The organism is Psychrobacter sp. AOP30-A2-5 (assembly GCF_052378115.1).
Lineage (GTDB): Bacteria > Pseudomonadota > Gammaproteobacteria > Pseudomonadales > Moraxellaceae > Psychrobacter.
Window position 1 is genome coordinate 1 of the sequence record NZ_JBQSXK010000022.1, and the last position, 43,907, is coordinate 43,907.

Consider the following 43,907-nt stretch of genomic DNA (forward strand, 5'->3'; position numbering starts at 1 on the left):
CTAAAGCAAGTATTCTTGCCATATTTAGGTCTTAGTATCTTGTCCATTCTGCTTTTTGGGGCTTTACGCTGGTTGCTTGATATTTATCTAGATGTTCTACCTTTAAAGGAAGGCTACTGGGATTTTGGTATTCCGCTCCTTTTATCTGTTTCAGTCGTTAGTATTTGTATGTGGCCGAGGTACGAGCTTTTGACCTTAAAGTGGGTTAAGCGTAGTAGTTCAGGCTACTTTTTTATAACGATGGTTTTAGCATTAGTGATACCGCTCGTTCTCAGCCAAAACTATTTGTCCAAAGCAGCTTACGAGGTCATTGAAGTAGATAGCCTGAGTGATATTCGTTACTATCCAAAACAAAAGTACTTCAGAGTGGATAATTTTGAGCCACTCAAATTAGAGAGCGTTTCTTATATAGAAACACAAGTAGTCAGTGGACGATATTTTGACTCAAAACTGCATATTGATTATTACATTGCCACGCCATTTACCGCCGCTGATAATATTTGGCTAGGTACTAGCTACCACACGAAATACGATAATCGTGCAGACCAAAGTATTAAAGACCATCAATACTCAGCGTTTATTAACGACTCGCGCCATCAGTACGAAGCCAAAGACCTCTCTACTATCAGCTACTTTGAGAAACTTAAATCATCAAATCAGAGAAGTGGTTACTTACACACGGTTTCTACGGCTAATAGGCAATCTAATTTGCCACCCTTAATATTGAAGCCAGAAACGGGATTACTTGCTGATAGCTTAGATCGTGATTTTGTTTGGGGGTTTGGTTCATTTTTTATTGGTATGGTGCTGTGCTTGTTGCTCGTTCTCGCAGCAGAGTTTGATAATCAAGAAAAGAAAGGTACACAAAAACATATACAAAAACAAAAGCCTGTAAAAAAACGTGCACCAGTAAGTGATGTATCAAAAAGCCTAGTAGTTTGGTTTAGAAGTAATAAAGAGCGACCTGTGACCTTGGTGTTAATACTGACCTGTATAGGTACATTTATACTGACCGTATTCATGGGTATGGATATCATTGACCCTTTATCTAGACAGGTAAATAGTGTAGGTGGGTTGACGATGAACGCGCTGCAAGCTGGTAAGTATTGGCGGGTAGTGACATCGCTTTTCGTACATGTAGGAATTATGCATTTAGTAATGAGTCTGGGGATGCTTTTTGCGACAGGTTATATTTTGGAAAAAGTATTGGGTTCTTTACGTTTTTCGATGGCCTTTTTTATATGTGGTATTTTCGCTAATGTTTTAGGGGTACTATATTTTGATATGGACATGGCAGGTGTCTGGGGTGCTACATTTGGCTTGTTTGGTATCGCGATACCGTTGGTGGCCTTTAAGATTTTTAATAAAAAATATCGAGAGCTATTCGGCGGTACTATCGCTGCGATATTAATCATTACTTTAACCAGCATGTTCTTTGCATTTATAAACACGCTCAGTTATATGGTGTATTATCTTTTAACCTTGTGTTTTGGTATTGTTTTCGGTGTGGTCATAGTCATGACTCAAAAACAGTCGTTATTAAGGAATGCTAGACGCCATAATATATAGTTATTGGCTACTCTTCATTAAGAAACTATATCAAGCAGTATGAATCAAACGTGATGAATTGTTATTAATCATTATTAGAGACTATCTCCATTGACGCCCTCAGCAAACTATGACTAAATAAGAGTAAGGCTAATAAAGACAATATCAATGATAAAATTAACATAGCCTTTAACAATAAAGTCAGCCGTACAAGGAGTGTGCCATGTCTACTATGATTACCGATCGTACCTATCGAATCGCTCGCGAAAATACCCAAGCGATGATAATCGATGTTCAAGAACGCTTAACACCGCATATTTATGACCATGAAAACATCGTCAAAAAAACAGTGATACTTATTAAAGGTCTACAAGCACTGAATATCCCTATTATGCTCAATGAACAGTATAAAAAAGGGCTCGGCGATACGCTACCTGAAATACGCGAGGTGTTAGAAGGCGATAACGCCAAAAGCTTTGAAAAGGTCACTTTTAGCGCTTGTGATAATGATGATTCGTGGCATTATTTAGCGCAGCAAAATCGAAGTATTGTTTTGCTATTTGGCGTAGAGACACATGTCTGTGTACTACAAACAGCGCTTGATTTGCTAGATAATGGTATGCAGCCCGTCATCATTGGTGATGCGGTGGGATCTCGTTTTCCATATGATAAAAAGCAAGCAATTCGCCGTATTCGCCGTGCTGGTGGCGTGATTACCACGGTTGAAACCATTCTGTTTGAGCTTTGCCGTAGTAGTCAAGACCCTGCTTTTAAAACCATTAGTAACTTGATTAAATAGTTCTTTTGTTCAAAATAGAGCCGATAGCGCTTACTCACATAAGCGCTATTTTTTATAGTGGTGTTAATTAGCTATAGGTTGGCATGCTCTTTTATAGCGCTCATAAAATGTATAATAATTGCTTATGCGTAAAGGTAAAATGAAGCGCTATATCTTCGTAGAAAAATTAAGAGAAAATTTATGCGATCAACCAAACCCCTTTTATTAACCAACCCAACGCTTGCCTCAAACATTGATATAGATCATGTCACTCATTTCTTATTAGAGCTTGATGCGCTTAAACGTATCAATCGTCGTAGTTATGTGACGCATACCACACGCAAAGAAAACTCTGCCGAACACTCATGGCATTTAGCGATGGCGTGCTGGTCTATCGCTGAACAGTTTGAGCTAGATGTCAATCATGAAAAACTACTCAAGATGGCGTTGGTACATGACTTGGGTGAGATTGACGCTGGCGATACGTTTTTATTCGCAAACAGTCGTAGCGAGGCGCACATTGAAGAACGCGCTGGTATTGCTCGATTGCAAGCTGAGCGTGGCAATGGCATCATGGATTTAAATGAGATTTGGGAAGAGCAGGAGACGGGTAGTAGTAAAGAAACCCAGCTGCTCAGAGTGGTTGACCGCTTATTGCCTTTTTTACTTAATTTAAATACCAATGGAAAAACGTGGATTGATGCTAACGTCACGCGTTCGCAAGTGACTGCGGCACTTGCTTTTATCAAAGACAGCTTTCCTCCCATTCATGATTGGCTATCAAAAAATATCGACTATGCGACCCAGCAAGGATGGTTGGTTGATGCTTAAGTAAAGCCATCATTTTGCCGTTTACATGTTTGCAAATATTCATCTTTTTCAACTATTAAAGCATTTAGAATTAGCTAAATGAGCGATTAAGTACATTATATAGAGAGATTGTTAAATGAGAGTCACTGGCACTTATAAGGTTTTTGCTAAATCGCTCGTCTTTGTTAGCCTATTAACTTTGGCGCAACTAACGCAGGCCGCCGCACCTATTAGTAATGGTGATAAACTGGCGCACGATGCAAAAAAACAGATAGGTATTACCACCAGCTATGATCCTGCTTACCGCAAGTTGGATTTTCCGCGTGGTGATGTACCGATAGAAACTGGCGTCTGTACCGATGTTATCGTCCGTGCTTATCGCTTGCAAAATATAGATCTACAGCAATTAGTCAACCATGATATGAAGTCAAATTGGTCGGCTTATCCAAAGACTTGGGGGCTGAAATCAACCGATAAGAATATCGATCATCGCCGAGTGCCCAATCTTGAAGTGTTTTTTGCGCGTCACGCAAAGACATTATCGACGACTGATAAAGACAGTTTTCAAGCAGGGGATGTGGTGACGTGGCGATTACCGAATGGTAATTTGCCGCATACAGGTATCGTCTCCGATAAAGTCGCTGCGGATGGTATACCGCTGATTATTCACAATATCGGACGCGGTACGCAAGAAGAAAACATCTTATTTGCTTATCCTATTCTCAAACACTTTCGTTATTAACTACTTTCATTATTAACTAGGGTGTGTCATCAATTAGATTGTGAGGCTTAAAATGAGAAAAATTGTAGATAAACAAGGAAGAAATTGCCGTTAATATGAACATATTGACAAAATTTCTGACGATATTTAGCAAAATTTAGCTATTTTAAGACCACTAAATGTATTCATGTGCTAATTGATGACACGCCCTAATATGTTGCGATAAGATAATTACCCATAATAAAAAGCTCAGTTCAACATAGATTAGGATGCTGAACTGAGCTTTTTTGAGTCGTTAAATCACTTGCCTATGGAGTGTTAGCGACACCCAGTAGCTGTCCCATTTTTACCACACTATCGGCTTTCATACTGTCTTGCCAATCTGCTTTTGCTCCTTTTGGTAGAATGACAATTGCGGTTGAGCCTAAATAAAAACGACCCAGCTCATCGCCTTTTTCAAAGCTCATATTGTGCTCAGCTTCTTGAATATCATCAGTGCGGGCAATTTTGCCAGTCGCCACTGTTTCGATACCAGCGACAATCATCGCCCCAACCATCACCACCGCTGCTTTGCCATATGCTGTATCAAACAGACAAACCAAGCGTTCATTACGCGCAAATAAGTCTGGCACGTTCGCCGCCGTAGTATTGTTGACCGAAAACAGCGTACCCGGTACATAACGGGTTTTGGTCAGAGTGCCAGCGAAGGGCATATGTACACGGTGATAGTTACTAGGGGCAAGATAAACCGTCGCAAAACTCCCATCCGCAAAATAGCGGCCATCTTCACTGTCAGCAAGCAGTTGACCAACGTCATAATAGTGACCTTTTGCTTGGAGCAATTTATGGTCGTCAATTTGACCCAACTGCGAGATAATACCATCGGCAGGACTGACGATACCATGAGGCGTCATGTCGATAGGGCGCGCGTCTTCTTTTAGCTCACGAGTAAAAAAGTCATTAAAGCTCTCATAGGCGTTGAGACTTTGGCGCTCATACTCGTCCAAGCTGACGTTGTAGGCTTTGGCAAAGCTACGGATAAACGTGCGTTTGACATAAGGATGGCGGCTAGCGGCTAGGCGCCCAGCAACTTTACTCAGTTGCTGCTGCGGGACAAGCTGTTGTAAAGTAGTGAATACATTCATAATGAGGCTACCAAAATAGGGTGTAATGTAATAATTAATAAGCAAGAGAATGGCCGTATTTTATCATGGACGGCGTATTATTGTATGGGCATAATTGGTAAGGAATCTATAAATGAAAGCACTTATACAGCGCGTACGCCATGCTAGTGTCACCGTCGATGCGCAGTGTGTTGGTACGATTGAGCAAGGCATATTGGCTTATATTGGTTTAGGGCCTGATGACGACATAACAAGCGCACAGCGAATGGTGGATAAAATCCTCACCTATCGTATTTTTGACAATGATGATGATCCTGCCAAGTACGGCAAACTGGATAAAAATGTCCAGCAAGTTGGTGGCGGACTGTTATTGGTATCACAGTTTACGCTAATGGCAAAAACAGACAAGGGTCGTCGCCCTGACTTTGGTGGTGCGATGGCACCTGATGCGGCGCAAGCGTTGTTTGCGCAATTGGTCGCTTATGCCAACACGCAATATCCAAACGTGGCAACTGGTCAATTTGGTGCCAATATGCAAGTGTCGAGCGTCAATGATGGGCCATTGAATTTCTTGTTAGAAGTAAATTGAGTAAACCAAGCATTAGCCGTCACGAGACTTATGAACCGCTTAAAAGTCGAATGTCATTAAACTGTCATAATTACCCCGTTTAATAGGGAGCAGCAGGCGAGCATTTATCGCCTTTTTTGTCAGCTAAATGTTGTCCTCTAACACTGAGAATGCCGTATGTATAATGAGCAAATTTTGATTGTTGAAGATGAACCTGCGATTCGTGAAATGATCGTCATGACGCTAGAGATGGCGGGATTTGATAGTCTGCAGGCAGCGGATGTATCTGAGGCGCACCAACAAGTGGTCGATCACCGCCCTGCGCTGATTTTGCTAGATTGGATGCTGCCCGGTGATAAAAGTGGCATTGATTTTTGCCGATTGCTCAAAAACGATGAGCTACTCGCTGAGATACCAGTCATTATGTTGACAGCTAAAAGTGAAGAGGACAGCAAGGTGCATGGCCTTGATGCTGGTGCTGATGATTATATGACCAAGCCTTTTTCGACACGTGAGTTGATATCCAGAATCAAAGCAGTATTGCGGCGTAGTAACGCGCTCAATAGTGATAAACCTATCGAAATCGGCAATTTGAGCCTTGATCCCAAAAGTCAGCGAGTGACAGCGGCTGGTAAAGTGGTTGATGTCGGGCCTACGGAATATCGATTATTGGCATTTTTTATGAGTCATCCAGAGCGTGCCTATACGCGGACGCAGCTGCTAGACCAAGTATGGGGCGGTAATGTATATATCGAAGATAGAACCATTGATGTGCATATCAAACGTTTGCGGACATTATTACGACCGCATCAATGTGATACGTTGATACAGACAGTGCGTGGGACAGGCTATCGATTTTCTAGCTTTATTGAACCAATTTAACTGACGGTTTTTATTCGCTATAAAAGCAGTATGTTAATCGCAGCACAGTGAAAAACGGCGAATAGTGATAAGGATGATGGATGAACACCCTAATATCGGCTCAAGGCGACCAACAAAATAAGTCACTGCTAGCAACTCAGCAGAATACAACGGATCAACTCAAAAAAATTAGAAGCGCACTACGTGCATTGCGTGATGCGGTGGTTTTGCTCAATGACGATGATGGGCTTGAATGGTGGAATCAGGCCGCCGAAGATTTAATGTTGTTACAGTTGTCAGATAAAGGTAAGTGCATTTTTGACTTTATTAGTGCGCCTGAATTTCGTCAGTATTATCAGGCGACGACCAACCCTAACGATGGTGCTCAGGATGGTGTGCACATTGTCTCGTGGCGCGCGCCCAAGCGTTATCTGAAATGTGAGCTCACGCCTTTTGGTGATGAGAAGCTGCTTATCATTTATGATGTGACGCGCTTGCATCATTTGGAGGAGATGCGCCGCGACTTTGTGGCGAATGTCTCGCATGAGTTACGCACACCATTGACCGTCATGATGGGCTATCTAGAAAATTTTTCGGATCAGCCAGATATGCCGCCGCATTGGAAGCGCGGGTTTGAGCTGATGAGCCAACAGACTGCGCGTATGAATAGAATTGTGAATGACTTATTGCTGTTATCTCGCATCGAAATCGAAGAAACCCATGAGCTCAGTTATATTGATATGACCAAGCTGCTGACCCATGTTTATGATGATGCGCAAGCGTACAATCAAGAGTATGGGCATACCATTCACTTGCAGATAGATACTTATGACGGACTGTATGGCTCAGAGATGTATCTAAATAGCGCGCTTTCTAATCTGGTGATTAATGCCATCAAATACACGCCCAAGGGCGGTAATATCGCCATTAGTTGGACAAAAACGTCAGAAGGTTGCCGATTTGCCGTCGAAGACAACGGTATTGGTATTGCACCTGAGCATATCGCACGGTTGACGGAGCGTTTTTATCGTATTGATAAAGGTCGTAGTCGGGCGACTGGCGGCACAGGGCTAGGTTTGGCAATCGTTAAACACGTTTTATATCAGCATGAGGCTAACTTACAAATTGAATCAGTAGAAGGGGTAGGCTCGACGTTCAGTATGGTATTTCCAGCTGCCCACATTAGATCAGCTGCGGTACCCTAATCTTTTTGTAAAAGTGGATAGGGGTTCACTGCACTGCCGCTGATATAAATACCGTAATGTACATGTGGCGGCGTACCTTTTGCATTGCCACTGTCGCCGACGTAGCCGATGATATCGCCGGCATTAACCCAGTCGTTTGGACTAATATCTGCATAATCTTCTAAATGCGCATAATAATGCCCTGCGCTGCCTGGTCCAACCACCACCACCACACGACCGCCTAACGTATTTTCACCAACTTTGCTGACGATGCCTTGTGTCGTGGCTCGTATTGGTGTGCCTCGTGCGGCAAAGATATCGATACCTTCATGACTGCGACCTTGACTGCGTGCAGCGCCCCATGTATCTGTTAGATGTTGCTCTGGAAGTGGACTGGGTAAGCTGTTTTCCGTCGGTAGTTCCTGCTGTAATAAACTGAGCTGTTGCCATTTTGCCATCACAAATGACTGAGTTTGTTGGCTGATACTGGGTAAGAGCCTATCAAATACAAATAATAGCATCAACAATACAGCCGCTTTAATAAGCACACTGAGTACACGATTTAAAAAGGTTGGCTTTTTCTTTGGCTTTAATTGTGGATTACTGTCATCTGCTGGCATCTATCTCTCTTCAGTTTTTTAAATGGACTTCAATTGATATTATATAAGTGAAGTTATCTATTCTTTGTATGCCATTGTTATCTCTAGTTTTTATCCCCATAAACATAACGTTTCTTTTAAAGTTTACGTATTTTTAAAACGTTACATAAAATACCAATGTTGTTATCTATTATTGTTATCCATGGCTGAACTTTTATGACTGATACTGCGCTGATTATCGATACCGAAACCGACCAAGGTCGTGATCCGCGTCCGATTCAAGTGGCGACTATTAATGCGATGACGGGCTTTGAGTGGATGAAGTACTTTAATAGTGGTCGTTCGATATCACCAGTTGTCATTAGAATTCATGGTATTACTGATGAGGATGTCGCTGGTCTTGAGCGCTTTGATTTAGAGGCGTTTGAGTTGCCGCAGTATTTGATTGGTCATAACGTCCGCTTTGATTGGCGGGTTATTGGCAGTCCGTCTACTAAGTTGATATGTACGGTTCGGCTGGCGCGTGTGGCTTTTCCAGAGTGGAGTGCTTATGGTCAGTCCAAATGTATCGAGCAATTATTAGGCAAAAAGCAAGCAAGTAGGATGACGATTGCCGCTCATGATGCGCTGGGCGATGCGCGTATGTGTTATTTGCTTTATCAGGCGTGTTGTGAGCGCCTAGCCATTGCACCGATGGATTTTGCTGCTGTCCATGCTATCGCCAATAAAGCCAATCCAGTGAGCAAAATGCCCTTTGGCAAACATAAAGGTACGCTGATTAAAGACGTGCCCATCAGCTACGTAAAATGGATGCTAGGTAATATCCATAATATGCAGCCGTCGCTTTATTCTGCCTTAACCAAGCGTGTCAAAGCAGAACAGGCAGCAAAAAATACGCAAGACTAAATAGAATTGCATTTGAATAGGTTAACTAAACCGAACTTATTACTTCTTAGCTAGCCAATCAACCGCTATTTGCCACAGCTGTGGGGCTTTAGCGTTGGTTCTGCTACTAAAATAGCGCATATGACCGATGCTGTTTAGACCAAAGTCTTTAGGATCTAAAAACTGTTTTTCGACTGGCATTTTAGTAAAAACACGAATCATATCATCCATATTTTTGCTATTGGCAATGTCATCATCACTAAACCCCAGCCATAATGATGGCATAGTAATGTCATCATAAAAGTGCGTTTGTATACTTTTGCCAAAGGCTGTTTTGATATAGCCTGCGCCATTACACCATTCGCGCCACTGCCGAGACACGCCCCGTGGTAGCGGTTCGCCCATACCAATTTTATCTGACGGCGTGTACCCTAACGTCAAGTTGGCGAGTGGAATAAAGGCATCCATAAAACCCATCGCCTTGAGTTTATAGGGCATGCTCATATTTTTAATACGACCTGATGAGCAGGCGACATTGAACACTGAAGCGAGCGCACTATAATTTGGCATCAAACCAATCAGCTGACCGCCTGCACTATGCCCAATTAAATGATAGGTGGCGTCGGAAAATTCATCTTGCAATGCATCAAGGACGGCTGGCATATCATGGCGACCCCAGCTAATCAGCGATGCATCGCATTTAGCCAATGCAGACGACAGCGATTCACCGATGCCTTCATTGTCAAAGGTTAGTACACCAAAGCCATTTTCTGCTAAGTGAGTGGCAAAATTGTGATAAAACTGGCGCTTGATACCCGTTGCTGGCGCGATCATAACCGTTTTTTTTACCTCATTTTTAGGGCGATAGACAGTCGCTGCCAGTGCCTGATTGCGCTCAGTCATGATACTCAGTGAGTAAATATCCGTCTGGTACTGTTTATTTTTCATGCTTTAACCTTCATATTGTTAGGGTTCTATGCGGTGTGGAGTGGCTATTTATTTGCAATTATTTATCAATAATTTGCTCTTAAAATGTAGTCATTACGTAGTGATAAACCGCTTAAATTAGCTGATAACCACCTGATAGCATCGCTTATGTTAAGATAAATGCTGGCAAGCAAGGCGTTCAATTGTGACTTTCAAGTTCTATGCTATTTATCTTGGGTGGTATTATCCATTAGGGTTTTAACGAGTATTTAACAAAAACAATCGATATAAAAATTAAGGAAGCTATATGCAAATGAAAATTAACAATGACACTTATGAAGTCATTACCAGTCAAGACATTACCAATATTGAAAAAGCAGTGGATAAATCAACGTTAACGATGCCGTTGGTAGCGGTTTATTGTGGTTCGCGTTTGGGCAATAATGAAGTCTACGAGCAGGCAGCCCGCGAGTTGGGTAGTGCGCTTGCTGACAATGGCATGGGTTTGGTCTACGGCGGCGCGAGCATCGGGCTGATGGGTGCCGTTGCAGATGAGGTGATTCAAGGCGGTGCGCAAGCGGTCGGTGTGATTCCAACGTTTATGCTCAAGCACGAAATTGCTCATGAGCAGCTGACTCGTCTGCATTTAACCGATACCATGCACACCCGTAAAACCGTGATGGCAGAGTACGCGGATGCTTTTATTACCTTGCCGGGCGGGCTTGGTACCTTAGAAGAAATTATGGAAATCGCTACGTGGCGTCAGCTATATCAACATGAAAAACCGATGATTATTCTGAATATCAATGGTTTCTATGATCGTATGATCGAGCACTTAAAATATACGGCTGACCAAGGTTTTATGAAACAAGAAGATCTGGAGCGTTTGGTAGTATGTAACACGATTAATGAAGCCATTGAGCTATTAAAAACAGTCGTAAAAATAGACGATGCAGTCGATACCGAAAAAATGGCTGGTAATTAAGAGTACATATTTCTATAGATGAATACTTTTATATATAAATATTTCATCTATAAAAAAGGAGAGAAGGGCTGATCATTAGCCCTTCTCTCCTTTTTTTTGTTCAATTTTTAATAGAACGCTTTTTATATCTCAGTAGCACCTGCATCATTAACCGTGTTGAAACCCTTTAAAGTTGTCTCGCCAATACCGTGATTCACATCAGCCATTGCCAATGGAAAGCCTCGTTGCTCAGCCAGTGTACGCGCGACTTCATCAATCGCCATGCTATCGTGTTTTGTTAAATACGCCCAATTATGAGCATAACGATTGCGGTTGGCTGGCGTGTCATGATCGATTAAGCCAAGTTCAGTCAATTCATCAACGATTTGATCGGCAGCAATCAAAGTTGATGATGCTTTGACGTTTTCCGCACGAGCATAGCGAATATTAGAGTACAAGCTTACATCAGCCACTCGCAGCGTATCGTCCTCACCGGGAATTTGCTGCCCACCATATAGCGCGTTACCGACCGTACGTGCGCTATGGAAGGTCGGTACAAACTCCGCTACATAATCAATCGCTTGCTGACTACGCGCTTGTAACGGTGCTTTATCCCAGCCATCTTCGATGTAGTGCACATACTGTGGCGGCAGCTTAGGTTGGGCGCTGTCTTTGCTAGAGGCGACCAAGCCATCATCGAATAGTGTGATAAATTTGCTCATGCCATGTATTTGAAAATAACCACCGGGGTAAGGCGTGAGTTGTGCCATGCCTTCAGGTGTGCCGCGACTGCCATAAACGATAATCTCTGGTATCTGTCCGCCAGTATCATCCCAGTGGGTAATATAAGACGATTTAAACTCGACCATACGCGTGACTTTGACCCCGACCATATCGTCGATGACGCCCGTACGAAAACCGCAAGCGTTGATTAAATAATCCACTTCGATAGATTCAGTTGTATTTTCAGTTGTATTTTCAGTTGCAAATTTGGTTGTAAGCTTAGTTTCAGAGCTGGCAGCTTGCTGATAATCAATACGCCATTTAGTAACATGATGGTCAGCGTTTGAGCAGTTTTCACAATCAACAGGCATAACTTGCTTAACCTGCGTATCAGTAAAGACGTGTGCATGCTCATAATCTGCTAATGCCAATTGCGCAGAGGCCGCCAAGCGAAAAATATTCCAGCCGTACTCTTGCACGACAATCAGTGGAAACTTGACTTTATTTAAGTCCAAATACTTAGCGACTGGTATCATCCATTCATCAACTGACCGCGGCACAGTGACTTGTTCACGTTCTGACAGCGCAATGAGTTGCTCATGACTATAAAGCTGATAGTAGTTTTCAGGTTCGCCCAACACTTTGTTATTAGCATCTTCGGCGATAAGCTTACGATACGCATCAGTCAAGATATCAAGACGTGGTAGCAAGTCTTCTGGCAAGCCTTCATCGCGAGTTGGTACGGCAAATACTGTTGGGCGAACATCGATGGTATAAGGATAAAGGCGCAATATATCGATACATTGTTTGAGGAGAGCCACACAATCTTCATCAGGAATTTCGCGGTATAGATTGCCGCCAGCATGCAAGTGACACATCGGTGGACCATCAATCAGCGATTTGTTTTTTTCAAATACATAAGTTTCAAGCCCCAATGCCGCAAGGCGAATAGCAATGGTTGCTCCTGCCGTACCACCACCAAGAATACCGACGCGTTTGGCAGAGTGCGCTTGGTTTTTCACTGGGTTTTTAATGAAAGAGTGAGTCATTGTCGTTGTTATATCCTTAATAGCAGTTACAGCAGGTCATGCTCGGTGTATTTGTTAAATAGTTTATTCTAAAATCTTATTTTAAAAAATTTGTCCTAATGGATGTTGTTCTAAGCCGTTTATAACTATTGATATGCGTGCAAAGGACGTCAAGTTCAATATGCATATGAAGCCGCAAGGGTCATATTTGTCATTGTGTAGTAATTCTTAATTTATATAGGGTATTCTACGAAAAATGACAGCCAATATGACGGCAAATACGTAAGTAGATACGTGAGTTTTGTCAATGAATGGCTATGCCAGTTTAACCAATTTGCAAATATATAAGCTTTTGTAAATTTATATAGGGATAGAAACGACTGCGCTGTTGCATATGCTATATTAAAACTGCTCAAAGTCAGCGGTAGGGTTTTTTTGCCATTGAAATCATCTGACGATGAGAAAAATCCAAATAAAAACTTATGATGATAATCACAATCAAAATGACAAGGAAGTTATTATGAAACGTATGCTTATATTATCGGCTCTCACCGGTGTTTTAACGCTTACTGGTTGTACTACGTTAAACAATGTATTCGGCAATGATGATTCTGGCATGCATGATGTACAAGCCACCAATAAAAATACCGCGCCAGTCGCGAGTAAAAACGGCATGTTAGTCGATGCAAGCAATCACATGACCTTATATACCTTTGACAAAGATGGGATGAACAAATCAGAGTGTGGTAGTGCCTGTCTAATTGCTTGGCCAGCATTTATGGCACCGAGTAATGCCAAAGCGTCAGGGCAGTTTGCAGCGTTTCAACGCGAAGATGGCAAGTATCAATGGGCGGTAAATGGTAAGCCGTTATATTTCTACGCCAATGATACAAAGGTGGGCGATAAAGATGGCGACAATAAACTGGGCGTTTGGCATATTGTCAAAACCAAGTAAAGTAAGCCCATTGTCTACCGAAATGAAAGACAATTAGCATCAAAAAAGCAGCCATTGTAATGGCTGCTTTTTTATTGGCTTGACTGATTAGAATCGTAAAATAACGCGATCAAATATCTGCCAAAGCTTCAGCTTGTTCAGTCTCCAAGATAGTTTCTTTAGTAGGCTCTTTTCTATATAAAGGGAAAAAATCGGAGCGTAAATCATTTTCGATGAACCAGCTATCAGCGACTAATGCTGCGTATTTTGCTGGATTAACGACGAGTCTATAAGTTTTGAATAATGACTCTTGTGAGCTAAACCCTTTTTTATACTCGTATAAAGAATCTAGATTAGAGCCTACGCCGCCGCCAAGATGCAGTAATTTATAATGATTGGTTCGGCCCCAATCACGAGCCACATGGGTAATAAGTTTGGAAGGTTGTAGATGGGTATAAGCGTTGAGCGTGCCTCCGAGATGAAATTGCATAATGCCCGATTCTTTACAGATTGTGTAGATAGAGGAACCAATGGCTTTATTATCCTGATAGGCAGTTATCAGTAGTATTCTGTCTTGCAGATTTTCGAGCAAATTAAAAAAGTAATCATCATCAAAGAAGTAGTACTGATCTGCCTTCACCTGCGCCATCGTTTCTTTGTATATATTGGAAAACATCACTACATTCTCTCTGGTTAAACGCTCAATTTTTGTCACGACATCCATTTTTAAGGCTTTTTTAATACCTCTACGATGACGATTTTGAGTCTCGCTCCAGTGCTCCTCTTCAGATTTACTCAAGTCAGACATCAATGTCAATCCATGAGTGAGTGCTTTGCCGACCGTTGGTAGCCACTCTTTATTGATGATTGGATGCAGTCGCATGAATAAAGACACACAGCCTTTTTCTAAGAGAAAGCCCCTTACTTCTGCCAATATTATGTCTAATTCGGCATCAGTGAGAGACTTATCCATGACAGGACCGCCGTAACCATAAGTAGAGGTGGCATCCCAATGCTCTGAGTCGAGTTCTCTTATAATGAGAGGTAAAAAGATTTTTTTATTGTTATAAGTGGCAATCACTCCTTGAGGAGTGCCTTTATCTACAATAGCTGACGCAGCAATCCAACCAGATAAGTGATAAATATCAAAGTGATAATCAGCGATGTTTTTATCCCAGTCTTTATTTATCTCGGCAAAGTCTACCTGTACTGTATCCATCTTTCTGCTCCCTCAGCGTTATGTTTTATATTCGTAAATCCATATATATGAATATAACAATAAAAACTGAGGTTAACAAGCAGATGGGAAGTATTTATGCGATTTATTGAATATATATAAATGTCGAGTGAGTTGATTCATTATTGTCAAAAAAGCAGCCACTATGATGGCTGCTTTTTTTTTAGAGTATGTAGAGAGAGTATGTAGAGGAAGTAGCGATTTGTGCTTGGCTAAAAATTAGACTTATTTAGATTTTTTGTTGGTTTGCGCTTTTTTCTCTATTAACTCACCATCGATTTGGATCGGGACATTGGTGGTAATGCCATCTGCGAAAGCTGTCATACCATAGGCTGCGCGATCAATATTACCCGTTGCACGGAAGCCAATAACTGGCTCTTTGGTAAGAGGGCTGTTGGCGATTTTATTCAAAGTCACATCCAAAGTTAATGGTTTGGTTTGACCTAGCATAGTAAAGTCACCTGTGACCTTGGCTTGTTGCGGATTTATAAATTTTACGCTGGTTGATTTAAAGGTCATGGTTGGATATTTGGCGACGTTAAAAAATTCAGCCTTTTTTAAATGCTCATCACGTGCATCCCAATTGCTGTCAATGCTATCGGTTGCAATGGTGAAGCTCATATTGGTTTTACTGGGTGCTTTGACGTCGTAATTAATGACCCCTTTGACGTCGTTAAAATGACCCATGGTGGTCGAAAATCCTAAGTGATTGACAGAAAATCCCACACGGGTGTGCGAGTCGTCTAATTGCCATTGACTAGGTAATGCCGCACTTGCAACAGTGGTGAGTGCCAGTGCTGAGCTGATAAGCAAGGCTTTTGCGCTATTCTTCATAACAGTATTTATCATTATATTGTCCTTATTGAGTGTTTATAAATAGTGGGTGCTTGATTAACGAGGCGACATCAGACAGTATCCATCATCATTAACAAATGATTAATATCGAAAATAATTATTAACTAAATCTAAACTTAAGATATTTATTGATTATTTAAACTAATTTAATATTATACTAACATACCGTATACCTCTCAACAAAATAGAGATTTTGGTGACAACTTATCACATATATCACTCACAACTGCTGCTTGCGTCTAGCGGTAAAAACCGTTAAAATCGCGGTTTGATTTTCCCGCTGGGGAAAGGCTAAGTGAGCAGAGGAATGGTGTTGGGTGCTGGAATAAGCCAGTGACGCAGCTGCCATACTTATCAATGTCCCTTAGTGCCTCAGTTACGTATGTCATGACTTGTTTGACACATCGTCTAAGATGGTGTTCAAGAGTGCTATACATACATCGGACATAGAGAGTTTATTATGCGTAAAGATATCCATCCTAATTACCAAGAAGTTTTATTCCATGACACTAACGCTGACGTGTTTTTCTTGACTCGTTCAACCGTTAAAACCAAAACCACTCGTGAATACGAAGGGTCAGAATATCCATACTACCCACTTGATATCTCAAGTGCGTCGCATCCATTCTATACTGGCGAACAACGCAAAACTTCTACTGAAGGCCGTGTTGCTAGCTTCAACAAACGCTTTGGTGCATTTGGTGGCCGTAAGAAAGCTGCTGATACTGACGCTGCAGAATAATTCACACGTATTGCGTGATATTATTTTGAGCATGTGTTTTCTCAAACATGCACAGCTATAGTATTAAGAACATAAAGAAACCGCTGACTATTCAGCGGTTTTTTTTGTTTAAATTTTTAGAAGTAACGCCTCAATGGTTTTTAATCAGTCAACTCAGCATCGGAAGGGTTCAGTAACTCTATAATCAACTCTGACAATTGCTGCGCCCAATAGCCATACATGAGGCTGCTAGGATGAAAACCGTCACTGGCAAACATCACTTTGATATCGATTGGAGTACCGTTCGAATGCTCTGCTATCATTCGTGGAAAGTCAGTGGCCATGTAGGTGACACTATCATGAGCGGCGCAAACTTGCTGCAATATCTTATCAAGGATAGAGGCTTTAGCACCCACAAAGTTACTTAGCGGGGCAGGTATCGCAGGCATTTGTGCCATCGGCGGCAGGCTTAAAAAAATCAACTCTCGCACGCCAAATTTACGCTGAGCGATAGCAATGATATTTTCAATTTGCTGTTGCCATTTATCCACCGAGACTTTAGAGGTGGTGTCGTTAACGCCGACACTCAGCACCATCACATCAACAGGCTGGCTAGGCGCGGGTAGAACATAAAGCCTACGCAAGATATCAAAGCTGGTATGCCCCGTCGTCGCTTGCAATGACCAGTTCAGTATATCAAACTGATTTTGGATAGCAGACTGCTGCGTCAAAACAGGAATTAAGTTACCGACAAGCGCTTCTTGCTGCGTCTCACTACCGACGCCAGCCGCCGCCGAATCGCCAACAACCATTAGGTTTAATGTTCGCTTGTGCGCATCTTTTGGCGACTCAATCGCGTCATTTAATTGAACTTGCCCGTGCCTTTCACCACTTGGCTCAGGTAGACGTACCGTATCATGCTTAATTTTGCGCCCTTGATAAAGATAAATAGGAGCAAGCAGTACATCTCTTGCCACCGAGGCGATTTTATTGCTATTTATCATATTGCTACCATCCTGCACGCTCCCGAATAGTGGTGAGATTGTCTTCAATTAATAATTTACCATCGACATAAATATCACGCAGTAGGTTATCTGCGTCTGCAGATAGGTCTTCAGCCTTGATGGTTTTTAGCTGTCCATTGCTGTTTTTGACCAGCGCCAAACGTCCCTTCTTTGAGCGTTTTGAGCGACTGGTGACAGGGTCTTTATAGATATCTTTCCATACGCCATCGATAGAGATGGCACTGGCTTTCATCGCCCAACTCATGGTATCGCGATTGACTTGCTGCAATAAGCCGCCGCCCATCCCAAAGGTGATATTGTCGGCACTAAAACCTGCGTTTAAGACCACATCGATGATTTTGCCTAAGCTTTGCGGGCTGATACCATCGCCTTGGATAATGCGTACATAGTCGGGCAGCACTTTATAGCCTTTGCTATTTATGGTGGTGCCAAACTTTACCGCCAAGCGCTCTAAGGCTTCGCGCACCACTTTTGCCGGATCGCCGCTATCTGGACGGATAACCAAAGTTCCGCCCATATTTTTGACGTCGTCTTTTAGGCTACCGCCCCAAATATTATCAATGGCATTCCATAAATCATAGCTGTCAGATACCACAGAAAAACTTTTACCAGCGCCGCCAAATTGTTCAATCATATTGGCAAAGGCGACAGTTTCTCCGTCGTGACCCCACGCCGTCATGGTGCTATGCTCAGCAGCAGGGATAGAAAAAGCAGCTATTTCTTTGTCCATGTGATACCAGCGGCTGGCGGCAACCAAGGCCGTCATTGAATCGGTACCAGCAAAATTCACCAAATGCGCAAGGCTACCGAGTGCCACCGATTCTTGGCTCGAAGCACCGCGCGAACCAAAATCATGCAAGCGGAAAATCAGCGACTCAGTATTGTCGGCAGATTTTTCTAGGGCCTGACGTATGATGCCTTTGCAATAGTGCGAGACGCTAGCGACGGTTGAGGGATACCAAATCGCTCGCAGTAATGCCGTTTCGATATAGCTTGGTAGCCAATAGAACTCAGGGTCAGTATTGATAATTTGACAGACCACATTGGATGCCGGAACGACGCTACCTTCAGGAATGGCTTCGATGCGCAGTGGCAGATAGCCGCCATACTTATCGACTAACAGCTCCCAACCGGCACGGTTAAAGGTTAAGCCATGGGCTTGAATGACCGTTTCGGCTTCATCGATATCTTGATGGGTAATCGGCGTGCTAAGGTATTCTTTGATAAAGGCTTGCAAGCCAAAAAATACCACATCGTAGTCACCTTTACGCGCTTCGATATAGCTTGATAGATACTCGCTACCTTTTGGATATTGCACCCAATGGGAGGTTTTATAGCTGTCGCTATTTAAGATTAAATTGTTTAAATTGCTGGTGTACATCACAGAACTCCTCTGCTTTGAGATGCCGCAGCTGTTTTTTAATAACCGCTGCGGCGGTGAGCCATTGCCGTCTATCGGCGCTGGCGTGAAAAAAGGTTAATAAAAATTGCACAGTCGCCTGATAAAAGCCTACAAACCAACCATTTTAGCGATAATCGCATAATGGTCTTCAAACATCATGGTGGCATCAAGCTCAGCGAGTGGCAGCCAAAACGCTTTGGCTGCATCGTCGCCACCTTTGACTTTTGGCAACCCTTTTGGGTCGTTTTTTAGCTGAAAATAAAAAGCTTGGGTAATCGTACGCCCACGCGCTGAGCGATACGGGTCGTCAAAGGTATGCTGACTATGACAAGAGCCGCGTAGCACCGGTTCAGGCACTTTTAAGCGCGTCTCTTCGCGTAGCTCGCGGATACAGGCATCAAAGAGTGTTTCTTTTGGATTCAAAAAACCACCCGGTAATGCCCATAGCCCGCGTCCTGGCATACTGCGGCGTTCAACCAATAAAATATGCCCTGATTGTACGACGAGCGCATCAGCGGTCATAAAGGTCGGTGGATAAGGCGCAGATTCCCATTGTCTTTTATATTTATCGACAAAATCGGCTTCTTCATGCAGGTTTTGATAAATATCGGTCTTTTTAAAGTCATTGAGGACGTTGCGGGTCGACTCAGGGGTGCGCTCAGGCGTTGGCGTGGCACCCATCAGGTAGCTGTCACGAATAGGGGTCGCGGATAAATTGTGATAATTGGGTACAGAAACCGACGCCCAATTTGGGAATAAGGATAAATAATAAGATGAGCTGTCTTTTGAATGACCAATCAGCCCAATATCAGCCTGTAAGTCGCCGGTGACGGATTTGACGCCCGTCTGCACATATTGCAGCCAACGCGTGTCATTGTAGAGTGCATCGTCGAGGCCGACACAGTGAATTCGCGCCGCTTCTGCTGGCAAGTAGGTGTTCTTAATCATCGCCGCCCGTTCATCGACACTAAATGGATTACGCAGACTGCGCGGCAGGTTGGCAGAACCGATCAGCATAATGACGTTATCGGCACGTTTTAATGCTTCGTCGATGACCGCTTTATGTCCACGATGGAAGGGCTGGAAACGCCCGATAAAAATCAAATAACGATAGTGTTTATTGTCTTTAGCTGAACTTTGCTCTGATGATTCGCTCATATACGCCACTTTCCTACTACGGATATTTCATTGGTTAAAATTTATTGAGTAAAAAGTAATGACGCCAATACTGACACAGCCTATCACTCGCTGACAAGTATAAAGATGTTTAGAGGTGTGCGGTTTTTGGTTATAGTCCGTACCATGTTGTAGTTAGGCTACAACCGCACCGCTATTTTAACGGGCATGCTGCTCAACCCACGCGGTAACTGTTGGCCAAATTTCGTGAGCGGCGTTACGACTGATCATAATGCGGCTGTGTGTATAATCGTCCAAATCTCCATGGCTGAGCGAGTATTCTCGAAAAATATTGGCAGGGTTTTTAAAGGGTTCAAAAAATAGCTGACAACCACGAGTAGGGGAGATGAAATTGTCGCCTTTTGCGCTGATAGCATAGATAGGTATCGTGATTTTTGGCATCTGTTGCCGGTAGTCTAAAGGTGCATCATCAGCGGCGAATGTATCCATGCTGGCTGTCTTAAATGTACGTTGCTTAAGAAAACTGCTGTTAAAGTTTTTTTGTAGATTCCAGTCGTACCACTGGCTCATCATATGATAGCTTTCATTAAAAGGCCCTAGCTTGATTTTTTTAGCAGGGATATAGCCAACCAGCCGCGTGAATAATTTTGCTATAAGAATTTTAGTATGATTTATCGGATTTATTGCAGCGCCATAAGCTTGGCAGGCAAACATGCTAGCGCTATTAATCTTATCGATATAGCAGGGATGCTGGATCAAAAACATCGTTAAGCCAACCCCGCCGCCGCTATGGGTGACGCAATGTAGATTGTCGAGTTTTAAATCCTCAAAAAGGTAGCGAAAAGTCGCTTCATAGTCATAGGTTGCAACCGTTTCGAAATTGAATTTTTCTTTGGGTATTGAGCTTGCGCCATGACCGCGCCATTCCATGATGTAGCAATGATGACCGAGGCGGGCTAGATACTCAGCGATTTTCAAACAGGTTTGTTTGTCGGAAAACGTGCCGTGCGTCAAAAATATGTTTTGTGCTTTTATGGCAAGTGTATTGGTGGTAGGGGTATCGCTCTTTGTTTCGCCTTTTGTATTATCCACAATCTTCCAAACGGCTACTTGTTCGTCGTCTTTGGTCGTTACTAGATTCAGTGTTTGTGTCATCATAAGATTGATTCAACTAAAATATGAAATTTCTGCTAGCTTAAATGTAATGTTTAACAATGAAAATTATAGTAATAAATATAAAGATGCTAAAAAATTGCGTTATAAAATAACGCTTGAACATCCTCTTTTCTTCGATATCTAAGCGATCTCTATAGTCAATATAAAAGAATATCAACTGGAGTAATGGATTACGAAAAAATACCAACGCTACATGAATTTTGATATGGCGAGACATAATTTCTTTTACAGCTTTGGTATAGTCAACACCCTCCGGTACTAAAAGCGCGACGACTATAATAAGGGCAACAAGAATGCCTAATATAATAATCAATAAGTAAACCTATAAAAAGGTATTTAGGACAACACACTTTACCTTGTAAATAGATCTAAAACTAGCGCTAGAAAATAGCAAGCATGATAAGTGCTTTGGTTGTATGGTCTCACACAGTGTTAGACATGCCGTAGCATTCGGAAGAAAGTAGGTGGTTAGTTAGTGTTCTAGGTGCTTGATAATCACGGTTGCTGTCTTTATATAGTAGGGGATATATCAATCATTAGATAAGTGCTATTTGTCGTGTCTATTTCGTCATTGTTAATAAAGCATTGATAAAACCGATAGCAGTCATTTGTGAGCATTTTGGTTTAATTCACAGTAGCGCAGTCGGAATTGTCGGCTGAGTACGTTATAATAGCTGCTATAAATTGAGCAAAATGTTATAACAACGGCAGTCAATATTTTAAGACAACAGACCGTAATGATTGATAACCCGCATAACTTATACCCGCTACCTAATTTTAAATTCACGACACAGTAGCCATAACAGATATAGCGTTTGTGTCATAACGCATAGGACATATTATGAGTGAGCACAACCAAGCTGAGAGCCAACTAGACCAGTCAGCAGACTATGAATCAGCGCTAGATACTGAGCAAACTGTAGCAAAAAGCAATATTACTATTACTGAGTCAGCCCAAAGCTACTTAGCAGATTTGTTATCCAAGCAGGATACCGATGGTATCGGCGTGCGTATTTTCGTTGAGCATCCAGGTACGCCGCGTGCAGAGTGCTGTATGGCTTATAACCAACCGGGCGAAGAGGATAGTGCGGACCTGCGTTTTACGTATGACAGTTTTTCTGCCTTTATCGAAGCGGCGTCTGTTCCTTATTTAGAAGATGCGGTGATTGATTATAATAAAGACCGTTTTGGTGGTCAGCTGACCTTCCGTGCACCAAATTCTAAAGTGCCTAAAGTGGGTGCGGATGCCAGTGTCGAAGAGCGTATCAACTACGTATTGCAGTCAGAGATTAATCCCGGCTTAGCGGCGCATGGTGGCGACGTACAACTGCTTGAACTGATTGATGAAGAAGGCGTTGGTCTGACTGCGGTATTGAAGTTTGGTGGTGGTTGCCAAGGCTGTTCAGCCGTTGACATGACCTTACGTCAAGGCGTTGAAGTGCAACTTAAGCAGCAAATACCAGAGTTGACGCAAGTGATTGATGAGACCGATCATACCCGTACCGAAAACGCTTACTATAAATAGAAATCTCAGTAAAAGCCAAAGCGTTAAGTAATATCTGAAGAGTTATTTTAATTAAAAAGCCAAGTTTTGATGAACTTGGCTTTTTTTATTGCTATGATTTGGGAGATTGTTTTTTAGCTGAATTTTCAGTGACATATTGTTGATTAATAATTTGTTGATTAGTCATTTATTGATTAATAACTTTTATCGAAATAAAGGAATATATGATGAGTGACGAACAAGCAGCCCAGCAAACAGCCCAAAAATCAGAGACGCCTCAACGTCTTGAGACCTTGGCGATTCACGCCGGTTATAGCGTTGAGCCAACGACCAAAGCGGTCGCAGTGCCGATTTATCACACCAGCTCGTACGCCTTTGATAACACTCAGCATGGTGCTGATTTGTTTGATCTAAAAGTTGCAGGCAATATTTATACCCGTATTATGAACCCGACCAATGCCGTGTTGGAGGAACGCGTCGCGGCACTCGAAGGCGGTATCGGTGCCCTTGCAGTAGCATCTGGCATGGCAGCCATTACTTATGCGATTCAAACCATCTGTGAAGCGGGCGATAATATCGTTGCTGTGTCGACCTTGTACGGCGGTACTTATAATTTGTTTGCCCATGCATTGCCGCGTCAAGGTATCGAAGTCCGCTTCTTTGATCACAAAAATCCTGAGGCGATTCGTGATTTGATCGATGATAAGACTAAGATGGTCTTTGCAGAAAGTATCGGTAATCCATTAGGTAACATCGTTGATATTCAAGCGCTGAGTGATATCGCACATGAATATGGTGTGCCAGTGGTGATTGATAGTACGGTTGCCACGCCTGCGTTATGTCGTCCTTTTGAGTTTGGTGCGGATATCGTGATTCATTCATTGACCAAATATATGAGTGGTACAGGTACCTCAATTGGTGGGGCGATTGTCGATAGTGGTAAATTCGCATGGGGCGACTATCCTGAGCGTTTTCCCTTATTGAACACGCCAGATCATAGTTATCACGGTGTGAACTTTGTCAAAGATGTCGGTGCAGCAGCCTTTATCGCTCGTGCTCGTGTGGCACCGCTGCGTAATACTGGCGCGGCACTTAGCCCGCTCAATGCTTTTGGTATTTTGCAGGGTATGGAGACATTGAGTCTACGTATGGAGCGCCATGTACAGAACGCGCAAGCCGTTGCGGAATATCTGCGTGACCATGACAAGGTTGCTTGGGTAAAGTATGCGGGTTTGCCAGATCATCCTGAGCATGAGCTTGCCAAAAAATACATGAAAGGCACGCCTTCTGCTATTTTGACCTTTGGAGTAAAAGGTGGCTTGGAAGCTGGTGCTCGCTTTATCGATGCGCTGCAGCTGATTACTCGTTTGGTCAATATCGGTGATGCCAAATCACTAGCCTGTCATCCAGCGACGACCACCCATCGCCAGCTCAATGAGCAAGAGCTCGAAAATGCAGGTGTAAGCACTGATATGGTACGTCTATCAATTGGTATCGAGCACATCGAAGATATCAAAGCGGATCTTGCGCAAGCATTAGCCTCGGCTTAGTATTAAACGCTTTTTATTGAACTGAGCAATGTGAGCTGAGCAATGTGAGCTGAATAACTTGTCTCATGATTAATAATAAAAAAGCCCATATCAATTGAGATGGGCTTTTTTATTATTGGCAATGACAGATTTTTATAAGTTAAGCAGATAGTACACGCTTCGCAATATCTCTATAATCTTGTGAGGCTAATCGTGGTCCAAACTGTTGAATCACCTGCGCCGCCACTTCGCTGGCAAGACGACCACATTCAGGCAAGCTATAGTGCTGCGACAACGCGTATAAAAATGCTCCTGCGTAATTATCACCGGCACCGTTGGTATCAATGACATTAGTAACGATTGGTGTAGCAACTTCATAAATCTCAATCTCTGATTTATCATCAGCTTTATGAGCGATTGTTGCACCATTGGCACCATCAGTGACCACTGCTGTCTGGCAATACTCAAGCAGTGCGCGTGCGGCTGCCTTGACTTGTTTTTTGTCCGTAAAGAGTTTGGCTTCCTCACTATTACAGAATATCACTGCCACTTTATTGCCCAGCATATTGAGTAAACCGTCTTTGGCAAACTTCACCACGGCAGGATCAGCAAAACTTACGGCAATTTTTGCAGAATGAATCCCTGCTTGATGACGCAACTGAGTCATGGCAGGCTGAATACTCTCAGTCATGGCCAAGTAGCCTTCTATATATAACCAGTCAGCTTGTGTCAGCGCATCAAAATCGACATTTTCTGCGGTGATTTCGCTTGAAGTGCCGAGATAAGTTTGCATGGTGCGCTCGCCATCTTCAGTCACTGCGACCACACATGAACCCGTTACTCCGCCTGCATGGATAGATTTCTCTGAAGTTGCAACGCCTGCTTCATGTAAGTCTTTGAGGTAAAACTCGCCTTGTTGATCGTCACCAACGCGGCAGGCATAAAATGGCTTGCCGCCTAAACTGGCAAAGGTATACATCGTATTAGCCGCTGAGCCACCACCAGCCTGCTTTGATGGTGCAATTTCTGCCAGTTTAAAATACGCCAACAATTGCTGTTGCTCGTCGATACCTGCCAGCGTCATATTGCCTTTGGTCAAGTCAGTCTCTTCTAGCGCCGCATCTGACAGCACATATTCATGGTCAACCAATGCGTTGCCTATCGCCATTACATTGTACATCGCTCACTTCTCCTCAATGGTTTTATAACTGTCTTTAATATTAATATCCAAAAATTATTCAGCTTGTAGCTCAAGTAAGCGCTGATATAGCGCATTCTTTTTGACGCCAGTGATATCAGCGCCCAATGCAGCGGCTTTTTTAACCGATAAGTCCTCAAGCAAGCGCTGCAATAATTTATCATGAATACTGATGTCATCCGCATCCTGCACCACATTCACGCCAGCGACGACCACGACTATCTCACCGCGCTGTTGATTGTCATCAGCTTTGACAAATTCCACCAAATCCCCAAGAGTGCTTTTATGGACAGTCTCAAAGGTCTTAGTCAATTCACGGCAAAAAGTGACTTCACGATCTGCGCCAAATATAGTCGCCATGTCTTCTAAACTGGCGATAATACGGTGCGGTGCTTCATAAAATATCAGCGTTTCGGTACGTGAGTTTAATGCTGCTAATTGCTTTTGGCGACCGTGGGTTTTGGCGGGTAAAAACCCAATAAAGCTAAAGCGGTCTGAGGGCAGTCCTGCGACTGACAGTGCAGCAATGGCAGCAGAGGCACCAATGATAGGAGAGACTCTAACGCCTGCGGCATGAGCGGCCTGTACCAGTTGATAACCTGGATCACTGATGAGTGGCGTACCAGCATCACTTATCAAAGCAACCGAATGTCCTTGCTCGATCATCTCGATAATTTTGGGTGTTTGAATGGCACTATTGTGCTCATGGTATGCCCAAAGCTTGTTATGACCTTTTTGCTTGGTCGCGGTATCAGCGTCTGTCACGTTATTATCGGTATTATTTTTAGTGTTAGGAGCTTCTGACTCTTTTTCGTCGTCGGCTTTACTGCCTTTGGTATCAATGCCAAAATGCGACAATAGCTTACCTGAGGTACGGGTGTCTTCACAGGCAATGATGGCGACTTGTTTTAAAACATCGATGGCATGCGGCGTCATATCGCTCATATTGCCAATCGGCGTGGCAACGATATATAGACAAGCTGGCATCGCGGTAGGGCTAGACATGAAAACCTCGGAGTATTAAAAGCGGGAATTAAAATATAATGTGGCGCGCTGACTGACAAAACTGGTTAAAAATAGAACTTAAGCAAAGCATAAAACACCATACCAGCATCTGCACGCGAAAGTGGCTAGTTTAGCATGATGTGCTATGATAATTCTGAAATGTTAACGAGACCCATCGACCTTATGTGCAGTCATAAACCTTTGAACCTCACTTCACCAAGGCAGCGTCAAGGCAGTCTGTTTGAGCAGCAGGCGTGTGAGTTTTTACAATCGCAAGGATTGATTTTGATTGCCCAAAATTGGCAGCAGCCCAAAGTGGGTGAGCTGGATTTGATTATGCTGGAGACAGGTTCAGCATGGTCAACATTGGTATTTATCGAAGTGCGTCAACGGCAGCGTTCAGGTTTTGGTGGTGCTGCACTGAGCGTGACGGCAAGCAAACAACGTAAAGTGATTAGAACGGCGCAATATTTTTTGCAACAGCATCCTGAGTATGAGGATTATGACTGCCGGTTCGATGTCATCGCTTATGATACGGTAGGTACTCATATTAAGACTAGTGGTCAAAACATAGCAAATCAACCACAATGGCTCAAAGGTGCTTTTATAGCAGATACGTGATATTAGGATGCAAAAGCTACCCAACTAGAAGGTAGTAAGTACTTATCATCGAGTGAGCGTTACCAAAAACCTAACCGCTGATAGTAAAAATTAAGTAAAGTAGCTAAGTTGTTATTAACTGAATTAACAGTTGTCAAAACAAATGTTATTAGATTAAAACTGGCTCAATCAATTGACTTTATACGATCGTCACACTCATGTTCTAAGAGGTAAATCATGACACGGATGCATTTGCGCACTGCTATTTTTGGCTCATCACGCCGCACCGCGATAGGCGTTATGCTAATGACCAGCATCGTTACTACGGGCTGTACCACCAATTATTTGACCAATAGTACAGAAGGTACGTATGGTGTGCCGATGACAGAGCGTACCATTCCGCAGCGACTACTGGATCGCAGTATCGAACATACCGTTAAAATCAATGTTTATGGGTTAAAAGAAGACCTGCAACAAACCAGCCGTATGGGTATTGATAGCTTTAATAGTGAAGTGTTATTGACAGGTGAAGTACCCACTGAAGCCATCAAACTAGAAGTCGAAAAAGTCGTCAGCTCTATGCCAGATGTGCGTCATGTCTATAATGAGCTAAACGTCAGCGCGTCTAAAGGCTATAGCTCGACGGTTCATGATGGCTATATCACCTCAAAACTGCTGGCAAAAGTCGCCGCGAGTGATGGCGTCAAAGCCTCACAGATCAAAGCAGTGACCAATGATGGTGTGGTTTATATCATGGGACGTATGACACCGACTCAGCAGAGTCACCTAATCGATATCGCCAATAGCACCGTTGGTGTGACTGAGCTGGTGCTGCTGACGACCGTCGTTGATGACAGGGGCGTAAAGATAAGTAAAGACGACATTATGTCTGAAAATAACTTGGTAAATCCTGCTTCAGTACCAGTCGTTGTGGACGGGGTAGCTGCTGCTAGCGTTAATAATTCTGAAGCGCCAGCGTCCGTTGCTACATCGACTCCTATCGTCGTGACCGAAGATGGCACAACCGTTGAGCAACCATCATCAAGCCCATATATAGACCTGTATCAAGATCCGTAAAAAGTGTTCTAAAACACAGCTGTTATTTATTAATAAAACAAAAAAACAGTGGCTAAATAGCTTGTAGCGTAAGCTATTTGCCCCGTCAGTTTAAACCGTGTTTAATGACAAGAAACCTAAACACTGTTAACAGGAAAAACACGAGAACTTCTGAGCCAGCCAGTAAGATATAAAAAGCGAAGAATAGACAAGACAGTACTAGGGCGTGTCTTCATTTCAAAAATGGCGATAAAAATGAGATAAATTGCCGTCAAACAAGAAAAATAGCGTAGATAATATCGGGATATTAACCAGCTATTTGACGATGTTTGGCAATATTTATCCATTTTTAGCCCATTTAGATGACTATTGAGTGAATTGAAGACACGCCCTAGTGCTTATTTTATAAAAGGACTATCGCAGTGCTGTTACTTTTGACTCATGTATAAATATAATAGGGATACTGGCAATGAAGGATGCAAACAAGCACTTAGAATATAATAAAAGCCGTCAAAAAATAAATAATGAAAGCATGACTAATAATACTGCTAGCAAAGTAGGCATTCTAAAATTCACAGGTGTCGCCGCCTTAGCACTGGGTAGCGTTGCGCTAGCCACCCAGAATGCGCAAGCCCTATCGCCACTCGCTATCGTCAATGGCATTACTGCTAGTGGCGGCGTTGGCGTCAGCAAAAACATTCTCTATGGTGATGAGCCCGATCAAGATTTGGATATTTATTATCCCAAGCCATTAGCACAAGCGATGAAAGCCCAAAGCGCCATCAATGATGGTGCGATTAATGATAGCTATCCGATGGTGGTGTTTGTCCACGGTGGCTCATGGGAGAGTGGTAGTAAAGAACAGTATGCCTTTGTCGGTCAGAGTTTGGCGCAAGCAGGTTATGTCACCGCCGTAATTAATTATCGTAAAGCGCCTGAGCATGTGTACCCTGATTATGTCAAAGATACGGCGCAAGCGATTGCTTGGAGTATCAATAATGCTCCGAGCCTACATGCTGATCCTAAACGCTTGGCGGTAATTGGACATTCTGCTGGTGCATTTAACGCGGTTGCAGCGGTCGCCAATGAAGATTTTTTAGCGCCTTATGGTATTAAGCCAAAGGATATTACCGCGGTCGTGGGTATTGCTGGTCCTTATAGTTATGACTTCCGTAAATTTGATAGCGCCACCGCCTTTGCTGCTGATGCTACGCCAGACGAGGTCATGCCAGACCGTCAAATCAAAGGCGAGCAGCCCCCGTATTTGTTGTTGACTGCCGAAAAAGACAAAGTAGTGTACGCGACCAATACGATTAAAATGACTAAAGCGTTGCAAGAGGCGGGCGTCACCGTAGAAAACGGTGAAATAAAAGGTGCCAGTCATGCGACCAGTATTGGTGCGATGGCACCGCCGCTACGTTGGGTCAATGATGTACGCGCGCAGATACTGACGTACTTGGATAAAATGCTCAAATAATGGACGGCAATCAGAAGTTAGGTGCAGTTGCGTAAGACAGTACTGTAAGATGCTTAAACTCTTGTTATAATGTCGTCACTTTAAATCTATACCCTATCTGACACTTTAAGGCAGAATATTCTATGAGCATGAACGCTGATGATTTGATTGCATTTTTACAGACTCACTTCCCAGACGCTTTTATTCAAGCTGCCAATCAAGGTAATAAGTTTGATGTACGCGTGGTTGATGCCAGTTTTGAAGGTAAGCGTGCCGTGCAACGTCAGCAGGCGATTTATGCATTAGTCAATGATAAGATCGCCAGTGGCGATATTCATGCGCTCAATATTCAAGCGCTGACGCCTGCTGAATGGGAAGTTCAATCCAAAGGCTAGACCGTTATACATATGATTGGGCTTATTAGACTGGCTATTATGTTGGCTGGGTGTGATTGGTCTGATTTTCACTATTTTTAATACTCATCGTTAGGTTGTCACTTCTATGGATCAATTTTTAATCACTGGTAGTAGTCGTATCGCAGGGGAAGTTACTATCTCAGGCGCCAAAAATGCTGCTTTGCCGTTACTTGCCGCTATGATATTGGCCGAGACGCCAACGACATTGCACAATGTGCCATCGTTACAAGATGTGCGGACCTTGATTGAATTGATCGGTGGCATGGGTATCAAAATCCAAAAGCAGGACGATACTGTCACCTGCGATACCAAGAATATCGATAATTTCTATGCACCGTATGATTTAGTAAAGACCATGCGCGCCTCGATTTTAGTGCTTGGACCATTGCTGGCACGTTTTGGTGAGGCAGAAGTGTCATTGCCCGGCGGCTGTGCCATTGGTTCACGTCCTGTTGACCAACACCTAAAAGCCTTTGAGGCGATGGGTGCTGAAATTAGTGTCGAAAATGGCTACGTAAAAGCACAAGCGCCAAAAGGCGGTAAGCTGATTGGTTGTAACTACTCTTTTGATATGATTACCGTGGGCGGTACCGAAAACGTCATTATGGCAGCCGCACTTGCCAAAGGTACGACCGTTTTAGGTAATTGTGCCCTTGAGCCAGAAGTCGTTGATTTGGCCAATATGTTGGTTGCAATGGGCGCTAAAATCAGCGGTATCGGTACTTCGATCATGACCATCGAAGGCGTTGAGCGCTTACACGGTTGTGAGTATTCGGTGGTACCAGATCGTATCGAAACAGGCTCATACCTTGCTGGCGCACTCATGACGCGTGGCGATGTGTTGACTAAAAACACCTCTGCGCTATTACTAACACCTGTGTTAGAAAAATTCGAAGACATGGGTGCCATTATTACCACTGGTGATGGTTGGATTCGTGCGCAGATGAAAGGTCGCCCTAAAGCGGTTGATATCCGTACTCAGCCGCATCCAGGTTTCCCAACCGATATGCAAGCGCAGGTCATGGCTATTGCGTGTCTGGCGGATGGTACGAGTACCTTTATCGAAAACATTTTTGAAAACCGCTACATGCATGTCCCTGAGCTTAATCGTCTAGGCGCTTCTATCCAAGTAGATGGTCATACGGCCGTAGTAAAAGGCGTCGAAAACTTCACCGCGGCCCCTGTGATGGCGACTGATTTACGTGCGTCTATGTCATTGGTGATGGCAGCGGCAACTGCTGAAGGTGAAAGTTTAATCGACCGCATTTATCATATCGATCGTGGTTATGAGCATGTCGAAGAAAAGCTGCGTGCGCTTGGGGTCAATATCGAACGTATCAATACTAATGACTAGTATCGATTTACTTATCAAATCCATGACCTCAATGATTGATACGATTGGCGTTGATATGAATAGCTTAGTAATCTAGCACTATTAGTAACCTACCACTAAAAGCCCCCTTCAGCGGGGGTGTTAACTGCACATGGACATGATGTCATTATGACTGAAGCAAGCAATAGCCTACCAAATGATGGTTTATTAAATGAAGTAAATGATGAGTTTTCAGGCTTAACACTGGCCTTATCAAAAGGTCGTATTCTAGAAGAGACCATGCCACTGCTACGCGCAGCTGGTGTTGAGTTATTAGAAGATCCTGAAGCCTCACGCAAACTTATTTTTCCAACCTCAAACCCCAATGTGCGTGTATTAATTTTGCGTGCCAGTGATGTGCCAACCTACGTTGAGCATGGCGCGGCTGACTTTGGGGTGGCGGGTAAAGATGTGTTGCTTGAGCATGGTGCCAACCATGTCTATGAGTTACTTGATTTGCAAATTGCTCAGTGTAAGTTGATGACAGCTGGCGTGAAAGATGCGCCGCTACCCAATCGTCGCCTACGTATTGCGACCAAATACGTCAATGTTGCCCGCGCTTACTTTGCCAGCCAAGGTCAGCAAGTGGATGTGATTAAACTGTATGGCTCTATGGAGCTTGCGCCGTTGGTCGGATTGGGTGATTTGATCGTCGATGTGGTTGATACAGGTAATACGTTGCGCGCCAACGGTCTTGAAGCACGCGACCATATTTGCGATGTGTCCTCACGCCTTATCGTCAATCAAGTGAGCTACAAGCGTAAATTTGCGTTACTTGAGCCGATTTTAGATAGCTTTAAAAACAGTATTGCCAGCGCTTCATAAATTAATTCCCAATGAATCAATGTCTTATCAAATGGTACTAATCATTGGTAATCTCAAGCATTGTCATACAAATTTTTAAACCAGTTTAGCGCTATAAGATAGATATAGCGTGCTAAACTGGTTTTGTTGTATTTGCTTGCCAGAAAGTATGAGATTAGTATAATCTGAACAAACTAAATATATAGAAACTGGTATATCAGCCATCACAATTATTATTAATACTCAATACCCCTCATTTTTACATCGCTAATTTTCAGCAGTCTTTTATGCTCAGATATAGGATTAAGTCATGCGCCAACTAAGTACCCAAGATGCCGATTTTGACAGTCAATTGACAGAGTTACTTGCATTTGAAACCGTCAATGATGTCGATTTGTTAAAGACCGTTGATGATATCATCGCGCAAGTTCGGCATGATGGCGATCGCGTCGTACTGGCGTTAACCCAGCAATTCGATCAGCATCCAGCGACAACGATGCAAGAGTTAGAGCTGTCTAAAGAGGCGCTTGCTGAAGCGTTTGCGAATCTTGATGATACAGTAAAATTGGCATTGACCACCGCAGCAACGCGTGTGCAGACCTTTCATGAACGCCAAGTACAAGAGACTTGGCAGTATGAAGATGAGCTTGGTAATCGCTTGGGTCAAAAAGTGACGCCGCTTGATCGCGTTGGTATTTATGTGCCTGGTGGTTTGGCCTCTTATCCATCTTCTGTATTGATGAATGCCATTCCTGCCAAAGTGGCGGGTGTTAAAGAGGTCATCATGGTGGTGCCAGCGCCAAAAGGCGTGCTCAATCCATTGGTATTGGCAGCTGCGCATTTAGCACAAGTCGACCGTGTCTTTACTATCGGCGGTGCGCAAGCGGTTGCTGCCTTGGCATATGGTACCGAAACGATTCCAGCGGTGGATAAGATCACTGGCCCTGGTAATAAATATGTTGCTGCCGCCAAGCGGGCAGTATTTGGTCAAGTTGGGATTGATATGATCGCGGGTCCCTCTGAAGTATTGGTATATGCAGAGGGCGAGGCGCAAGACCGTGCTGATTGGTTGGCGATGGATTTATTGTCACAAGCCGAACATGACCGTATCGCTCAAGCTATCTTTGTCACGACCAGTGAACAGCAGCTTGCAGACGTAGCGGCTGAGATTGAAAAAGCCTTGGCAGAGTTGCCAAAAGCCGATATCGCCCGCGATTCGCTAAAAAATCGTGGCGCACTTATTTTAGTCAAAGACCGCGTGGAAGGTATGGTGGTGATTAATAGGGTTGCCCCAGAACATTTAGAGTTGTCAGTTGATCATCCTGATGCGCTACTCAACGATATTCGTCATGCAGGTGCTATTTTCATGGGACGTCACACGCCTGAGGCGATTGGTGACTACTGTGCAGGACCCAATCACGTGTTGCCAACCTCTGGCACTGCGCGTTTCTCTTCACCGCTAGGTGTTTATGATTTCCAGAAGAAATCATCGATTATTTATTGTACTGAAGCCGGTAGTAAGCCATTGGCTGAGACCGCAGATATTTTAGCGCAACGTGAGGACTTAGAAGCCCATGCGCGCTCAGCCCGTTATCGTTATCAGTAACGTGGCTTAATGATTACGTTTGAATTGTACTTTTGAGATTTATATTTAATAATTTATGTGGCTAATAGTAGGATAACTTATGAGTGAGTTAAAGATAGACACCAGACTTTGGTCATCTAAAGCGCGTAATTTGTCACCTTACGTTCCTGGTGAGCAGCCTCAGCATGAAAATTTATGCAAATTAAATACCAATGAAAACCCATTCCCGCCGTCACCGAAAGTAGGCGAGGCAATCGCAAAAGTCCTAGAGCAGCAAGCGGATGATCTGCGTTTATATCCAGCGCCTGAGTCTGATGATTTGCGTGCCGCATTGGCACAACTCTATGATATTGATATCAACCAAGTATTTGTTGGCAATGGCTCTGATGAAGTATTGGCACTAGTATTTGCCAGCTTTTTCCTAAAAGAGCGACCTGTTTTAGCACCCGATATCAGCTATAGTTTCTATCCAGTCTATGCGCAGACCTTTGGTATCGAGCTGGTACAAATTGCCTTGGAAGAAGATTTTAGTATTGATCCTGATGCTTATCGCCAGCCTTGTAGCGGCATCATCATTGCCAATCCAAATGCCCCAACTGGACTGCTATTATCGCTTGCCGATATTCGCAAGCTGGCTAGTGAGCACTCAAATTCAGTGATTGTAATTGATGAAGCTTATATTGATTTTGCGCGGGCAGTTGACGGTAGCTCAGATGCAGAAATTTCAGCAGTGAGCCTAATTAATGAGTTTGACAACATTCTTGTGACCCAAACCTTTTCAAAGTCACGTTCGCTTGCTGGATTGCGCGTCGGTATGGCTTTTGGTAATGCCTCATTGATTGAAGCCTTAACCCGTATGAAAAATAGCTTTAATAGCTATCCACTGGATAAGCTGGCGCAAGTAGGGGCGACTGCCAGTGTATTGGATGTTGAGTATTTTACCCAGACCTGCCAGCAAGTCATCGACTTACGCCAATCTCTCACAGCAGAGCTGACAGTGTTAGGTTTTGATGTGTTGCCATCGCATGCCAACTTTGTCTTTGCCCGCCCTAAAGAGGGTAATGCTAATACGGTAGCGAAGGCGTTACGTGAGCAAGGCATCATCGCCCGTCATTTTGACAAGCCACGCATCAATGAGTATTTGCGTATCACTACCGGTACAGCAGAGCAAAACAACCGTTTGATAGATGCTCTACAGATGTTGCAGAAAGAGGCTGAAATCATTGCTGATTAATATCTGGTTCGCGATTTAAATCTTGATAATTGCATCACGATGCTTGTATTGATAAAAAAGCCTGCCAACATTATGTTGAGCAGGCTTTTTTATGGATTTCTCTGGTCGTACTTTTATAATAACCTTAAGGATGTTTGTGGATATTTTCTTGAGTTAAAACGCTTAATAGATTACCGACTTTATCCAAACATTCTTGGTATTCAGCATCGCAATCAGAGGCGACAGTGATACCACCGCCTGCCCATAAGCTGATATATCTTTTTTTATCCAACTCATTATGTGATGAAGTGTTAGCTTGCAGCGTACGAATGAGTACATTCCATTGACCACTACCATCAAAGTTCATATAGCCCAATGTGCCGCAATAAGCACCGCGCGGCGCAGTTTCTAGTTCAGATATAATCTCCACCGCCCGCTTTTTTGGTGTGCCAGTAATCGAGCCAGCAGGCAAACTACCAAACAAAACGGCGAGTGGGTGAGTGTCCGTCTGTAATTCTGCGGTAATAGTGCTGACCATATGGTGCACATTACTAAAACTCTCAATCGCGAATAACTGCGGCACTTTTACGCTGCCTATCTTGGCATATTTACCCAAGTCATTACGCAATAAATCGACAATCATCACATTTTCGGCACGATCCTTTTCACTATCAGTCAGTTGCTGTTTATAAGCATGGTCTTGTTGAATATTGGTGCTGCGCGGCATAGTCCCTTTGATGGGCTTAGTGATGATATGGTGCTTGCCAGTATTGATATCCTTGGTAAATGTAAAAAACAACTCAGGTGAGCAGCTCAATAATTCAAACGGATGCTGGGACGTATTATTTTTGATTTCACGGTTAAAGGGATTAACCGCTAAATATCCGGCAAAAGGTGCTTGAGTATTACGATATAAAGCAGGTAAATAATCAATCAGCATCGGCAAAGCGCTATTATCGCTAGGGTTATGATCAAAAAAACCTTGCCATTCTTGGGTTAGGTTGATTTGATAACAGTCGCCTTGCTGTAGATATTTTTGGGTTTGATTGAATGCTTGTTGATAGTCTTGTTTGCGCCATCGTGACTTTAATACTAAAGGAGCAGGCAGTGGTGATGCTGTCAGTTGCGTTTTATTGAGACAGTTATCAGCCAGATTTTTATCTACTATATCTAAATAAGAGACAAGTGCCGTGATCATTTTATTTTTTTGCTGATTATCAGAGTCGTTTTCAGAGTCGTTAGCAGTTGCCTTTATCGTTAATTCCCAACCCGTGTTGCCATGATCTCCATCAGGTGCTAGGTAAATATCATAATGTCCTAATACGGCACAAGGCTGTGCTGCTCGCTCAATTTTGGCGGCTGGGCTTAGCTCATGAGCCGCAATATCATAACCAATAAAACCTATCAGACCATGATGATAACTTGGTTTTTCATTTAAATCGCTTACAGATTCTGAGGTTTCATTATCAGTCTCATAAGTTTGACTATAACTGATTAATTCATCTTGCCAGTCGCTATAACTCATATGAGTGATATCATTGTGAACGGCGTCACGATAGGTTTTTGTGACTGGATAAAGAACTGCTTGTTCGTTCGAATCAGGCGTGTTTTCAGCACAATCTTGAACAGACCAGCTTACTTTTGGCAATAAGCCAATCACCGGTCGGCCATCATTGTTGAGCCAAACCAATTGCCAGTTTGCCTTAGTATCTTGTGCGATTAAATACTGCTGTAGCAGCGGCATAAGTTCTGCAGCCGATAGGTCACCAAAACGCCAGCTAGGTTTATTAGCTGGCGATGGATCAGACATTATTTGCTCAGTTTTGAGAGGATGTGCTGCGAGCATAGTTAGGCGTCAAACTTTTTAATGATTAATGTGGCATTAGTACCGCCAAAGCCAAAGCTGTTGCTCATTAGTGTCTCAAGCTTGGCTTCACGCATTTCGGTGACAATATCAAAGCCTTCAGCCGCAGGGTCTAAATTATCAACATTGATACTGGGCGCAATGAAGCCTTCTTCTAGCATCAACAAGCAATAAATCAGCTCTTGCGCACCAACGGCACCAAGGCTGTGACCTGTCATAGATTTGGTAGAGCTGATCGCAGGTACTTGACTGATATCATCGCCAAATGCTTTAGCAATGGCTTTAAGCTCAGTGATGTCACCAAGTGGCGTACTAGTACCGTGGCTATTGATATAGTCGACAGTTTGCAAACCAGCTTCGGCTAGTGCTTGCTGCATACAGCGCACGGCACCTTCACCACTTGGCGCAACCATTTCAGCACCATCAGAGCTGGCACCATAACCGACGATTTCAGCCAGTATGTTGGCACCACGTGCTTGGGCATGCTCTAGACTTTCAACCACGACCATCGCACCACCAGCAGCAATTACAAAGCCATCACGATCTTTATCATAAGCTCTTGAGGCGCGCTGCGGTGTCTCATTATACTGCGTACTGACTGCACCCATCGCATCAAACATACAAGACTGTGTCCAATGTTCCGCTTCACTACCACCCGCGAGTATCACATCTGCTTTGCCTAACTGAATAAGTTCAGCCGCATGACCGATACAATGGGTTGAGGTGGCACAAGCAGAGGTGAGCGAGTATGATACGCCTTGGATTTTTAGACCTGTAGCAAGCGCCGCTGATACTGAGCTGCCCATTGTTTTTGGCACAGCCATCGCGCCGACACCGCGCAGACCTTTATCCCGCATGGCATCTATGGCATTGACAATATTCTCTGTCGACGCGCCGCCAGAGCTTGCGACCACGCCCACGCGTGGATTATTATTGATGGTTTCAAGCGACAAACCAGACTGCTCAATGGCGTTTAAAGCACTAACATAAGCGTATAGACTGGCATCACTAAAGAAGCGTTTTAACTTACGATCGATACCACTGGTATCAAGCGTCGACTGGTCGATACTACCGCTAACGTGTGATTTAAACCCATGCTCAGCATAAGCCTCATTAAATGTAATGCCAGACTGCCCTTGCTTTAGAGCGGCAGTAACCGTGGCTAAATCATGTCCGATACAAGAGACGATCCCTGCTCCAGTGATAACAACGTGGCGCATATTCTATTCCTTATGAGTAACGATTTTTCACAATCACTTTTAATAATCGTTTTTAAGTATGTATTTCTATTATTTAATATTAGGATGTATTGAGCGTCAAAGCCTCATTTTACAATCATTGTGATGATCATAGTAAAACTATATGCTTGGTCACTGATTATCTATAAGTAACGGATTACTTATAAATACAAGTACAAGTGTACTGTGAGTTATGGCACATGATAACGTATCGAGCGTCCAAAATCTTTGTACAAGTGCAAAATAACGACAAAATCGCGCTTGCTATCTAAAACCATCTAAAAAGACTATTTGGTTGAAGACAGCTTATCTGATGGTATCAATCATACATCAAGTGATACTTTTGGATACAAAATTTGTGATTGCGATAACATTGTTCGCACTGACATCGATTATAGTGATTGACTAGAATGTCACATCTATTATTATAAATCGCTTACAATAAAACAAAATTACTCATCACATTAAGGACATCACGATGGCGAAGCGTAGCACTCTCTCTAAAGGTATCACTACCGTTGGCTCTTTTACTCGCAATAATCTAGAGCGCATGGGCGCTATGATTGATAGCATGAATGCTAAGACGGGAAAACCGCGTCAATACAAAGCAGTCAACTTAGGCGATGAAGACTATCAGCAGGATTTGTTCCGTGAGCAAACGTTAAAAGCCACTCAGCAATTATTGGGGCCACGTTTTGCCACTTACGGTAAATATGCCAAAAAAGTAGTGCCAAACAGTTTTTTTCAGTCGACGGTCGATGGGGCTTTTGCACAAGTGGCAAACCTTGCGTCTAATTGGAGTCAGATTGATTTACCTAATGAGCATCGTTTCGCCAATATCGCAAGCTTGGATGATGAAGAGCGTTATGCATTAGCCACTGATATCGCCAATCAAAACCGTGCATTGGCAACGATAGGGGGCTTAACAGGTTTGGCTGGGCTTCCTGGTTTACTGGCTGATACACTTTGGCTTTTATTGGTATCATTACGTACCGTCTATCAGTTGGGTGCTGTCTACAATAAACCCCTCACAGGTAAGCAAGGCGTTAAAATGGCTTATGAGCTGCTAGCGAATGCTGATCTGAGCAAGATGCAAGAAAAACAAGCATTGCTAGCAGGTATTGGTATCGGCAAAGGCTTATTGGATAATGCCCAAAGCAGTGGTCTACACAATGAGCTAAAAAACCTAGGTCTAAAGGATAAAAACGTCAACTTTTATGCAGAACAAGTTGACAGCATTGCCAGTCAGGTCGGTATTGACTTGGATAAAATCAATTTAACATGGATACGCAAATTCTTACCAGTTACCGCTGTTATCGTTGGTATGCGCTACAACAGCCAGCTCATTGATGAAGTGATTGGCGTGGCTCAAGCGACTTTTGCCCCAGAAGCCAAACTTGCCAATCGTGCAATCACTGATGATAGCGGTAATGAAGCTAAGGTAAACAAAACAGCTGACAATGACAAGCAGCAAGATGCTGAGAAAGAGTCAAGCAAGGATACCGATAGCAAGAAAGATACTGCTGAAGAAAAAAACAACCATCAAGAAGCTGATGAAAAGATCGTGAAAGAAACGCAGAAAAACGACAATGACAACAATGACAAGCAAGGCAGTCAGAACAAATCCTCTGACAGCAAATCAAACAAGACGGCTAACAAGAAAAGCAAATAAGGGCGTCTAAATAATCAGACTTAAGTACCTTCTGTCTTAAGCTAGCTTATATCATAGAAGGATTATGAGCTGGATATCTACTACTAATTTTGGCGATAGTGTCTTCTTTCTCTTGAAAAACAAGATAATATCGCCATTTAGTACTTATAAATTGCTATTTATTTATAGTCAAACATCTTATTTAAATCGTTCGTGACGCTACTTTCGATATACTGTATGACAATCTACTTTTTAGCTGATTTTTAACTAAAAATAGATAAAGTGTTATAGTAGTAGGGTGAATGCATATCTATCAAATGTTGTAAAGTGCAATCACGCATAAGTGGTTGAAATAGCAGCAACAACTCTTTATAATACACTGTCCTAAAAATGGGTGTACCAAAATCTGTCGTTAAAGTCAGATGGATGGTGCGTTTCCCCATTTTTTTGTTTTATACCAAACGGGAGAAGGATGCCTCATGGCAACAACTAACCAATTGATTCGTAAAGGTCGCAAAACCATCAAGGAAAAGTCAAAAGTTCCTGCGTTGGAAGCGTGCCCACAACGTCGTGGTGTATGTACTCGCGTATATACTACTACCCCTAAAAAACCTAACTCGGCCATGCGTAAAGTATGTCGTGTACGTTTGACTTCAGGTTATGAAGTATCAAGCTATATCGGCGGCGAAGGTCATAACCTACAAGAGCACAGTGTTGTTCTTATCCGTGGTGGTCGTGTAAAAGATCTACCAGGTGTACGTTATCACACCGTTCGTGGTGCATTAGATTGCGCAGGCGTTAAAGACCGTAAGCAAGGTCGCTCTAAATATGGTGCTAAGAAGCCTAAAGTTTAATAACTAATCGTTATTAGCTAAGCTTTTTTATACCAAACATTAACTGTGCATGGGTCTGGTGTTGACAGTATTATTAAATTAGTAATTCACTGTTAAAACATACCGCCGTGCAGTAAGGCTGACTGACAACTCGATATAACGCCATCCAATATTAATTGGTGCGAGATTGTGAATGTCAGACACTCCTGAAGAAAAGGATATTTATTATGCCAAGACGTCGCGTCGTTGCTACCCGTGAGATCCTACCGGATCCTAAGTTTGGTAGCCAAACTGTTGCAAAATTCATCAACCATGTAATGAGTCATGGTAAAAAATCTACTGCTGAGCGTATCGTTTACGGTGCACTTGAAACAGTAAGCGAAAAACGTAAAATCGAAGATCCAGTATCTTTCTTCGAAGAAGTTTTAGAAAATGTACGCCCAATGGTAGAAGTGAAAGCTCGCCGCGTTGGTGGTGCAACCTACCAAGTACCAATGGAAGTACGCCCCTCCCGTCGTACTGCCTTGGCTATGCGTTGGTTAGCTGAAGCTGCTGCTAAGCGTTCTGAAAAATCAATGGCTTTGCGTTTGGCTGGCGAATTGAATGATGCTGCTGATGGCAAAGGCGCTGCTATGAAAAAGCGTGACGAAGTTCACCGCATGGCAGATGCTAACAAAGCGTTCTCTCATTACCGCTTCTAAGCTACTGTTTATTAGTAGTAGCTTTAGATTAGCTGGCTGAAGTCAGCTAATCTTACATTGTTATTTATTCTATTGATTGCCGCCATCGTTTATCTTGTTGTAAGTAGTTTTTGACTATCAACAACGAGATGGCGGACATCTATCAAGATGTCTCTCTTAATTAAGTATGCTTGTCACAAGAGAGCATCCCAAATCTGATGCCGCACTATTCTTAGTATTTGCTCTTTTTTTGTCCGTATTAGGCTTAATAATCAGTAAGTAATATGAAGCTGACCGCTTTGTCATAGAGTATGAGGTAGAGACACAATACATTATTATATACACGACTTTTCCTAGGAAAACACTATGGCTCGTAAAACTCCCCTAAAACGCTATCGCAACATTGGTATCTCAGCGCACATCGATGCTGGTAAGACAACCACTACTGAGCGTGTTTTATTTTATACCGGTGTTAGTCACAAACTTGGTGAAGTACATGATGGCGCAGCCACTATGGACTGGATGGAGCAAGAACAAGAGCGCGGTATTACTATTACCTCAGCAGCGACGACTTGTTTTTGGTCAGGTATGGCAAAACAGTTTGACGAACATCGTATCAACATCATTGACACCCCAGGTCACGTTGACTTCACGATCGAAGTTGAACGTTCTATGCGTGTACTTGATGGCGCTTGCATGGTTTACTGTGCAGTAGGCGGCGTTCAGCCACAGTCTGAGACCGTATGGCGTCAGGCAAATAAATATAAAGTTCCACGTCTTGCATTTGTAAACAAAATGGATCGCGTTGGCGCTGATTTCTATCGTGTTATTGAGCAGATCAAAACTCGTCTAGGCGGTAATCCTGTGCCATTGGTTATTCCAATTGGTAAAGAAGATGATTTCGAAGGCGTTATCGATCTAGTTACGATGAAAGCTCTTTATTGGGATGAAGCATCTCAAGGTATGGAGTTTGAAGAGCGCGAAATCCCAGCTGAATTACAAGAAAAAGCAGAAGAGTATCGTGAGATTCTTGTAGAAAATGCGGCTGAAGCAACAGAAGAATTGATGAATGAGTATCTAGAAAATGGCGAGTTGTCTGTAGAGCAGATCAACGTTGCTATTCGTCAATTGACTATTGATAACCAAATCATTCCATTACTTTGTGGTACTGCCTTTAAGAACAAAGGTGTACAAAAGATGTTGGATGCGGTTATTCAGTATCTTCCAGCACCAATGGATGTACCTGCTATTAAAGGTATCCTTGATGACAAAGATGAAACTGAAGGCACTCGTGAAGCTTCAGATGAAGCGCCATTCTCAGCTTTAGCATTTAAAATCATGAATGACAAATTCGTTGGTAACTTAACCTTCGTTCGTGTTTATTCAGGTGTTTTAACGCAAGGCAGCAGTGTTTATAACCCAGTCAAAATGAAGCGTGAGCGCGTTGGTCGTATTGTACAGATGATGGCTAACTCTCAAGAAGAGTTGCAAGAAATCCGTACTGGTGATATCGCTGCATTGGTCGGCATGAAAGACGTAACGACTGGTGATACGCTATGTGATGAGCAAAATGTTATCACGCTTGAGCGCATGGAATTCCCAGATCCAGTTATCAGCTTAGCGGTTGAACCTAAGACCAAAGCTGACCAAGAAAGAATGTCAATCGCTTTAGGTCGTTTGGCGAAAGAAGATCCATCGTTCCGTGTACATACTGACGAAGAGTCTGGTCAGACGATCATCAGTGGTATGGGTGAGCTGCATCTAGAGATTCTTGTTGATCGTATGAAGCGTGAGTTTAACGTTGAAGCGAACATCGGTGCGCCGCAGGTTGCTTATCGTGAAACGATTCGTAACACGGTTGAGCAAGAAGGCAAATTCGTACGTCAGACTGGTGGTCGTGGTAAATTCGGTCACGTTTGGTTACGTCTTGAGCCACTTGATCCAGCAGGCGATACTGAATATGAATTCGCTGAAGAAGTTGTTGGTGGTACTGTACCGAAAGAATTCCATGGTGCTGTTGATAAAGGTATCCGAGAACGCATGAAAAATGGCGTACTTGCTGGTTATCCAGTGGTTGGCGTAAAAGCGACCTTGTATGACGGTTCTTATCATGACGTCGATTCGGATGAGCTATCATTTAAGATGGCTGGTTCTATGGCATTCAGAAAAGGCTTCATGGCAGCAGATCCAGCGCTACTTGAGCCAATCATGAAAGTTGAAGTTGAAACGCCTGAAGATTATATGGGCGATATCATGGGCGATCTTAACCGTCGTCGTGGTTTGGTACAGGGTATGGAAGACCTACCTGGCGGTACTAAGCAGATCCGTGCCGAAGTGCCATTAGCAGAAATGTTTGGTTATGCCACACAAATGCGCTCAATGTCACAAGGCCGTGCTACTTATTCAATGGAATTCCAAAAGTACGCTGAGATTCCAAAATCAGTTGCTGCTGACATCATCTCTAAATTCAACAATAAAGATGATGACGAGTAAGTAATCGTCTATTAAATATGACAATGTAGCTATTATCTCTATGTTGTCATAGAAGAATACGCCAATAATTGGTTAAAAGACTTGTTATTGGCGGTGATTTTCTTATAATATCTGCACATTAGTATGTGTACCCTTTTAACAATTATCTTAATGTGGTCAAGATCGTCTTTGTTATCGTATTTATACGAGCTTAGCATTTGACC

The 43,907-nt window shown here is 43.1% G+C and carries 39 protein-coding genes; 25 read left to right on the top strand and 14 right to left on the bottom strand.

The annotated features are described in order from the left end of the window. The first annotated feature begins 72 nt into the window (after nt 1-72). The 4 genes from ACT3S4_RS12375 (at nt 73) to ACT3S4_RS12390 (ending at nt 3,878) form a co-directional block, all read left to right on the top strand. Nucleotides 73-1,569, top strand: coding sequence for a rhomboid family intramembrane serine protease (locus ACT3S4_RS12375; RefSeq protein WP_444761159.1), 1,497 nt, complete (start codon nt 73-75; stop codon nt 1,567-1,569). A 202-nt stretch (nt 1,570-1,771) separates the two neighbouring features. After that, nucleotides 1,772-2,347, top strand: coding sequence for an isochorismatase family protein (locus tag ACT3S4_RS12380; protein WP_444761160.1), 576 nt, complete (start codon nt 1,772-1,774; stop codon nt 2,345-2,347). 180 nt (nt 2,348-2,527) lie between these two features. Next, the gene (locus ACT3S4_RS12385; RefSeq protein WP_444761161.1) at nt 2,528-3,157 is read left to right on the top strand and encodes an HD domain-containing protein; all 630 of its coding nucleotides are present in this window, start codon (nt 2,528-2,530) and stop codon (nt 3,155-3,157) included. A 115-nt stretch (nt 3,158-3,272) separates the two neighbouring features. Next, nucleotides 3,273-3,878 carry a DUF1287 domain-containing protein gene (locus ACT3S4_RS12390; RefSeq protein ID WP_201560817.1) on the top strand — a complete coding sequence of 202 codons (606 nt, stop codon included), beginning with the start codon at nt 3,273-3,275 and terminating at the stop codon, nt 3,876-3,878. Between the two features lie 287 nt (nt 3,879-4,165). On the opposite strand, the gene asd is transcribed toward ACT3S4_RS12390, so the two are convergent. Continuing rightward, nucleotides 4,166-5,002, bottom strand: a complete 837-nt coding sequence (asd, locus tag ACT3S4_RS12395; protein ID WP_201560816.1) for an archaetidylserine decarboxylase — start codon at nt 5,000-5,002, stop codon at nt 4,166-4,168. A gap of 112 nt (nt 5,003-5,114) precedes the next feature. Between asd and dtd the strand changes: the two genes are divergently transcribed. From dtd to phoR, 3 genes are all read left to right on the top strand, one after another. After that, a complete protein-coding gene (gene dtd, locus ACT3S4_RS12400) occupies nt 5,115-5,570 on the top strand; it encodes a D-aminoacyl-tRNA deacylase (RefSeq protein ID WP_201560815.1) in 456 nt (151 codons plus the stop codon). A gap of 156 nt (nt 5,571-5,726) precedes the next feature. Further along, nucleotides 5,727-6,431 (top strand): phosphate regulon transcriptional regulator PhoB, encoded by a 705-nt coding sequence (gene phoB / locus ACT3S4_RS12405; protein ID WP_201560814.1) that lies wholly within the window; start codon nt 5,727-5,729, stop codon nt 6,429-6,431. A gap of 80 nt (nt 6,432-6,511) precedes the next feature. Further along, complete coding sequence (gene phoR, locus ACT3S4_RS12410; protein ID WP_201502572.1) at nt 6,512-7,615, top strand: phosphate regulon sensor histidine kinase PhoR; 1,104 nt, start codon at nt 6,512-6,514, stop codon at nt 7,613-7,615. Here phoR and ACT3S4_RS12415 read toward each other — a convergent pair. Continuing rightward, the gene (locus ACT3S4_RS12415; RefSeq protein WP_201560813.1) at nt 7,612-8,214 is read right to left on the bottom strand and encodes a M23 family metallopeptidase; all 603 of its coding nucleotides are present in this window, start codon (nt 8,212-8,214) and stop codon (nt 7,612-7,614) included. The two genes, phoR and ACT3S4_RS12415, sit on opposite strands and share 4 nt — an antisense overlap. A 195-nt stretch (nt 8,215-8,409) precedes the next feature. Between ACT3S4_RS12415 and ACT3S4_RS12420 the strand changes: the two genes are divergently transcribed. Further along, a complete protein-coding gene (locus ACT3S4_RS12420; protein ID WP_201560812.1) occupies nt 8,410-9,099 on the top strand; it encodes a putative quorum-sensing-regulated virulence factor in 690 nt (229 codons plus the stop codon). A 39-nt stretch (nt 9,100-9,138) separates the two neighbouring features. Here the strand turns inward: ACT3S4_RS12420 and ACT3S4_RS12425 are convergent, their stop codons facing one another. Next, complete coding sequence (locus tag ACT3S4_RS12425; protein WP_201560811.1) at nt 9,139-10,026, bottom strand: alpha/beta hydrolase family protein; 888 nt, start codon at nt 10,024-10,026, stop codon at nt 9,139-9,141. Between the two features lie 286 nt (nt 10,027-10,312). Between ACT3S4_RS12425 and ACT3S4_RS12430 the strand changes: the two genes are divergently transcribed. Continuing rightward, the gene (locus ACT3S4_RS12430; RefSeq protein ID WP_045455284.1) at nt 10,313-10,990 is read left to right on the top strand and encodes an LOG family protein; all 678 of its coding nucleotides are present in this window, start codon (nt 10,313-10,315) and stop codon (nt 10,988-10,990) included. Between the two features lie 122 nt (nt 10,991-11,112). On the opposite strand, the gene ACT3S4_RS12435 is transcribed toward ACT3S4_RS12430, so the two are convergent. Then, complete coding sequence (locus ACT3S4_RS12435) at nt 11,113-12,741, bottom strand: FAD-dependent oxidoreductase (protein ID WP_444761162.1); 1,629 nt, start codon at nt 12,739-12,741, stop codon at nt 11,113-11,115. Nucleotides 12,742-13,240: 499 nt separating this feature from the next. Here ACT3S4_RS12435 and ACT3S4_RS12440 point away from each other — a divergent pair, with 499 nt between their 5' ends. Then, nucleotides 13,241-13,675 carry a COG4315 family predicted lipoprotein gene (locus tag ACT3S4_RS12440; RefSeq protein WP_045447953.1) on the top strand — a complete coding sequence of 145 codons (435 nt, stop codon included), beginning with the start codon at nt 13,241-13,243 and terminating at the stop codon, nt 13,673-13,675. Between the two features lie 109 nt (nt 13,676-13,784). Here the strand turns inward: ACT3S4_RS12440 and ACT3S4_RS12445 are convergent, their stop codons facing one another. Together ACT3S4_RS12445 and ACT3S4_RS12450 are read right to left on the bottom strand one after the other, a co-directional pair. Then, the gene (locus tag ACT3S4_RS12445; protein WP_444761163.1) at nt 13,785-14,873 is read right to left on the bottom strand and encodes a peptidoglycan bridge formation glycyltransferase FemA/FemB family protein; all 1,089 of its coding nucleotides are present in this window, start codon (nt 14,871-14,873) and stop codon (nt 13,785-13,787) included. A 243-nt stretch (nt 14,874-15,116) separates the two neighbouring features. Beyond that, nucleotides 15,117-15,740 carry a YceI family protein gene (locus tag ACT3S4_RS12450; protein ID WP_238049504.1) on the bottom strand — a complete coding sequence of 208 codons (624 nt, stop codon included), beginning with the start codon at nt 15,738-15,740 and terminating at the stop codon, nt 15,117-15,119. A 466-nt stretch (nt 15,741-16,206) separates the two neighbouring features. Between ACT3S4_RS12450 and ACT3S4_RS12455 the strand changes: the two genes are divergently transcribed. Further along, entirely contained in the window at nt 16,207-16,488 is a 282-nt protein-coding gene (locus ACT3S4_RS12455; protein WP_011281173.1) for a type B 50S ribosomal protein L31, read from the top strand. Nucleotides 16,489-16,628: 140 nt separating this feature from the next. On the opposite strand, the gene ACT3S4_RS12460 is transcribed toward ACT3S4_RS12455, so the two are convergent. The 4 genes from ACT3S4_RS12460 to ACT3S4_RS12475 all read right to left on the bottom strand — a co-directional run bounded on the left by ACT3S4_RS12460 (nt 16,629) and on the right by ACT3S4_RS12475 (nt 21,189). Beyond that, nucleotides 16,629-17,471: an SGNH/GDSL hydrolase family protein gene (locus tag ACT3S4_RS12460; protein ID WP_250163197.1), complete on the bottom strand. Its 843-nt coding sequence runs from the start codon at nt 17,469-17,471 to the stop codon at nt 16,629-16,631. A 4-nt stretch (nt 17,472-17,475) separates the two neighbouring features. After that, complete coding sequence (locus ACT3S4_RS12465; protein WP_444761164.1) at nt 17,476-18,873, bottom strand: nicotinate phosphoribosyltransferase; 1,398 nt, start codon at nt 18,871-18,873, stop codon at nt 17,476-17,478. A gap of 129 nt (nt 18,874-19,002) precedes the next feature. After that, nucleotides 19,003-20,052, bottom strand: coding sequence for a bifunctional nicotinamide-nucleotide adenylyltransferase/Nudix hydroxylase (locus ACT3S4_RS12470; RefSeq protein ID WP_444761165.1), 1,050 nt, complete (start codon nt 20,050-20,052; stop codon nt 19,003-19,005). Between the two features lie 177 nt (nt 20,053-20,229). Beyond that, entirely contained in the window at nt 20,230-21,189 is a 960-nt protein-coding gene (locus ACT3S4_RS12475) for an alpha/beta fold hydrolase (RefSeq protein WP_238049499.1), read from the bottom strand. Nucleotides 21,190-22,048: 859 nt separating this feature from the next. Here ACT3S4_RS12475 and nfuA point away from each other — a divergent pair. Together nfuA and ACT3S4_RS12485 are read left to right on the top strand one after the other, a co-directional pair. Further along, nucleotides 22,049-22,732, top strand: a complete 684-nt coding sequence (gene nfuA, locus ACT3S4_RS12480; RefSeq protein WP_045455268.1) for a Fe-S biogenesis protein NfuA — start codon at nt 22,049-22,051, stop codon at nt 22,730-22,732. 206 nt (nt 22,733-22,938) lie between these two features. Continuing rightward, nucleotides 22,939-24,261 (top strand): O-acetylhomoserine aminocarboxypropyltransferase/cysteine synthase family protein, encoded by a 1,323-nt coding sequence (locus tag ACT3S4_RS12485; RefSeq protein WP_201502561.1) that lies wholly within the window; start codon nt 22,939-22,941, stop codon nt 24,259-24,261. Between the two features lie 139 nt (nt 24,262-24,400). Here the strand turns inward: ACT3S4_RS12485 and ACT3S4_RS12490 are convergent, their stop codons facing one another. Both ACT3S4_RS12490 and rsmI read right to left on the bottom strand, forming a co-directional pair. Beyond that, the gene (locus tag ACT3S4_RS12490; protein ID WP_198330257.1) at nt 24,401-25,420 is read right to left on the bottom strand and encodes an adenosine kinase; all 1,020 of its coding nucleotides are present in this window, start codon (nt 25,418-25,420) and stop codon (nt 24,401-24,403) included. Nucleotides 25,421-25,474: 54 nt separating this feature from the next. Beyond that, nucleotides 25,475-26,443: a 16S rRNA (cytidine(1402)-2'-O)-methyltransferase gene (gene rsmI, locus ACT3S4_RS12495; RefSeq protein ID WP_201560803.1), complete on the bottom strand. Its 969-nt coding sequence runs from the start codon at nt 26,441-26,443 to the stop codon at nt 25,475-25,477. Nucleotides 26,444-26,578: 135 nt separating this feature from the next. Between rsmI and ACT3S4_RS12500 the strand changes: the two genes are divergently transcribed. The 8 genes from ACT3S4_RS12500 (at nt 26,579) to hisC (ending at nt 34,966) form a co-directional block, all read left to right on the top strand. Further along, nucleotides 26,579-27,064, top strand: a complete 486-nt coding sequence (locus ACT3S4_RS12500) for a YraN family protein (protein WP_201560802.1) — start codon at nt 26,579-26,581, stop codon at nt 27,062-27,064. 216 nt (nt 27,065-27,280) lie between these two features. Then, the gene (locus ACT3S4_RS12505) at nt 27,281-28,120 is read left to right on the top strand and encodes a BON domain-containing protein (RefSeq protein ID WP_238049497.1); all 840 of its coding nucleotides are present in this window, start codon (nt 27,281-27,283) and stop codon (nt 28,118-28,120) included. A 448-nt stretch (nt 28,121-28,568) separates the two neighbouring features. After that, on the top strand, nt 28,569-29,576 hold the full coding sequence (locus tag ACT3S4_RS12510) for an alpha/beta hydrolase (RefSeq protein ID WP_444761166.1): 1,008 nt from the start codon (nt 28,569-28,571) through the stop codon (nt 29,574-29,576). A gap of 128 nt (nt 29,577-29,704) precedes the next feature. Continuing rightward, complete coding sequence (locus ACT3S4_RS12515) at nt 29,705-29,950, top strand: BolA/IbaG family iron-sulfur metabolism protein (protein ID WP_201605236.1); 246 nt, start codon at nt 29,705-29,707, stop codon at nt 29,948-29,950. A 106-nt stretch (nt 29,951-30,056) separates the two neighbouring features. After that, nucleotides 30,057-31,325 (top strand): UDP-N-acetylglucosamine 1-carboxyvinyltransferase, encoded by a 1,269-nt coding sequence (murA, locus tag ACT3S4_RS12520; RefSeq protein ID WP_201540651.1) that lies wholly within the window; start codon nt 30,057-30,059, stop codon nt 31,323-31,325. A 147-nt stretch (nt 31,326-31,472) separates the two neighbouring features. Beyond that, entirely contained in the window at nt 31,473-32,168 is a 696-nt protein-coding gene (hisG, locus tag ACT3S4_RS12525) for an ATP phosphoribosyltransferase (RefSeq protein WP_045447985.1), read from the top strand. 289 nt (nt 32,169-32,457) lie between these two features. Beyond that, a complete protein-coding gene (hisD, locus tag ACT3S4_RS12530) occupies nt 32,458-33,753 on the top strand; it encodes a histidinol dehydrogenase (protein ID WP_444761167.1) in 1,296 nt (431 codons plus the stop codon). 79 nt (nt 33,754-33,832) lie between these two features. Beyond that, the gene (gene hisC / locus ACT3S4_RS12535; RefSeq protein WP_444761168.1) at nt 33,833-34,966 is read left to right on the top strand and encodes a histidinol-phosphate transaminase; all 1,134 of its coding nucleotides are present in this window, start codon (nt 33,833-33,835) and stop codon (nt 34,964-34,966) included. Between the two features lie 124 nt (nt 34,967-35,090). Here hisC and ACT3S4_RS12540 read toward each other — a convergent pair whose 3' ends face one another. Next, on the bottom strand, nt 35,091-36,755 hold the full coding sequence (locus tag ACT3S4_RS12540; RefSeq protein WP_444761169.1) for an anthranilate synthase component I family protein: 1,665 nt from the start codon (nt 36,753-36,755) through the stop codon (nt 35,091-35,093). A 38-nt stretch (nt 36,756-36,793) separates the two neighbouring features. Then, complete coding sequence (locus ACT3S4_RS12545) at nt 36,794-38,029, bottom strand: beta-ketoacyl-ACP synthase II (RefSeq protein ID WP_444761170.1); 1,236 nt, start codon at nt 38,027-38,029, stop codon at nt 36,794-36,796. A gap of 496 nt (nt 38,030-38,525) precedes the next feature. Here ACT3S4_RS12545 and ACT3S4_RS12550 point away from each other — a divergent pair, with 496 nt between their 5' ends. From ACT3S4_RS12550 to fusA, 4 genes are all read left to right on the top strand, one after another. Continuing rightward, complete coding sequence (locus ACT3S4_RS12550; RefSeq protein WP_444761171.1) at nt 38,526-39,719, top strand: EcsC family protein; 1,194 nt, start codon at nt 38,526-38,528, stop codon at nt 39,717-39,719. A 458-nt stretch (nt 39,720-40,177) separates the two neighbouring features. Next, nucleotides 40,178-40,552, top strand: a complete 375-nt coding sequence (gene rpsL / locus ACT3S4_RS12555; RefSeq protein WP_011281154.1) for a 30S ribosomal protein S12 — start codon at nt 40,178-40,180, stop codon at nt 40,550-40,552. Between the two features lie 206 nt (nt 40,553-40,758). Continuing rightward, nucleotides 40,759-41,232, top strand: coding sequence for a 30S ribosomal protein S7 (gene rpsG, locus ACT3S4_RS12560; protein WP_021814163.1), 474 nt, complete (start codon nt 40,759-40,761; stop codon nt 41,230-41,232). A gap of 345 nt (nt 41,233-41,577) precedes the next feature. Then, a complete protein-coding gene (fusA, locus tag ACT3S4_RS12565; protein ID WP_055125899.1) occupies nt 41,578-43,704 on the top strand; it encodes an elongation factor G in 2,127 nt (708 codons plus the stop codon). The last annotated feature ends 203 nt before the right edge of the window (nt 43,705-43,907 follow it).

Excerpts from the sequence above, each read along its gene's own strand:
- ACT3S4_RS12380 (WP_444761160.1), top strand. The coding sequence starts at position 1,772 with ATGTCTACTATGATTACCGATCGTACCTATCGAATCGCTCGCGAAAAT.
- ACT3S4_RS12385 (WP_444761161.1), top strand. The coding sequence starts at position 2,528 with ATGCGATCAACCAAACCCCTTTTATTAACCAACCCAACGCTTGCCTCA.
- ACT3S4_RS12390 (WP_201560817.1), top strand. The coding sequence starts at position 3,273 with ATGAGAGTCACTGGCACTTATAAGGTTTTTGCTAAATCGCTCGTCTTT.
- asd (WP_201560816.1), bottom strand. The coding sequence starts at position 5,002 with ATGAATGTATTCACTACTTTACAACAGCTTGTCCCGCAGCAGCAACTG.
- dtd (WP_201560815.1), top strand. The coding sequence starts at position 5,115 with ATGAAAGCACTTATACAGCGCGTACGCCATGCTAGTGTCACCGTCGAT.
- phoB (WP_201560814.1), top strand. The coding sequence starts at position 5,727 with ATGTATAATGAGCAAATTTTGATTGTTGAAGATGAACCTGCGATTCGT.
- phoR (WP_201502572.1), top strand. The coding sequence starts at position 6,512 with ATGAACACCCTAATATCGGCTCAAGGCGACCAACAAAATAAGTCACTG.
- ACT3S4_RS12415 (WP_201560813.1), bottom strand. The coding sequence starts at position 8,214 with ATGCCAGCAGATGACAGTAATCCACAATTAAAGCCAAAGAAAAAGCCA.
- ACT3S4_RS12420 (WP_201560812.1), top strand. The coding sequence starts at position 8,410 with ATGACTGATACTGCGCTGATTATCGATACCGAAACCGACCAAGGTCGT.
- ACT3S4_RS12425 (WP_201560811.1), bottom strand. The coding sequence starts at position 10,026 with ATGAAAAATAAACAGTACCAGACGGATATTTACTCACTGAGTATCATG.
- ACT3S4_RS12430 (WP_045455284.1), top strand. The coding sequence starts at position 10,313 with ATGCAAATGAAAATTAACAATGACACTTATGAAGTCATTACCAGTCAA.
- ACT3S4_RS12435 (WP_444761162.1), bottom strand. The coding sequence starts at position 12,741 with ATGACTCACTCTTTCATTAAAAACCCAGTGAAAAACCAAGCGCACTCT.
- ACT3S4_RS12440 (WP_045447953.1), top strand. The coding sequence starts at position 13,241 with ATGAAACGTATGCTTATATTATCGGCTCTCACCGGTGTTTTAACGCTT.
- ACT3S4_RS12445 (WP_444761163.1), bottom strand. The coding sequence starts at position 14,873 with ATGGATACAGTACAGGTAGACTTTGCCGAGATAAATAAAGACTGGGAT.
- ACT3S4_RS12450 (WP_238049504.1), bottom strand. The coding sequence starts at position 15,740 with ATGATAAATACTGTTATGAAGAATAGCGCAAAAGCCTTGCTTATCAGC.
- ACT3S4_RS12455 (WP_011281173.1), top strand. The coding sequence starts at position 16,207 with ATGCGTAAAGATATCCATCCTAATTACCAAGAAGTTTTATTCCATGAC.
- ACT3S4_RS12460 (WP_250163197.1), bottom strand. The coding sequence starts at position 17,471 with ATGATAAATAGCAATAAAATCGCCTCGGTGGCAAGAGATGTACTGCTT.
- ACT3S4_RS12465 (WP_444761164.1), bottom strand. The coding sequence starts at position 18,873 with ATGTACACCAGCAATTTAAACAATTTAATCTTAAATAGCGACAGCTAT.
- ACT3S4_RS12470 (WP_444761165.1), bottom strand. The coding sequence starts at position 20,052 with ATGAGCGAATCATCAGAGCAAAGTTCAGCTAAAGACAATAAACACTAT.
- ACT3S4_RS12475 (WP_238049499.1), bottom strand. The coding sequence starts at position 21,189 with ATGATGACACAAACACTGAATCTAGTAACGACCAAAGACGACGAACAA.
- nfuA (WP_045455268.1), top strand. The coding sequence starts at position 22,049 with ATGAGTGAGCACAACCAAGCTGAGAGCCAACTAGACCAGTCAGCAGAC.
- ACT3S4_RS12485 (WP_201502561.1), top strand. The coding sequence starts at position 22,939 with ATGAGTGACGAACAAGCAGCCCAGCAAACAGCCCAAAAATCAGAGACG.
- ACT3S4_RS12490 (WP_198330257.1), bottom strand. The coding sequence starts at position 25,420 with ATGTACAATGTAATGGCGATAGGCAACGCATTGGTTGACCATGAATAT.
- rsmI (WP_201560803.1), bottom strand. The coding sequence starts at position 26,443 with ATGTCTAGCCCTACCGCGATGCCAGCTTGTCTATATATCGTTGCCACG.
- ACT3S4_RS12500 (WP_201560802.1), top strand. The coding sequence starts at position 26,579 with ATGATGTGCTATGATAATTCTGAAATGTTAACGAGACCCATCGACCTT.
- ACT3S4_RS12505 (WP_238049497.1), top strand. The coding sequence starts at position 27,281 with ATGACACGGATGCATTTGCGCACTGCTATTTTTGGCTCATCACGCCGC.
- ACT3S4_RS12510 (WP_444761166.1), top strand. The coding sequence starts at position 28,569 with ATGAAGGATGCAAACAAGCACTTAGAATATAATAAAAGCCGTCAAAAA.
- ACT3S4_RS12515 (WP_201605236.1), top strand. The coding sequence starts at position 29,705 with ATGAACGCTGATGATTTGATTGCATTTTTACAGACTCACTTCCCAGAC.
- murA (WP_201540651.1), top strand. The coding sequence starts at position 30,057 with ATGGATCAATTTTTAATCACTGGTAGTAGTCGTATCGCAGGGGAAGTT.
- hisG (WP_045447985.1), top strand. The coding sequence starts at position 31,473 with ATGACTGAAGCAAGCAATAGCCTACCAAATGATGGTTTATTAAATGAA.
- hisD (WP_444761167.1), top strand. The coding sequence starts at position 32,458 with ATGCGCCAACTAAGTACCCAAGATGCCGATTTTGACAGTCAATTGACA.
- hisC (WP_444761168.1), top strand. The coding sequence starts at position 33,833 with ATGAGTGAGTTAAAGATAGACACCAGACTTTGGTCATCTAAAGCGCGT.
- ACT3S4_RS12540 (WP_444761169.1), bottom strand. The coding sequence starts at position 36,755 with ATGTCTGATCCATCGCCAGCTAATAAACCTAGCTGGCGTTTTGGTGAC.
- ACT3S4_RS12545 (WP_444761170.1), bottom strand. The coding sequence starts at position 38,029 with ATGCGCCACGTTGTTATCACTGGAGCAGGGATCGTCTCTTGTATCGGA.
- ACT3S4_RS12550 (WP_444761171.1), top strand. The coding sequence starts at position 38,526 with ATGGCGAAGCGTAGCACTCTCTCTAAAGGTATCACTACCGTTGGCTCT.
- rpsL (WP_011281154.1), top strand. The coding sequence starts at position 40,178 with ATGGCAACAACTAACCAATTGATTCGTAAAGGTCGCAAAACCATCAAG.
- rpsG (WP_021814163.1), top strand. The coding sequence starts at position 40,759 with ATGCCAAGACGTCGCGTCGTTGCTACCCGTGAGATCCTACCGGATCCT.
- fusA (WP_055125899.1), top strand. The coding sequence starts at position 41,578 with ATGGCTCGTAAAACTCCCCTAAAACGCTATCGCAACATTGGTATCTCA.